General features: G+C 72.3%; 54 protein-coding genes and 2 pseudogenes (2 of these 56 only partly in view). 18 read left to right on the forward strand and 38 right to left on the reverse strand.

Features of this window, described 5'->3' with window-relative positions; genetic code table 11:
• Positions 1-221, forward strand: partial view of a WGR domain-containing protein gene (locus AC5L3C_RS35430; protein ID WP_125509553.1) — the final stretch only. Its footprint begins 1,231 nt before the window's first position; only the last 221 of its 1,452 coding nucleotides appear in the window; its start codon lies off the left edge, out of view; it ends in the stop codon at positions 219-221.
• A gap of 82 nt (positions 222-303) precedes the next feature.
• Here AC5L3C_RS35430 and AC5L3C_RS35435 read toward each other — a convergent pair whose 3' ends face one another.
• Positions 304-1,041, reverse strand: a complete 738-nt coding sequence (locus AC5L3C_RS35435; RefSeq protein ID WP_493653178.1) for a D-Ala-D-Ala carboxypeptidase family metallohydrolase — start codon at positions 1,039-1,041, stop codon at positions 304-306.
• 231 nt (positions 1,042-1,272) lie between these two features.
• On the opposite strand from AC5L3C_RS35435, the gene AC5L3C_RS35440 reads away from it, so the two are divergent.
• Entirely contained in the window at positions 1,273-1,995 is a 723-nt protein-coding gene (locus tag AC5L3C_RS35440; protein ID WP_493653179.1) for an FAD binding domain-containing protein, read from the forward strand.
• A 72-nt stretch (positions 1,996-2,067) separates the two neighbouring features.
• Here AC5L3C_RS35440 and AC5L3C_RS35445 read toward each other — a convergent pair whose 3' ends face one another.
• The 16 genes from AC5L3C_RS35445 to AC5L3C_RS35520 form a co-directional block, all read right to left on the reverse strand.
• Positions 2,068-2,520, reverse strand: coding sequence for a universal stress protein (locus tag AC5L3C_RS35445; RefSeq protein WP_493653180.1), 453 nt, complete (start codon positions 2,518-2,520; stop codon positions 2,068-2,070).
• A gap of 72 nt (positions 2,521-2,592) precedes the next feature.
• Positions 2,593-3,633: a hydrogenase expression/formation protein HypE gene (gene hypE, locus AC5L3C_RS35450; protein WP_493654164.1), complete on the reverse strand. Its 1,041-nt coding sequence runs from the start codon at positions 3,631-3,633 to the stop codon at positions 2,593-2,595.
• Positions 3,634-3,664: 31 nt separating this feature from the next.
• Positions 3,665-4,804, reverse strand: a complete 1,140-nt coding sequence (hypD, locus tag AC5L3C_RS35455; protein WP_493653181.1) for a hydrogenase formation protein HypD — start codon at positions 4,802-4,804, stop codon at positions 3,665-3,667.
• The gene (locus AC5L3C_RS35460; RefSeq protein WP_125509566.1) at positions 4,801-5,112 is read right to left on the reverse strand and encodes a HypC/HybG/HupF family hydrogenase formation chaperone; all 312 of its coding nucleotides are present in this window, start codon (positions 5,110-5,112) and stop codon (positions 4,801-4,803) included. The genes hypD and AC5L3C_RS35460 overlap by 4 nt, the downstream gene beginning before the upstream one ends.
• A 41-nt stretch (positions 5,113-5,153) precedes the next feature.
• Positions 5,154-7,535 (reverse strand): carbamoyltransferase HypF, encoded by a 2,382-nt coding sequence (gene hypF / locus AC5L3C_RS35465; RefSeq protein WP_493653182.1) that lies wholly within the window; start codon positions 7,533-7,535, stop codon positions 5,154-5,156.
• The gene (hypB, locus tag AC5L3C_RS35470) at positions 7,532-8,227 is read right to left on the reverse strand and encodes a hydrogenase nickel incorporation protein HypB (protein ID WP_493653183.1); all 696 of its coding nucleotides are present in this window, start codon (positions 8,225-8,227) and stop codon (positions 7,532-7,534) included. Before hypB ends, hypF begins: the two co-directional genes overlap by 4 nt.
• Before the next feature lie 2 nt (positions 8,228-8,229).
• Positions 8,230-8,625 (reverse strand): hydrogenase maturation nickel metallochaperone HypA/HybF, encoded by a 396-nt coding sequence (locus AC5L3C_RS35475; protein WP_493653184.1) that lies wholly within the window; start codon positions 8,623-8,625, stop codon positions 8,230-8,232.
• Positions 8,626-8,726: 101 nt separating this feature from the next.
• Entirely contained in the window at positions 8,727-8,843 is a 117-nt protein-coding gene (locus tag AC5L3C_RS35480; protein WP_493653185.1) for a DUF6893 family small protein, read from the reverse strand.
• Between the two features lie 16 nt (positions 8,844-8,859).
• Positions 8,860-9,423, reverse strand: a complete 564-nt coding sequence (locus AC5L3C_RS35485; protein WP_493653186.1) for a hydrogenase maturation protease — start codon at positions 9,421-9,423, stop codon at positions 8,860-8,862.
• Positions 9,420-10,829: a hypothetical protein gene (locus AC5L3C_RS35490; protein ID WP_493653187.1), complete on the reverse strand. Its 1,410-nt coding sequence runs from the start codon at positions 10,827-10,829 to the stop codon at positions 9,420-9,422. Before AC5L3C_RS35490 ends, AC5L3C_RS35485 begins: the two co-directional genes overlap by 4 nt.
• Positions 10,826-11,464, reverse strand: a complete 639-nt coding sequence (locus tag AC5L3C_RS35495; protein WP_493653188.1) for a DUF6084 family protein — start codon at positions 11,462-11,464, stop codon at positions 10,826-10,828. Before AC5L3C_RS35495 ends, AC5L3C_RS35490 begins: the two co-directional genes overlap by 4 nt.
• Positions 11,461-12,102 carry a DUF5947 family protein gene (locus AC5L3C_RS35500; RefSeq protein WP_493653189.1) on the reverse strand — a complete coding sequence of 214 codons (642 nt, stop codon included), beginning with the start codon at positions 12,100-12,102 and terminating at the stop codon, positions 11,461-11,463. Before AC5L3C_RS35500 ends, AC5L3C_RS35495 begins: the two co-directional genes overlap by 4 nt.
• The gene (locus tag AC5L3C_RS35505; RefSeq protein ID WP_493653190.1) at positions 12,099-12,683 is read right to left on the reverse strand and encodes a NifU-related iron-sulfur-binding protein; all 585 of its coding nucleotides are present in this window, start codon (positions 12,681-12,683) and stop codon (positions 12,099-12,101) included. Before AC5L3C_RS35505 ends, AC5L3C_RS35500 begins: the two co-directional genes overlap by 4 nt.
• Positions 12,680-14,461: a nickel-dependent hydrogenase large subunit gene (locus tag AC5L3C_RS35510; protein ID WP_125509583.1), complete on the reverse strand. Its 1,782-nt coding sequence runs from the start codon at positions 14,459-14,461 to the stop codon at positions 12,680-12,682. The genes AC5L3C_RS35505 and AC5L3C_RS35510 overlap by 4 nt, the downstream gene beginning before the upstream one ends.
• Before the next feature lie 72 nt (positions 14,462-14,533).
• Positions 14,534-15,622 (reverse strand): NADH-quinone oxidoreductase subunit B family protein, encoded by a 1,089-nt coding sequence (locus AC5L3C_RS35515; RefSeq protein WP_493653191.1) that lies wholly within the window; start codon positions 15,620-15,622, stop codon positions 14,534-14,536.
• Between the two features lie 56 nt (positions 15,623-15,678).
• Positions 15,679-17,385 (reverse strand): hydrogenase maturation protein, encoded by a 1,707-nt coding sequence (locus tag AC5L3C_RS35520; RefSeq protein WP_493653192.1) that lies wholly within the window; start codon positions 17,383-17,385, stop codon positions 15,679-15,681.
• A gap of 262 nt (positions 17,386-17,647) precedes the next feature.
• On the opposite strand from AC5L3C_RS35520, the gene AC5L3C_RS35525 reads away from it, so the two are divergent.
• The gene (locus tag AC5L3C_RS35525; RefSeq protein WP_493653193.1) at positions 17,648-18,034 is read left to right on the forward strand and encodes a hypothetical protein; all 387 of its coding nucleotides are present in this window, start codon (positions 17,648-17,650) and stop codon (positions 18,032-18,034) included.
• Between the two features lie 18 nt (positions 18,035-18,052).
• Here the strand turns inward: AC5L3C_RS35525 and AC5L3C_RS35530 are convergent, their stop codons facing one another.
• Positions 18,053-19,531, reverse strand: coding sequence for a glutamate-cysteine ligase family protein (locus AC5L3C_RS35530; protein WP_493653194.1), 1,479 nt, complete (start codon positions 19,529-19,531; stop codon positions 18,053-18,055).
• 84 nt (positions 19,532-19,615) lie between these two features.
• Positions 19,616-20,050, reverse strand: coding sequence for an SRPBCC family protein (locus AC5L3C_RS35535; RefSeq protein WP_493653195.1), 435 nt, complete (start codon positions 20,048-20,050; stop codon positions 19,616-19,618).
• 137 nt (positions 20,051-20,187) lie between these two features.
• Between AC5L3C_RS35535 and AC5L3C_RS35540 the strand changes: the two genes are divergently transcribed.
• A complete protein-coding gene (locus AC5L3C_RS35540; protein ID WP_493653196.1) occupies positions 20,188-20,643 on the forward strand; it encodes a DNA-binding protein in 456 nt (151 codons plus the stop codon).
• Between the two features lie 404 nt (positions 20,644-21,047).
• Here AC5L3C_RS35540 and AC5L3C_RS35545 read toward each other — a convergent pair whose 3' ends face one another.
• On the reverse strand, positions 21,048-21,686 hold the full coding sequence (locus AC5L3C_RS35545; protein WP_493653197.1) for a lysophospholipid acyltransferase family protein: 639 nt from the start codon (positions 21,684-21,686) through the stop codon (positions 21,048-21,050).
• Positions 21,687-21,947: 261 nt separating this feature from the next.
• On the opposite strand from AC5L3C_RS35545, the gene AC5L3C_RS35550 reads away from it, so the two are divergent.
• Positions 21,948-22,361: an SRPBCC family protein gene (locus AC5L3C_RS35550; RefSeq protein ID WP_493653198.1), complete on the forward strand. Its 414-nt coding sequence runs from the start codon at positions 21,948-21,950 to the stop codon at positions 22,359-22,361.
• 30 nt (positions 22,362-22,391) lie between these two features.
• On the opposite strand, the pseudogene AC5L3C_RS35555 reads toward AC5L3C_RS35550, so the two are convergent.
• A pseudogene (locus tag AC5L3C_RS35555) lies at positions 22,392-23,221 on the reverse strand (pentapeptide repeat-containing protein).
• A gap of 95 nt (positions 23,222-23,316) precedes the next feature.
• Complete coding sequence (locus AC5L3C_RS35560; protein WP_493654165.1) at positions 23,317-23,736, reverse strand: ATP-binding protein; 420 nt, start codon at positions 23,734-23,736, stop codon at positions 23,317-23,319.
• Positions 23,737-24,158: 422 nt separating this feature from the next.
• Between AC5L3C_RS35560 and AC5L3C_RS35565 the strand changes: the two genes are divergently transcribed.
• Together AC5L3C_RS35565 and AC5L3C_RS35570 are read left to right on the forward strand one after the other, a co-directional pair.
• A complete protein-coding gene (locus AC5L3C_RS35565) occupies positions 24,159-25,034 on the forward strand; it encodes a Sco1979 family transcriptional regulator (RefSeq protein WP_493653199.1) in 876 nt (291 codons plus the stop codon).
• Positions 25,035-25,115: 81 nt separating this feature from the next.
• A complete protein-coding gene (locus tag AC5L3C_RS35570; protein WP_125509607.1) occupies positions 25,116-25,931 on the forward strand; it encodes an SAM-dependent methyltransferase in 816 nt (271 codons plus the stop codon).
• A gap of 50 nt (positions 25,932-25,981) precedes the next feature.
• Here the strand turns inward: AC5L3C_RS35570 and AC5L3C_RS35575 are convergent, their stop codons facing one another.
• From AC5L3C_RS35575 to AC5L3C_RS35620, 10 genes and pseudogenes are all read right to left on the reverse strand, one after another.
• Complete coding sequence (locus AC5L3C_RS35575) at positions 25,982-26,785, reverse strand: terpene synthase family protein (protein ID WP_493653201.1); 804 nt, start codon at positions 26,783-26,785, stop codon at positions 25,982-25,984.
• Between the two features lie 164 nt (positions 26,786-26,949).
• Positions 26,950-28,314, reverse strand: a complete 1,365-nt coding sequence (locus tag AC5L3C_RS35580; RefSeq protein WP_493653202.1) for a cytochrome P450 — start codon at positions 28,312-28,314, stop codon at positions 26,950-26,952.
• A 47-nt stretch (positions 28,315-28,361) separates the two neighbouring features.
• A complete protein-coding gene (cldB, locus tag AC5L3C_RS35585; RefSeq protein ID WP_493653203.1) occupies positions 28,362-29,960 on the reverse strand; it encodes a copalyl diphosphate synthase in 1,599 nt (532 codons plus the stop codon).
• On the reverse strand, positions 29,957-31,045 hold the full coding sequence (cldA, locus tag AC5L3C_RS35590; RefSeq protein WP_493653204.1) for a geranylgeranyl diphosphate synthase CldA: 1,089 nt from the start codon (positions 31,043-31,045) through the stop codon (positions 29,957-29,959). Before cldA ends, cldB begins: the two co-directional genes overlap by 4 nt.
• A 141-nt stretch (positions 31,046-31,186) precedes the next feature.
• The gene (locus tag AC5L3C_RS35595) at positions 31,187-32,425 is read right to left on the reverse strand and encodes a cytochrome P450 family protein (protein ID WP_125509617.1); all 1,239 of its coding nucleotides are present in this window, start codon (positions 32,423-32,425) and stop codon (positions 31,187-31,189) included.
• Positions 32,422-33,018, reverse strand: coding sequence for a GTP-binding protein (locus AC5L3C_RS35600; protein WP_125509619.1), 597 nt, complete (start codon positions 33,016-33,018; stop codon positions 32,422-32,424). The genes AC5L3C_RS35595 and AC5L3C_RS35600 overlap by 4 nt, the downstream gene beginning before the upstream one ends.
• On the reverse strand, positions 32,999-33,370 hold the full coding sequence (locus AC5L3C_RS35605) for a DUF742 domain-containing protein (RefSeq protein ID WP_125509621.1): 372 nt from the start codon (positions 33,368-33,370) through the stop codon (positions 32,999-33,001). Before AC5L3C_RS35605 ends, AC5L3C_RS35600 begins: the two co-directional genes overlap by 20 nt.
• Positions 33,367-33,801, reverse strand: coding sequence for a roadblock/LC7 domain-containing protein (locus AC5L3C_RS35610; protein WP_125509622.1), 435 nt, complete (start codon positions 33,799-33,801; stop codon positions 33,367-33,369). The genes AC5L3C_RS35605 and AC5L3C_RS35610 overlap by 4 nt, the downstream gene beginning before the upstream one ends.
• Positions 33,798-35,159: an ATP-binding protein gene (locus AC5L3C_RS35615; protein WP_493653206.1), complete on the reverse strand. Its 1,362-nt coding sequence runs from the start codon at positions 35,157-35,159 to the stop codon at positions 33,798-33,800. Before AC5L3C_RS35615 ends, AC5L3C_RS35610 begins: the two co-directional genes overlap by 4 nt.
• Positions 35,160-35,555: 396 nt before the next feature.
• Positions 35,556-35,783, reverse strand: a pseudogene (locus tag AC5L3C_RS35620) (GNAT family N-acetyltransferase); the annotation flags it as partial.
• Between the two features lie 371 nt (positions 35,784-36,154).
• Between AC5L3C_RS35620 and AC5L3C_RS35625 the strand changes: the two are divergent.
• The 10 genes from AC5L3C_RS35625 (at position 36,155) to narI (ending at position 49,731) form a co-directional block, all read left to right on the forward strand.
• The gene (locus AC5L3C_RS35625; RefSeq protein WP_125509625.1) at positions 36,155-36,850 is read left to right on the forward strand and encodes a response regulator; all 696 of its coding nucleotides are present in this window, start codon (positions 36,155-36,157) and stop codon (positions 36,848-36,850) included.
• Between the two features lie 1,090 nt (positions 36,851-37,940).
• Positions 37,941-39,176, forward strand: a complete 1,236-nt coding sequence (locus tag AC5L3C_RS35630; RefSeq protein ID WP_493653208.1) for a TIGR04053 family radical SAM/SPASM domain-containing protein — start codon at positions 37,941-37,943, stop codon at positions 39,174-39,176.
• A gap of 7 nt (positions 39,177-39,183) precedes the next feature.
• Entirely contained in the window at positions 39,184-39,630 is a 447-nt protein-coding gene (locus AC5L3C_RS35635) for a hypothetical protein (protein ID WP_493653209.1), read from the forward strand.
• Positions 39,631-39,759: 129 nt separating this feature from the next.
• Entirely contained in the window at positions 39,760-40,797 is a 1,038-nt protein-coding gene (locus AC5L3C_RS35640; RefSeq protein ID WP_493653211.1) for an Acg family FMN-binding oxidoreductase, read from the forward strand.
• Positions 40,798-40,916: 119 nt separating this feature from the next.
• Positions 40,917-42,164 carry a nitrate/nitrite transporter gene (locus AC5L3C_RS35645; RefSeq protein ID WP_493653212.1) on the forward strand — a complete coding sequence of 416 codons (1,248 nt, stop codon included), beginning with the start codon at positions 40,917-40,919 and terminating at the stop codon, positions 42,162-42,164.
• A gap of 27 nt (positions 42,165-42,191) precedes the next feature.
• Complete coding sequence (locus tag AC5L3C_RS35650) at positions 42,192-42,665, forward strand: hemerythrin domain-containing protein (RefSeq protein WP_493653214.1); 474 nt, start codon at positions 42,192-42,194, stop codon at positions 42,663-42,665.
• Between the two features lie 251 nt (positions 42,666-42,916).
• Positions 42,917-46,600: a nitrate reductase subunit alpha gene (locus AC5L3C_RS35655; protein WP_493654167.1), complete on the forward strand. Its 3,684-nt coding sequence runs from the start codon at positions 42,917-42,919 to the stop codon at positions 46,598-46,600.
• 1 nt (position 46,601) lies between these two features.
• On the forward strand, positions 46,602-48,302 hold the full coding sequence (gene narH, locus AC5L3C_RS35660) for a nitrate reductase subunit beta (RefSeq protein ID WP_493653215.1): 1,701 nt from the start codon (positions 46,602-46,604) through the stop codon (positions 48,300-48,302).
• Positions 48,299-48,967, forward strand: coding sequence for a nitrate reductase molybdenum cofactor assembly chaperone (narJ, locus tag AC5L3C_RS35665; protein WP_493653216.1), 669 nt, complete (start codon positions 48,299-48,301; stop codon positions 48,965-48,967). Before narH ends, narJ begins: the two co-directional genes overlap by 4 nt.
• On the forward strand, positions 48,964-49,731 hold the full coding sequence (gene narI / locus AC5L3C_RS35670) for a respiratory nitrate reductase subunit gamma (RefSeq protein WP_493653218.1): 768 nt from the start codon (positions 48,964-48,966) through the stop codon (positions 49,729-49,731). Before narJ ends, narI begins: the two co-directional genes overlap by 4 nt.
• Before the next feature lie 41 nt (positions 49,732-49,772).
• Here the strand turns inward: narI and AC5L3C_RS35675 are convergent, their stop codons facing one another.
• The 4 genes from AC5L3C_RS35675 to AC5L3C_RS35690 form a co-directional block, all read right to left on the reverse strand.
• Complete coding sequence (locus AC5L3C_RS35675) at positions 49,773-50,978, reverse strand: serine hydrolase domain-containing protein (RefSeq protein WP_493653219.1); 1,206 nt, start codon at positions 50,976-50,978, stop codon at positions 49,773-49,775.
• A 176-nt stretch (positions 50,979-51,154) separates the two neighbouring features.
• Positions 51,155-52,357 (reverse strand): globin domain-containing protein, encoded by a 1,203-nt coding sequence (locus tag AC5L3C_RS35680; RefSeq protein ID WP_493653220.1) that lies wholly within the window; start codon positions 52,355-52,357, stop codon positions 51,155-51,157.
• Positions 52,358-52,457: 100 nt separating this feature from the next.
• On the reverse strand, positions 52,458-52,940 hold the full coding sequence (locus AC5L3C_RS35685; RefSeq protein ID WP_493653221.1) for a nucleotide triphosphate diphosphatase NUDT15: 483 nt from the start codon (positions 52,938-52,940) through the stop codon (positions 52,458-52,460).
• Between the two features lie 94 nt (positions 52,941-53,034).
• Positions 53,035-53,508: a carboxymuconolactone decarboxylase family protein gene (locus AC5L3C_RS35690; RefSeq protein ID WP_493653222.1), complete on the reverse strand. Its 474-nt coding sequence runs from the start codon at positions 53,506-53,508 to the stop codon at positions 53,035-53,037.
• 223 nt (positions 53,509-53,731) lie between these two features.
• On the opposite strand from AC5L3C_RS35690, the gene AC5L3C_RS35695 reads away from it, so the two are divergent.
• The gene (locus AC5L3C_RS35695; RefSeq protein WP_493653223.1) at positions 53,732-55,240 is read left to right on the forward strand and encodes a PTS transporter subunit EIIC; all 1,509 of its coding nucleotides are present in this window, start codon (positions 53,732-53,734) and stop codon (positions 55,238-55,240) included.
• Positions 55,241-55,264: 24 nt separating this feature from the next.
• Here AC5L3C_RS35695 and AC5L3C_RS35700 read toward each other — a convergent pair whose 3' ends face one another.
• Together AC5L3C_RS35700 and AC5L3C_RS35705 are read right to left on the reverse strand one after the other, a co-directional pair.
• Positions 55,265-56,011: an SDR family oxidoreductase gene (locus AC5L3C_RS35700; RefSeq protein WP_493653224.1), complete on the reverse strand. Its 747-nt coding sequence runs from the start codon at positions 56,009-56,011 to the stop codon at positions 55,265-55,267.
• 53 nt (positions 56,012-56,064) lie between these two features.
• On the reverse strand, positions 56,065-56,607 hold the end of the coding sequence (locus tag AC5L3C_RS35705; RefSeq protein WP_493654169.1) for an L-aspartate oxidase. 1,158 nt of this gene lie beyond the right edge of the window; only the last 543 of its 1,701 coding nucleotides appear in the window; its start codon lies off the right edge, out of view; the stop codon is at positions 56,065-56,067.

A 56,607-nucleotide genomic window follows, 5' to 3' on the forward strand; every position in this document is an offset into this window, starting at 1 on the left:
CCACCGTCTCCCAGCCGCCCTCCGGCGCCGTGGTCGTCCAGTGCGTGCAGCACAACGGGCGCCTGCGCGTCCACGTGGTGTCCGAGGGCTACGACGCGTCCTGGAACGTCCAGTTCCCGCGCGCGATACGGGAGCCCGGCGCGCGGTACGTCGTGGACGCGCTGCACCCGGCGGCCGGCGGCTTCTACCGCGTGCGCGGCGAGATCCGGCGGCTGCTGTGAGCGGCGCCCCCGTCCGCCGTGCCCGCGCCCGGGGGTTCCCCGGAGTGGGGCCGGGGAACCCCGCCGAGCGACGTCCGCCCGCTCAGATGCCGCAGGTCGGGGCGGACCAGTAGCGTCCGGAGCGGTGGTCGACGTGGGTGTGGTCGTCGTGTCCCGGATAGCCGGGGCCGAGGATGCCGCGGAAGCCGTGGTTGCGGGCCTGCTTGGCCAGGGTGCACAGGGAGTGCGGCCCCGCGCCCAGGTCGGCCGCGTCGCCGTACAGATGGCGGCTGCCGCTCGCCCCGCCCACGGCGTCGTTGCAGGCGCGTGAGCGGAAGCCGCTGGTGACCCGGATCGGCTCGTCGCCGAGCGCGTGCCGCAGAGCCTCCAGCTTCCACATCGTCCGCAGCGCGTTGGACCTGGCCGTCGCGGCGCCGACCGCGCCGCCCGACCAGGTGGAGTTGCAGCGGTTCAGCTCGGCGTAGGAGAAGTGGACCGGTGTGCAGTCGTCGTCCTGGAGGGCGTACAGCGTGCTGTAGGTCTGCGGGCCTGCCACGCCGTCCGCGGCCAGACCGTAGGCGGACTGGAAGCGCTTGAGCGCGGCCGCCGTGGCCGGCCCGAAGTCGCCGTCCACGGCCAGCACCGAGCCGTGGCCCGGGTAGCCGCCGAGCCGGATCTGGAGCTGGGTGACATCGGCGCCCGAGGCGCCCTGGGACAGGGTGCGGCTCCAGGTGTAGCAGCCGTCGGCGTGCGCGGTCCCCGCGGTGGCGACGGCCCCCGCCGCCAATCCGGTCATGAGCATGACAATCGAGAGAAGGAGTCGTACGGCGCGTCCGATCATGCGGTCTCCGCTTCCGGGACAAGTGGTTCAGGCGAGTGAGGGGTCATGTGACGCGCGTCAACCATGGGGCACGCACCCGGCCGAGCGCAATGGTCCCGCCGTACGGGCGCACACCTCGAAACCGTGAGCCCTGTACGCGCCCCCGGCCCCGCGCCGACAATGCAGTGCTCGTCCTGTGCCCCGCGAACTCCTCCGCTCCCCGCCCCTGTTGAGGAAAGCAGGTCGCCCGTCGTGCTGTTGCGCATGCCCACCTCCCTGTCCGAAGCACAGCGGTATCTGGCCGAAGGCGCGGTGCCCGTCGGCGGCGCCACCCTCGTCTGGGCCCTCTGGCAGCGGGACGGCTTTCCCGAGCAGGCGATGTCGCTGCGCGAGCTGCCGCAGGCCACCCTGATACGGCGCGAGGCACTCGGCGCAGCGGTCCTGCTGCACCAGGTGGACGACCGGGTGCCGGAGGTGCTGCGCCGGGCCGCCTCCTCCGTGGGCACCGGGGCCGTGCGACGGGCGGCCACCGTCGGCGGCAACATCGTGGGCAGCTCGCTGCGCTGTCTGCTGCCCGCGGCGCTGGTCCTGGACGCCCGGGCGACCGTGCTGGACCGGGACGGCGGCTACGAGACCGACCTCGCCGAAGTGGTGGTCAAACGGCATCTGCTGCTCGGCCTGCGCTGGCGCGACCCGGTGACCAGCCGCTACTACAAGGAGCCCGGCGAGGCGGGCGGACCGCCGCCCCTCGTCGTCGCCACCGCCGTGCACACCGGGAGCGACGGCCGGCACCGCCTCCTCGTGGCCGTCCGGGACGGCTACGAGGTGAGCAACGAGACCGTCCCCTGCCACGCCGGGCCCGATCAGGCCCTCGACGCCCTGGAGGGCACCGGCCTGCGCTCCCTGCCCGCCGCCGCGCGCGACGCGGTACGCCGGGAGGTGACCGGCGTCCTGAGCGGCCCCGCGGACCGCTGACGCGGCGCACGGGCACGGAAGCGGGTCACCCGGTGCGCGCCCGGGTGACCGGCCGTCCTCCGCGGGAGATGTTCAGCCGCCCGCGTCCTGCCGGTGCCGCACCACCACGACCGGGCACGACGCGTGCTGGGCGCAGCGCTGGCTGACCGAGCCCAGCATGGCCCGTGCGAACGTGCCCCGCCCGCGGTGGCCCACCACCAGCAGTTCCGCGCCCTCGGAGGCACGGATCAGCACCTCCGAGGGATCGCCCTCGACCAGCAGTTCCCGCAGTTCGGCGGGCCGCTCGCCGGGGAACGCGGTGTTCAGCGTCTCGGCGAACCGCTGCCGGGCCTGCTCCGCGTCGAAATCCGGTTCGATCACGGGGCCGGCCCACCCCGTGGACGACGGGGTCTCCCACGCGTGCACGGCCTCCACCACCGCGCCGAACGCGCGCGCATACCGTACGGCCCAGCGCAGGGCCTCGTACGACGCCGGTGATCCGTCGACGCCCACGACCACCCGCGGTGCCGGTTCTGTGGATTGCATGCCTACCTCACCCACCAGTCGTTGTCTCGGTCCCCTGTGACGCCGCCCGGCCGGCGACTGCCCCCGGCCGGGTCAGCAGATGCGCGGGAGCTGCTCGCCCATCGGCAGATCCACCACCCGGGTACCCCCGAGCCCGGTCCGTGCGACGACCATGCCCGGATGCTCCGCGACCACCTCACCCACGGCGGCCGCCTGTGACCCCAGCGGATGATCCCGCATCGCGGCCAGCACCGCGTCGGCGTGCTCCCGGGGCACGAAGGCGACGAGCTTGCCCTCGTTGGCCACGTACATCGGGTCGAGCCCCAGCATGGCGCAGGCTCCGGCCACCGGCGGCGGCACCGGAACGGCGCGCTCCCGCACCACGATCCCGCACCCGCAGGCCACGGCGATCTCGTTGAGCGAGGTGCCCAGACCCCCGCGGGTCGGGTCGCGCAGCACATGCAGATCCGGCGTGACCGCCAGCATCGCCTCGACGAGCCCGCCGAGCGGCGCGGTGTCGCTCTCGATCTCGACGTCGAACCGCAGGTTCTCCCGCCGGCTGAGGATCGCCACGCCGTGCACGCCGATGGCCCCGCTCACCAGGACCACATCGCCCGGGACCACCCGCTGCGGACGCAGGTCGACCCCGTCGGGGATCACCCCGATCCCGGACGTGTTGACGTACACACCGTCACCGTGCCCGGCCTCCACGACCTTGGTGTCACCCGTCACCACCCGCACTCCGGCGGCGCGGGCCGCGCCGCCGAGCGCCTCCGCGACCCGGCCGACGGTCTCCAGGGCGACGCCCTCCTCCAGGATCAGCCCGCACGAGAGGTACGCCGCCCGGGCGCCGCTCATCGCCAGATCGTTGACCGTGCCGTTGACGGCCAGGTCACCGATGCTGCCGCCGGGAAAGAACAGCGGCCGCACCACGAAGGAGTCGGTGGAGAAGGCGAGCCGGGCCCCGCCGAGCTCCACCGCGGCGGAATCGGTCAGCGCGGCCGGAGCCGCCCCGCTCAGTCCCGGAAGGACGACCTGCTCCAGCAGTTCGGCGGACAGGGTGCCGCCACCGCCGTGACCCATCACCACCCGGGGCCGGTCGCGCAGCGGCGCCGGACAGCTCCAGGAGAGCATGTCGGGAACGGTCGTGGACTCAGCCGTGGATTCAGCCAACGGAGCTCGCCTCCCGGTCCCGCACGGTCACGTCCGCCACCGGCAGGTGCAGCCGCCGGTACAGGTAGTACGCGGCGCACGCGCCCTCACTGGACACCATGGTGGCCCCCAGCGGGGTGCGCGGTGTGCACGTCGTCCCGAACGCCTCGCACTCGTGCGGCTTCAGCAGCCCCTGCAGCACCTCCCCGCTGCGGCACTCCGCCGGTTCCCGGGTCGTGATGTCCGACACCTGGAACCGGTGCTCGGCGTCGTAGTCCCGGTAGCGCGCCGACAGCCGCCAGCCGCTGTCCGGAATCACCCCGATCCCGCGCCACGCCCGGTCGGTGACCTCGAAGACGTCGTCCAGCATGGCCCGCGCGGCGGGGTTTCCCTCGGCCCGCACGGCCCGCGGATAGGCGTTGTCGACCGTGTGCTCGCCCCGCTCCAGCTGCCGCACGGTCCGCCGCACGCCCTCCAGGATGTCCAGCGGCTCGAACCCGGTCACCACGATGGGCACCCCGTACCGCTCGGCCAGCGCCGGGTACTCTTCGGTCCCCATCACGCTGCACACGTGCCCGGCCGCCAGGAACCCCTGCACCCGGCAGTCCGGTGACTCCATGATCGCCTCGATCGCGGGAGGCACCCGCACGTGCGAGACCAGCAGGCTGAAGTTGCGGATGCCGCGCTTGCGGGCCTGATGCACCGTCATCGCGTTCGGCGGGGCCGTGGTCTCGAAGCCGATACCGAAGAACACCACCTCGCGGTCCGGGTTGTCCTCCGCGATCCGCAGCGCGTCGAGCGGGGAGTACACCACGCGGACGTCACCGCCCTCCCCGCGGACCTGGAACAGGTCCCGCCCGGTGCCCGGCACGCGGAGCATGTCGCCGAAGGAGCAGAAGACCACCTCGGGCCGCGAGGCGATCGCCAGCGCCCGGTCGATCACCTCCAGCGGCGTCACACAGACCGGACAGCCCGGACCGTGGATCAGCTCCACCTCGTCGGGGAGCAGTTGGTCGATGCCGTGCCGGATGATGCTGTGCGTCTGACCGCCGCACACCTCCATCAGCGCCCACGGCCCGGTCACCGACGCCCGGATGTCGTCGAGCAGACGTGCCGCCAGCTCCGGGTCCTGGAACTCCTCGATGTACTTCACCGCCGTACCTCCCGCACCGGTTCCCCGTCTCCGGGCCGCGCGGACCGCGCGGCCTGCTCCCACGGATCGCCGAACTCCTCCTGGAGCATGCCGAGGTTCTCGAACAGCTCCAGGGTCCGGCGGGCCGACTCCTCGTCCAGCCGCTGCAACGCGAACCCGACGTGCACGATGGCGTACTCACCCACCTGCAGATCGGGCAGGTACTCCAGGCACACCTCCTTGACCACACCGCCGAAGTCGACGGTGGCCATGCGGGTACCGTCCCGTTCCTCCACGCCCAGCACGCGGCCGGGTACCGCAAGACACATCCGGATCTCCTCACTCCTCGCGCGCGGGACGCCCGCGCCCGTCATCGGCTTGCGGCCCGCGCCCGGGCGGCCACGACGAGCTGGCCGAGGGCCAGCCCGCCGTCGTTCGGCGGGATCTCCCGGTGGCGCAGCACGGTGAATCCGGCGGACCGCAGCTCCCGGGCGCAGGCCGAGGAGAGCAGCGTGTTGGCGAACACCCCGCCGGTCAGCGCCACCGTCCGCAGCCCCGCCGCCTCGCGGGCCGCCACGCACGTCTCCCGTACCAGAGCGGCGACGGCCAGGTGGAAGCGGGCGGCGATCACGGCCGGGGGCACCTGCCGCCGTACGTCCTCGACGACGGCCGCCAGCAGGGGCCCGGGGTCGGCGGCCGACGGCCCGGGACCGCCCGCCGGCCGGAACCGGTAGCGCGGGTCGGGGGCCGGGTCGCCGGCCCGCACGGCCGCCGCCTCCAGCTCGACCGCGGCCTGCGCCTCGTAGCCCGCGTGATGGCACACCCCCGCCAGCGAGGAGACCGCGTCGAACAGCCGGCCCATGCTGGAGGTCGGCACGGAGTTCAGCCCGCGCTCCAACTGCGTGCGCAGCACGGCGCGTTCCTCCGGCGGGCAGGCGGCCGTGCACGGCAGGTCCGCTCCGGCGGCGATGCCCGCCGCGTACAGATGCGCCAGCGCCATCCGGTACGGCCGCCGCACCGCCGCGTCGCCACCGGGCAGCGGTACGTAGGACAGGTGGGCGAAGCGCTGGTAGCCGTCGTAGTCCGCGAGCAGGAACTCACCGCCCCACACGGCGCCGTCGTCCCCGTGCCCGGTGCCGTCGAAGGCGACCCCGATGACACGGTGGCCGGCCCCGATCCCGTGCTCGGCCAGGACCGAGGCGATGTGCGCGTGGTGGTGCTGGACGGTGACGACGGGCCGGCCCCCGGCGTGCCGCCGCGCCCACGCCCCCGACCGGTAGCCGGGATGCGCGTCGGCGGCCAGCCGCCGCGGCCGCACACCGGTCAGGGACTCCAGGTGCCGCTCGGCACGGCCGAACGCCTCCTGGGTCGCGAGATCGTCCATGTCGCCGACATGGGCGGACAGCCACGCCCGGTCGCCCTCCCCGAGGCAGAAGACGTTCTTCAGGTCCCCGCCGACCGCGAGCGACGGGACCACCGGGACCGGCAGGGTGACGGGCAGCGGCGCGTAGCCGCGGGAGCGGCGCAGTACCAGCGGCTCGCCGTCGCAGACCCGCACGACGGAGTCGTCGCACGGCACCCGGACGGGCCGGTCGTGCGTCAGCCACGCGTCGGCCAGCCCGGCCAGCCGCACCAGGGCCTCGTCGTCGTCCGTCACGATCGGTTCCCCGGAGAGGTTGCCGCTCGTCATCACCAGCAGCCGGGGCGCCCCCGGCGCGGAGAGCAGCAGATGGTGCAGCGGCGTGTACGGCAGCAGCACGCCCAGGTCGGGACTGCCCGGCGCGACGGCGTCCGCGGGCACCGGCGCCCCCGGAGCCGGCCGGACATCCGGGCGCCGCCGCAGGAGGACCACCGGCCGCACCCGCCCGGTGAGCAGGTCCCGCTCCACCGGGCCGATGCGCACCAGGTGTTCGACGTCCCCGGCGTGCCGCGTCATCAACGCGAACGGCTTGTCGCCCCGGGCCTTGCGGCGGCGCAGCGCGGCCACCGCCTCCGGCCGGGTGGCGTCACAGGCGAGGTGGTAGCCGCCGACGCCCTTGACCGCGACCACCGCGCCCGCGGCGAGCAGCGCCGCCGCCGCGCCCACGGGGTCGTCGCCGGCCGGGAGCGGCACGCCCGGGCAGTCGGCGCCGGTGATCAGCCGCAGCCGCGGACCGCACGCCGGACAGCAGACCGGCTGCGCGTGGAAGCGCCGGTCGCCGGGGTCCTCGTACTCGCGGGCGCAGTCCGGGCACAGCGGGAAGCCCGCCATCGTGGTGTGCGCACGGTCGTACGGCAGCCCGGTGACGACGGTGAAACGCGGCCCGCAGTGCGTACAGGTGATGAACGGATGGCCGTGGCGCCGGTCGCCGGGGTCGCCGAGCTCGGCCAGACAGTCGGCGCAGGTCGCGGCGTCGGGCGCCACGAGCGTCCGTACACCGCCGCCGGTGCGGGAGGCGACGATGCCGAAGCCGCTCTCCCCGGTGACGGGCAGTTCGGTGGTCTCCACCGACTCCACCACCGCGAGCGGCGGCGCGTCCGCCGCGACGCGCGCGCAGAACCGCTCGACGGCCGGCGGCGCGCCCTCGACCTCCGCCACCACCCCTTCGCCGGTGTTCGTCACGTGCCCCGCCAGACCGAGGCCGGTGGCCAGCCCGTGGACGTACGGCCGGAACCCCACCCCCTGCACCACGCCCCGCACGACGACCCGCGCACGCCGCAGGGGGCCGGCGTCCGGCGCCGGCGCGGTACGGACCCCGGGAGCGGTGCTCACGCCTCGGCCCGTGCCATCACCGGCGCGTGGACCGCGTCCCCGTCGGCCGCCGCGAGCGCGCGGTCCACCAGGACACCGGCGCCCTCACCGGTCCGCACGGACGTCAGCACCACCTCGACCCCCGGATTGACCCGCTCCACATGGGCGCGGAACGCGGCCTCGTCGAACTCGGCCGGACCGGCGAGATCGGACTTGGTGACGATCACCAGCTGGGCGAGGCCGAACGCGGTGGGGTACTTGAGCGGCTTGTCCTCGCCCTCCGTGACGGACGCCAGGACGACACGCAGGGACTCGCCCAGGTCGTAGGAGGCCGGGCACACCAGATTGCCCACGTTCTCCACGAAGAGCAGCCGGGTGGCGTCCGGCAGCCAGTCGTGCAGATGCCCGGCGAGCATGTCCGCCTCCAGATGACACAGCCCGTCGGTGAGCACCTGCTTGACCGGGACGCCCGAACGGGCCAGCCGGGCGGCGTCGTTCTCGGTGGCGAGGTCCGCGGTGAGGGCAGCGGTCGTGACGCCCCGCTCCCGCGCCAGCGTCAGCTCGCGCTCCAGCAGGGCCGTCTTGCCGCTGCCGGGGCTCGACAGCAGGTTGACGACGGTGGTGCCCCGGGCCGTCAGGTCGGCGCGCAGGACGCCCGCCGCCATGGTGTTCCTGGCGAGCACGGCCTGCCGGAGGTCGACTGTGCGGCACATCGTCAGCACTCCTCGGATCTCGGTACCGGTGGGGAATCGGGTGCGGCGGGCGGCGTGGACCAGTGCACCTCGGTGATCCGCAGTTCGCGGCCCGAGAGCAGTACGCCGGCGCCCCTGCGGCAGACCGCGCAGAGCAGGTCCGGCGGCATCCCCGTGTCCCAGGAGCGTTGGCAGGCGGTGCAGGAGGCCCGGCCGGGCAGCGACCGGGTGACGAGCTCGGCGCCCTCCAGCACCGTGCCGGCGCAGGCCAGTGCGAAGCAGAAGGCGAGGGCGCCGGGGACGACGCCGGCCAGTTCCCCGATCTCCACGGTGACCCTGCGCACCCCGGACGCGCCGCCGGACCGCGCGGCCCGCTCGACCTGGTCCACGACCGACAGGGCGACGGACATCTCGTGCATCGCCGCTCCGTCCTGGCCGGGTGGTGTTCGCCGCCCATTAGAGGCACGGGCGGGGCCGCGGACGGCCCGGCACGCCGGGGCCGTAGCCCGTTCGGCGGGCCTCACATACTGCGCATGCGCAGGTAACGCCGTACGTCCGGCCAGAGGTTCACGGTGACGGCCACCAGTGCGGACAGGGCGAGGACGGCGGCGAGACCGCCGACGAGGCGTTTGGTCATGGTGCTCTCCGAATGCTCACGGTGCTCTCCGAAGGGAGGGAAGGGGGGTGCCGTCGGGCCGGGTCACGGCCGCGTCGCCGTCCGGCTCCCGGATCAGTCCGAGGACCAGACGCGCCGCCTCGGGCACCGCGGCGGCGACCCGCGGGCTGAGACCGATGCCCTCCTCCAGGACGGCGGGCTCGCAGCCCACGACCAGCGAACGGCGCGGCGGTGCCGCGCCGGTGCCCGCGCACAGGGTGCCGAGCAGGGCGAACACGGCGTCGGGCGACATGCGGTGGCCGTCCAGGGGAACACCGTCCGGCGGCGGTCCGCCGGCGGGCTCCGCCGCGTCGATCACGTACAGGGTGCCCGGCGGTCCGCCCCGCGCCGTCGCGTCCAGCACGACGAGCGTGTCGTACCCGTCGAGGAGCCGGTAGGCCAGGTGGACGCCGCGGATGCCGATGTCGGCGACCTCGACGTCCTCCGGCAGCGGCCGTGCGGCCAGGGCGCGGGCGGCCTCGACGCCGAAGCCGTCGTCGCCGAGGAAGATGTTGCCCACCCCGGCGACCAGGGTGCGCGGAGCGGTGCCGGCGTCGGTCACGGCACCTCCACGTCGATCTCGTCGGGCTGGAAGTAGAGGTAACGGCCCTGTTCGCGGCGGATGTCGGCGCCCGGGTCGTCCTCGACGACGACCGCGATGTGCACGCCCCCGTCGACGTCGTGGAGAACCGCCTCCACCACGGCGCGCCGCCCGGCGAGGAACAGGTCCTGGGCGTCGGTGTGCCGCAGCCGGGGCCGCAGCACGACGCGGCTGCCGGCCCGCACCTTGCGTCCGTCGACCAGGACGTGGTCGTGGGCCGGGTCCACCGAGGCGTCCGCGCCCGGATCCCACCAGGGGGTGTCCGGCCGGGCCGTGCCCCCTTCGGCGTCATGGCACACCGGCGGGGCGGGCGCGGTGACCTCGCGCAGCCCGCGGACCGCGCCGTGCAGCCGCTCCAGCACCTCCGCCGGCATCGAGTCGGTGAGGTCGATCACCGCCGCGGCCCTCTCGTCCGTCCCCCGCGCCTCGCGCTTCTCCTCGTCGGTGAGGGCCGCGGTGCGCAGGGCGAGGATCTCGTCGATCTCCGTGGCGTCGTACAGGGCGCCCGGACTCTCCGGGGCGATGGCCGGATGGTCCTCCAGGATGATCGGGGAGGAGAGCACCAGGTCGCGTGAGCCGGGCTCCCCGGCCGGCACGGGCCAGGTGTGCAGATTGCGGCAGGCCGCGGCGGCGCCCCGGGCCCACTCCGGAGGGTCCGTCAGCGACAGGAAGCCGCCGGCGTCCAGATGCAGCAGTGTGTGCGTGGCGACCAGGGAACGGGACAGGGCCGCGTCACGGCCGGCGCCCTCCTCGGGCAGCCACTCGCCGGTGTTCTCGACCACCACACCGAGCCGCTGCGTGGTGTACGGGCCGTCCAGCGGGGTCGCCGAAAGGCGCACCACGCCCGACACCGCCTCGTGACGCCGGACCAGCCGCCCCACGACCGTCCCGTCGGTGTCCGTGACCGGTTCGGTCTCCTCACCGGCCGGCCGGCCGAACGGGACGACGGTGCCGGACTCCGACAGCTCCGCCACGGGCACGGTGACACGGACCCGCTCCTCCTGGCCCTCGTCCCACGGGACGATCACCCGGTCCGCCAGGCGCAGTTCGCCGACCGTCTCGAAGGAGCCGTCCGGCAGGGCCCGCTGCACGGTGCGCCGCCGGGCGTGCAGGAAGCGCACCTCCACGCAGAGGACGGCGTCCCGGCGCGGTTCCATCAGCAGCTCGGTGTGCTGGAACTCGTGCTCCGCGGCCGTCGCGGCCCACGCCGGAGGCACCAGCACCCCGAACTGCCAGCGCAGCCGGTTCTTGGCGGCCGACGCCCGGTACGGGTAGAGCACGTACCCCTCGAACAGCACGGCGTCGGCGACGTGCCGGGCCACCGCCAGGCGGGCCTCGGCCGGGGCGGCGAACGTCGTCGTGGTCATCGCGTCCTCCCGCCCGCGGCGTCCAGCAGTTCGTCGACGGTGGCCTGCCACGAGGGCAGCGCGCGCCGGGACCGGTAGGCGAGCAGCGCGTCCATCGCGTCCCTGGGCAGCCGGATCCAGCCCGAGCCCGGGAAGTGCCGGTCGACCATCTCGCGCCAGGTGCGCACCGGCATCCGGAACACCGCCTCCCTGTCCCAGGGCACGGGCTCGACCCGGAACCCGCCGGCCCCTGTGAACGCGGTGCCCGAGAACAGCATCCGCAGCGGCACCTCCCCGTCGTCCAAAGCGTGGAAGTAGCGGGACGAGGCGATGTCCATGTCGTAGGTGCAGGGCACCACCAGATCGGTCTCCGTCTCTCCGGTGAACCCCCCGACCATCACCGGGACCTGGGCGAACTCCATGGGGTTGAGGGTGCTGCCCCAGCGGGACCGGTCCCCGAACAGATCCGCCAGCGCGGCGGCCTCGGTGTCGTCGTAGCCCCGGCGGGCCGGCTCGATCCGGATCTGGCAGCGCAGCGCCAGCGCGTGCACCCGCGCCCCCGGGGACGCGGTGACCCGCAGCCGGAAGACCAGCGCCGGACCCGCGGCGTACGGGTCGGCGCGCACTCCGGCGCAGGCGAAGCCGAACTCGGTCACGACGGCCCCCCTCCGACGTCACCGGCCCGGTCGCGCACATGGCCGAAGAACTCCTCCAGGTCGGCACGTGCCCGCGCACCGCCGTCGAAGCCCCGCCAGCGCAGTCGCATACGGCCCACCAGTTCGTAGCAGATGTCGATCGGCACCAGGTGGCACTCCACCCGTCCCTCGTGACGGCGCAGCAGCAGCGCCTCCACGTCCGGTTCGAGGAGCCCGGCCAGCGGGGTGGCGGCCTGGACCAACTCCCAGGTCTCCGGATCCAGTTCGCTCTCGGTGGCGCCGGCCGGGCTCGGATAGAGCGCGACCGGCCGGCCGAGGGCGGAGTTGTGGAAGAAGAAGGCGACGCCGACGGGGATGCGCAGCCGCTCCCAGGACGCCTCGTCGATGCCGTGCCCGGGGTCGCTCAGGCACCGGCCAGGAACCGCGCGGAACCGGCCGGTGGACGCGCCCGAGACGTCCAGCAGCCGGGCACAGGGGTCGCAGGCACAGGCCAGGGACCGGTTCTCGGTGTCGACGAGATGCCGGTGACCGGGGTCCGGCAGCGCCGCCGAGCACAGCTCGCAGCGTTCGTCGCGGGGTGGCCGGGGCGCGGTGAACCGGAACAGGCCCCTGCCCGCCGGGGGCCGGCGTGCGCTCACGGCGCCGAGGTGGCCGCTGAACGGCCGTCCGGCCCCGGCGAGGAGGAGCCGGGCGGCCCCGCCCCGATCTGGAGCAGCACCGGCCCGGACACCGCGTCCGCCTCCCAGGTCACCGCCGTCACCTCGGGGGCGTAGGAGGCCAGCGTGTCCCGGACCGTCCCTTCGAGCGCGTCCCGGGAGCCGCCGCAGCCGCAGCCCCCCGAGCCCGCCGTCCGCAGCCGCAGCTCGCCCGTGGCCGCGTCGAATCCGGTGCTCTCCACCTGCTGCGGGAGGGCGGCGAGGGCGTGGGCGATGCGGGTCGGCGCGTCGTGCGGATGCAGCCCGTGCAGCACCAGCAGGCCCGCGACGAGCTCGTCGCGGAGCAGGGCGTCGACGGCCTCGCGGGCCGGCCGCTCCGGGTGGCGGCCGAGCAAATCCATGGCCCGCGCGAATCCGCCGCCGTAGAACTCCATGAGGACGCGCACCAGTTCCTCGGCGGCGCCGCACGCCGCGCGGTCGCCCGAGGCGGCGAGCCGGTCGAGGACCTCCTCGACCCGCCGTCCGGCCTTCTCCGCGTCCGGGGTGCCCTGCGCGCCGCTCATCCGGCCAGACCGCTCAGGCCGGTGGGCACGTGCATCGACTCCACCGTCCGGCCGTCGCCGACGTACATGTGCACACCGCACGGCAGACACGGGTCGAAGCTGCGTACGGCGCGCATGATGTCGATGCCCTTGAAGTTCTCCGGAGGGTTCTCCTCGAAGATCGGCGTGTTCTGCACCGCGTCCTCGTACGGGCCCGGGGTGCCGTAGGTGTCACGCGTGGAGGCGTTCCACGGGGTCGGCGGGTAGGGGTGGTAGTTGGCGATCTTCCCGTCCCGGATGACCATGTGGTGCGACAGCACCCCGCGCACCGCCTCGGTGAAGCCGACACCGATCGACTCGTCCGGCACCTCGAACTTCTCCCAGGTCTGGGTGCGTCCGGCGCGCACCTCCTCCAGGCCCTTCTCCGCGCTGTGCAGGGCGACGGCGGCGGCGTACGCCTGGAAGTAGGTGCGGGCGCGGTTGCGCTCCAGGGCGTTGGACCACTTCGGGATCTTCCACTCGAAGGTGGTCTCCGGCTTGGTGAGGGTGCGCGGCAGGTTGATGACGACGCTGTGCCCGGTCGCCTTGACGTACCCGATGTCGACGAGGCCGGACAGCGCGGTGGACCACAGGCGGGCGATCGGACCGCCGCCGGTGTCGAGCGGCAGGTGGTCCTTGCCGTCGAACCAGCGCGGGGACATCACCCAGCTGTACTTGTCGTCGAAGTTCCGCTTCTGGGGCGCCGGGATGGTGTGCTGGTTCCAGGGGTGGCGCGGGTCGACGGGGTTGCCGAGCGGGTCGTGGGTGACGAAGCGCTCCTGGCCCTCCCAGTCCTCGTAGTACGCGCTGCCCAGCAGGATGCGGATGCCGAGGTTGATGTCGGTGAGGTCGTTGGTGACCAGTTTGCCGTCCACCACCACACCCGGGGTGACGAGCATGCGCCGGCCCCAGTCGCTCATGTTGGCGTAGGTGAAGTCGCAGTACTCGGGATCGTTGAACGCGCCCCAGCAGCCCAGCAGGACGCGGCGGCGGCCGACCTCCTCGTAGCCGGGCAGGGCCTCGTAGAAGAAGTCGAACAGGTCGTCGTGGAGCGGGACGACCCGCTTCATGAACTCGCAGTACCGCATGAGACGGGTCATGTAGTCCGTGAAGAGCTGCACCGACGCGATGGTCCCGACACCGCCCGGGTACAGCGTGGAGGGGTGCACATGGCGGCCTTCCATCAGACAGAACATCTCCCGCGTGTACCGGCTGACCTGGAGCGCTTCCCGGTAGAACTCGCCCTCCAGCGGGTTGAGCGAGCGCATGATGTCGGCGATGGTGCGGTAGCCGTGGTCGGCGGCGTGCGGCGCCTCGGTGCGCTCGGCGCGTTCGAGGACGCCCGGGTTGGTCTCGCGGACCATCTTCTCGCAGTAGTCGACCCCCACCAGGTTCTCCTGGAAGATGTTGTGGTCGAACATGAACTCCGCGGCCTCACCGCAGTTGATGATCCACTCGCCGAGGTGCGGCGGCTTGACGCCGTACGCCATGTTCTGCGCGTACACCGAGCAGGTGGCGTGGTTGTCGCCGCAGATGCCGCAGATGCGGCTGGTGATGAAGTGTGCGTCGCGCGGGTCCTTGCCCCGCATGAACAGGCTGTAGCCGCGGAAGACGGACGAGGTGCTGTAGCACTCGGCGACCCGCTTCTGCTTGAAGTCGATCTTCGTGTGGATGCCGAGGCTGCCCACGATCCGGGTGATCGGGTCCCATGCCATCTCCACCAGGCCGGTGCCGTCACCGGTCGTCGTCGAGGTCGCCATTGTGTCGGTGCTGCCCTTCGGTCGTTCGGGTCGGTGAGGGAGTCGGCGGAACAGCGGGGCGCGGCGCGTCGGTCACCAGGGCGGCCGGTAGCCGGTGGTGAGTTTCCGGCCGGTGTGCCGCCACTTGGGCTCCTTGTCCACCGTCCGCGTCGTCATGGTCCGCAGCCTGCGCACCACGCTCCCGTAGGCGCCGCTCGCGGTGGTGGAGATCTTCGCGCCGGGAGGCTCGTCCATGAACGGCATGAACTTGTCGGGGAAGCCGGGCATGGTGCAGGCGATGCAGATGCCGCCGACGTTGGGACAGCCGCCGATGCCGTTCATCCAGCCGCGCTTGGGGACGTTGCACTTCACCACGGGACCCCAGCAGCCGATCTTCACCAGGCACTGCGGCGAGTCGTACGACAGGGCGAACTGGCCCTGCTCGTAGTAGCCGGCCCGGTCGCACCCCTCGTGCACGGTGGCCCCGAACAGCCACGTGGGGCGGAGCTTGTCGTCCAGGGGGATCATCGGCGCGGAACCCGCGGCCTGGTAGAGCAGATAGGTGAGGGTCTCCGCGAAGTTGTCCGGCTGGATGGGGCAGCCGGGGACGCAGACGATGGGGATGCCGGCCTTCGACTTCCAGTCCCAGCCCAGGTAGTCCGGCACGCCCATGGCGCCGGTCGGGTTCCCCGCCATGGCGTGGATGCCGCCGTAGGTGGCACAGGTGCCGATGGCCACGACGGCGAGGGCCTTGGGCGCGAGCCGGTCGATCCACTCGCTGGTGGTGATGGGCTGACCGGTCTCCGGGTCGTCCCCGAAGCCGCACCAGTAGCCCTCCTTCTTGATCTTCTCGTTCGGGACGGACCCCTCGATCACGAGGACGAAGGGATCGATCTCGCCGCGCTCGCCCTTGAAGAACCACTCGATGAACGTGTCCGCGCCCCCGACCGGTCCGCACTCGAAGTCGATGAGCGGCCAGTGCACGGCGATCTTCGGCAGGCCCGGCAGAGCGCCGAGCGCGATCTCCTCGATGCTGGGCTGCATGGCGGCGGTCAGGGCGACCGAGTCGCCGTCGCAACTCAGGCCGGCGTTGATCCAGAGGATGTGGATCGGCTGGTCGTCCGTGCCGACGGCACCGGACGTCTCCGGTCCGGCGTCGGCGGCCGGGGGTGCTGCGTTCATCGGGGCCTCCCGGGGAGGAATGCGGCGATGCCGATGTCTCGGCCCGTGTCCGTGGCTCAAGCGTCGGCCACACCGGCCGGAACCGCAGGCGGGACGGCCGGCGGTTCCTTGCGGCAGAAGGCCCTGCGGAGCGCGTGGTAGGGCGCGGTGGGGTCGAAGAAGATCCTGTGCATGCGCGCGAGTTCCCGCTCGCGGACCGCCGCCAGAGGGGTGACGGCCTCCCGGCGCTCGCTCTCGGCCTTCTTCGCGACGAGCCGTGAGTGCGCCGGGGAGGAGCCGGCCAGGCGCTGCGCCAGCCGGGTGACCTCGGCGGAGAAACCGGCCGGAGCGCACTCGATCACCCGGTCGGCCAGCCCGATGTCCCGGGCCTGCCCGGCCCCGACCGGGAGCGCCTCCCGCATGAGCCGCTCCGCCGTCGCGGCGCCCACCCGCCGCGGCAGGCTGTACGTCCAGTACTCGGAGCCGTACAGGCCCATGAGGCGGTAGTGCGGGTTGAGCACCGAGCCGGAACGGCACCACACCTCGTCCGCGGCGAGCGCCAGCATGACGCCCCCGGCGGCCGCGTTGCCGCCGACCGCGGCGACGACGAGCCGGTCGGTGGTGGTCAGGACGGCCTCGACGAGGTCGTTCATGGCGTTGATATTGGACCAGGACTCCAGCGCCGGGTCCGCCGCCGCCTCGATGACGTTCAGGTGGATGCCGTTGGAGAAGAAGTCCCGGCCGCCCCCGAGGACCAGCACGGACGTGGGCCGCTCGCAGGCCGCCCGGTAGGCCCGGAGCAGCCGCCGGCAGTGGCCGGTGGACATCGCGCCGCCGGGGAAGGAGAACCAGAGCATCCCCACCGGGCCGTCCTCCCGGTAGCGGATGTCCGACCAGGGGGCGCCGTCCCCGGCAGGGCACAGCGGCGGCGTGGACAGCCGCGGCAGGCGCGGCAGCCGGTCGCCCAGGGCGAGCACGGCGGGCAGTTTGCAGGCGCGCGGCGCGCCGGGACCGGTACGGGCCCGCAGTTCGGGGAGCCACACCGCGCCGTCGGCGGTGGCGCGGCAGACCGCGCCCGCCCGGGTCGCCAGCAGTTCACCGGGGCGTCCGCGCAGCCGGTACTCGGGATGACCACCGTGCAGGAACCATTCTCCGTCGAGCAGTTCGTCCAGGACTCCGGGCTGGGAGTCGGCGGCGCGCAGCTTGCGCAGCACGGTCCCGGTCGGGTCGTCCGCCCACGCGATGCGCCGGGCCGCCTGTCGCATCGGCGGGCGGGTGCGGGCGCCCGGCACGACCGGCAGGGTGCTCTGACCGGCAGGGGAGTGGCGGCCGGAGGCGAACCGTTCGACGGCGGTCAGGACGGCGTCCACGGCGGCGTCGGACACCTCGCCCCGGTACAGGTCGCTCTTGCCGGTCCGGGCCACGGGGAACGCCGCCGTGGCCCACACGGGCCCCGCGTCCATCTCCTCCTCGGCCTGCAGCACGGTGACGCCCCACGTGGTGGCGTCCTCGTGGATCGCCCAGTCGAGGGAGGACGGGCCCCGGTCGCCGACGGGTCCGGGGTGCACGATCAGACACGTCCGGGCCGTCCACACCTCCCGGGGGATGACCGCCTTCAGCATCGGCGCCACGACCAGCGCGGGATCGTGCCGGTCCACGGCGCGGACCACGTCACCGCCGGTGGGGGTCACCTCGACGGCCACCGCGTGCCCGCGTCCCCGCAGCTCCGCGTGGACCCGCTGGGTGAGGCTGTTGTAGGCACTGGCGATGAGCAGGATGCGCATGGCGACAGCCTTTCCGGGGTGCTGAGGCCGTCGGGGGAGGCGGCCCGGCTGTCTGCGATGGTCGGGCATGAGGCACCGCGAGCGTCGACACGAATCCCACTCATCACCCGTGCGGGTGACGCCTGCGACCACATGCGAGGCGGACAGGTGGTAGAGGGCCCCGCACTTCATCCGATATGCCATGGAAGAGGATGAGTGGGAGGATTTTTCTGTCGGGGCACTGAGGAATGTGCTCCCTACGAGCGGACAGGTGGGCCGACACATGCCCGATGAGCGCGAGTCGCCGAAGCCGTCGCGGGACGACGGGCCCGGTCGCCGTCAGGGGACCGGACACCACGGCTGGTCGCCCGACGTCGACGGGACGCGTCAGGAGGAGAACCCCAGCGCCCGCCGCTCCTTCCACCCGGAGGAGCACGCGCCCTCACGCGGAGCGGGCCGCGAGCACGCCGAGGAGGAACGCACGTCCGTCCCCGGCGATGTCGCCCGCAGCGACGCGCAGCGGGGCGAGAAGTACGCGGAGCGCGACGAGGAGGGCAGGCGGAGCACGGGACGCCGGGGCCGGTCCGCGCGCCCCAGCGGCACCAAGGACGACTCCGCCTTCACCGGGGTCGACCCGGACGACTCCGGGAACGGGCCCCGGCCGCGCTGACGGGCGCCACCGGCCGGGTCACTCCACGGGCCAGGTGTGCACCGGGGCGTTGAGGTGCATGTACTCGATGTACTGCTGCGTCATCCGGCGCAGTGCCTCATGGCGGCCGCAGTGCGCGCTGTCGTCGATGTGATGGAACATCTCCTTCTGCCACACCGCCCCGTTGCGGCCCGTCACACACCGCTGCTCGATGATGCCGAGCAGCGGTTCCCGCCAGGCCTCGTCCATCCCGGAGAGTTCGAGGCCCCGGTGCGCCAGCGGCAGCAGCCGGCGCAGCACCAGCTCGGCGGCCGGCACCTCGCCCATCCCGGGCCAGTACAGCCGCGCGTCGATGCCATAGCGCGCCGCCGTCCTCAGGTTGTCCTCGGCGGCCGAGAAGGACATCCGTGACCACACCGGCCGTTCCTCCTCCACCAGGGCCCGGGTGAGCCCGTAGTAGAAGGCGCCGTTGGCGAGGGTGTCCGCGACGGTCGGGCCGCCGGGCAGCACCCGGTTCTCCACCCGCACGTGCGGTTTGTCGTGCGCCACGGCGTACACCGGCCGGTTCCAGCGGTAGATGGTGCCGTTGTGCAGGGTCAACTCGCCCAGCTCCGGGATGTCGCCGCGGGCGAGGGTCTCGGCCGGGTCCTGGTCGTCGCAGAGCGGGAGCAGCGCCGGGAAGTAGCGCAGGTTCTCCTCGAAGAGGTCGAAGACGCTGGTGATCCAGCGTTCGCCGAACCACACCCGGGGCCGTACGCCCTGCGCCTTGATCTCCTGCGGGCGGGTGTCGGTGGCCTGCTCGAACAGCGGGATGCGCGTCTCGTGCCACAGCTCCTTGCCGAAGAGGAAGGGCGAGTTGGCCGCGAGCGCGGCCTGGACCCCGGCGACGGCCTGCGCCGCGTTCCAGTAGTCGGCGAACTGTTCCGGGGACACCTGGAGGTGGAACTGCGTGCTGGTGCACGCGGCCTCCGGTGTGATGGTGTCCGCATAGGTGCGCAGCCGGTCGATGCCGGTCACCTCGATGTGCAGGTCCTCGCCGCGCGCGGCGAAGATCTGGTCGTTGAGCAGCCGGTAGCGGGGGTTCTCGGACAGCGCCCCCTCACCGACGTCCTCCTGCCGCAGGGTGGGCAGGATGCCCGTCATGATCAGATGGGTGCCGACGGACGCGGCGCGCTGCTCCGCGTGGTTCAGCGCCGCGCGGATCTCCGACTCCCAGGCGTCGGGGCCGCCCGCCGTGAGCCGGCGGGGCGCTATGTTGATCTCGAGGTTGAACCGGCCCAGCTCGGTGTCCCAGGCCGGGTCCGCGACGGCCTCCAGCACATCGGTGTTGCGCATCGCCGGCTCGGCCCGGTCGTCCACCAGGTTCAGTTCGATCTCCAGCCCCACCTGGGGCCGCTCGGCCTCGAAGCGCGACTCGCGCAGCATCTGCGCCAGCGCATCGAGGCACTCCTGCATCTTTGTCCGGTAACGGCGGCGATCCTCGCGGGTGAAGGTGAGCGCCGGGACGTCGCGTCCCATCGGTCTCCCTCCAGGGGCTGTGGTCCTCGGAACCTGTCCACCCAAGCGTCGCACCGGCGGACGACTCCGACCACGCGAAGCCGTTCAGCCCGCGGCGCCGTCGGCGAGGAAGGCGGTCAGGCTGTCGAGGAGCATGGTGCTGCCCTCCTCGGCCATGTCGCGTTCCTCCACCGTGTCGCACGCCTGGCGGAGCACGATCCGCGTCCGCGGTCCGTCCTCGGCGAGCTCGACGGCCATCACCGAGGGCGCGGGCTTCCCGGGGACGTCCATCCCGACCACCAGCAGGCGGTTCTCGTCGACGTCCAGGTAGGAGCCGGTCAGGGGGAACCGGCTGCCGTCCGGGGTGACCATGACGGCCTTCCAGGCACCGCCTGGGCGCACGTCCATCTCGACGGTGCCGGGGGCGGCGTAGGCCCACCGGGCGTACTGGTCGGGGGTGGTCCAGGCCTGCCACACGCGGCCCGTCGTGGCGTCCAGGGTGCGGGACAGGGTGTACGAGAAGTCGGTGCCGTAACTCATCATGCGGTCCTTCGTCCGGTGTGCCGGCCCCCGGCGGGCCGGTCGCATCTGTAGACGGGCGCGGGCGCGGAAAGTCATCGGCGCGGGACGGGTGTATTTTGTTGACAACAAAGTGTTCATAGGTGAGGCTCGGTGTCATGGCACAGACCCCTGAAGCCCCCACCGATGAAGACCCCACCGACCCCTTCACACCCCCGAGTTCCGACGCGGCCCGCGCGCAGCGGGCACACGCGTCGCTGTTCCGCATCGCCGAGCGGCATGCGGCCACCGACGCCCAGCGCCGGCGGCAGTCCCACCCCGGTGTGATCAGCCCGCACGAGGCGGTTCGGCTGGTGTCGTTCCTGCTCAGCGGCGTGGCCGTGCTCGAGGACGGCGAACCCGAGGTGGACCGCGCGGACATCACGGCAGCGCTGAGCCTCATGCCGCGCGCCCGTGCCGAGATGGAGGAGCTGGAAGCGGGGCTGCTGCGGATGGCGCGGGGACGGGGCATGACCTGGCCGGAGATCGCCTTCGGCCTCGGGCTGGGCAGCCCCCAGGCGGCCCGGCAACGCTACGAGCGCCTGTCCGAGCGCGTGGACGCCGAGGCGGACTGACAGCACCGTGCGCCCGCCGGGCGACTCTCCGGCCGGGTCCGCCATGCACGGGCCGGCGGCTCGGGCGGGCGCCGCGGCCGGCGGCCGATGCCTGGGGCACGCCGTTCGGATCACGCCGCAGACGTGGCACCTGGCGAGACACGGCCAGGGCCCCTGCGGCATGCTCCACACGACGGGCGGCCCGGGATCTCCGCTCCGCGGGACGGCCGTGGTGCGGCGGGTCGGGCCGGCCCGGCCTCCTCGGCCAAGGCCGGCTAGCGGCACGGCCGGGGACGGCGGACCGGACGCGGCCGTCGCCGGGTTCCGGCCCGGTTCCGATGCGAACCGGGCCGACAAGCCCGGCACGAGTGCGCCCTTGCGCCGCCCCGCGCGGGGCACCGCCGCCTGTGACCGTGCGCGCCTCATCACACGGCGAGCGCGGCCCGCCGCCAGGCCGCGCCGACCGCCCGGTGGGCCACCGTCGTACCTGCCGCCGTCCCGGACGGCAGGTGCACCGGACGGCCGACGTGGACGTGGAACCGCGGACGGCGCACCGGCCCGGTGAGCACCCCGGCCAGCTGCTTGGGGACCGGACCGGAGGCGAGCCGCCGGGCGCCCGCCTGGCCCACCGGAACGACCGGTGCGCCGGTCGCTGCCGAGAGCCGTGCCAGACCGGTGCGGAAGGGGCGGGGCGGGGCCGGTGCCGCGTCGCGGCGCGCGGGGAGGCCGCCCTCCGCGTAGATGAGCACATGACGTCCCGACCGCACCGCCTCCGCCGCGGCAGCGAGTGCGTCCGCCGCACGGGCGGTCCTCCGTCGCACCGGGATGTGACCACCCGCGGCCAGGGCGCGCCCCAGCACCGGCACGCGCCACAGACCCGCCGTCGCCATGACGGCCGGCGCCACACCCACGGCGCGCAGCGCGGCCAGTACGACGGCTGGATCGGCCACCGAGTCGTGGTTGGCGACGAAGAGGCTGCCCGCGGCGAAGGGCTCGTCGGCTTCGAGGGTGACGGTGAGCCGCCCGAACACGGGCAGCAGGACAGCGGCGGCACGACTGAGCACGGGACGTCCTTCCGGCAGACGGAAACCTCGCCGCTCAGCCTCGCGCGCGCATCGGCGCCGCGCCTGAGTACGGGTACCCGGTCTCACGTGTTCCGGGTACCCGGCCGCAGGGAGGGACGGTCCGCGTGGCGTCCGCGTGCCGGGGGCCGTGCGGCGTATCGCCCGACCGAGGGCTGGGTACTCGCCACGTCCACGCGCGGACCCCGCCGCCGCCCGAGGCGCCCGCTCCCGCGCCGTCCGATCCGAAAGGCGGTACCCGCCATGACCGAGTACGAGCGTTCACGCACGATGCCCGCTCAGCCCGAGCATGTCTTCGACCAGGCGGCGAACGTCGACCAGATGGGCGAGTGGCTGCCCGAGGAGCTTCATGTGCACGCCGACGAACCGCCGGCCGTCACCGTGCACGAGGACCTCCGCGACGAGGACACCGACGCCCTGCTGCGCGCCGAGCCCGACCGGATGCGGCTCGAATGGGGCACGCGTGACCAGGGCTGCTACACGGGCTGGCTGCAGGTCGACGCCACCGGCGGCGGAGCGAGCGAGGTCACCGTGCATCTCTCCTTCTCCGACGACAGTCACGACCCGGGCGGGCAACGGGTGCGCGACGCCCTTGACTCGAGCCTGCGGCGCCTGGAGGACCAGGTACGGCTGCGCGTCGACACCGCGGCCGGCTGACCGCCCGGGTACGAACCGTCGCGCGGGCCGCTACCAGTGCGCGGGACGGCTCAGCGCGGGCGGCAGCACGGTGGCCGTGTCGCCCCTGGCGGCGTTCACCTGCGCCTGGGTGAGGAAGAGGGCCCCGGTCAGGTCGGCTCCGCGGAGGTCGGCGTCCCGCAGATCGGCGCCGATCAGGTCGGCCTCCCGCAGGTCCGCGCCGCTGAGATCCGCGGCGACCAGCAGGGCACCACGCAGGCTCGCGCCCCTCAGGTCGGCGCCGGACAGTCTCGCGCCGACGAGATCGGCGCCGCGGTGGTTCTTCCTGCGGCCGGGCAGACGGGCCCGGGCCAGCTCGCTCGCCCGCAGCAGCGGCACATTGACCTCGCCGCGCAGCGCGTTCACATCCAGCCCGGCGAGCGACTCCGCGCTGCCGCGGGTCAGCCCGTCGATCCGGGCCAGCGCCCGCCGCAGCTCCTCGTGAACCGGCCGGGCCGCCGGCAGGGCGAGTGCCTCGGTGACGTACCGGAGGAGCTCGTGCAGCTGCCGCATGACGGGGAAGACCTCGAACATGCGGTGCGCCGTCCCGGGCGCCCGCCCCCAGTCGGTGCCGCCGAAGGTGACCTGGGAGACCTTCTGCCGCCGAAGCAGTCGAAGACGGTGCAGCCGGGGTACCCCTCGTCGCGCAGCCGCTCGTGGATGCCGCAGCGGAAGTCGGTCCGCAGGTTCGAGCACGGCCGCCCGGCGGGCTTGTCCGCGGCGAAGTCGGCGGACCGGACGAAGGGCAGCGCCACGCAGCACAGCCCGAAGCAGGAGGAGCAGTCGGCCCGCAGGTCCGCGCGGTCCCACGGGGAGGCGGGGGCTTCGTGCTGTGACGACACCGTGCGTGCTCCAGTCGTGCGGTGAGCACTGCACACCGCGGCGCTCCGGGACCGGCCCATACTCGCAGACCGGCCCCCGCCGGCCGCACACACGGTCAACCCGTGCCCGGACCTCCGTCGTGCGGCGACGGCAACTCCGGTGCGGCGGCCCGCCGGGGCAGTTCGGCCCAGACCGTGCGTTCGGGCCGGCCGGGGACGCGGGTGACCGCCCAGTCGCTGCTGAGCGCGTCGACCAGCAGCAGCCCACGGCCGTTCTGGTCGTCCGGGCCCGGCCGCCGGAGCACCGGCAGTTCGGGGCTGCGGGCCTGGTCCTCGACCTCGATGCGGATCACGTCCGGCGTCAGCACCAGCCGGAACACCATCCGGTCCCCGGCCGAGTGGGTCAGCGCGTTGGTGACCAGTTCCGAGGTCACGATGACAGCGTTGTCGCAGTCGTCGTCACCGACGCCCCGCGCGGTCAGCAGCTCACGCACACCGTGCCGGGCGGTGCGCACCGACGCGGGGGTCGTCGGCAGGTCGAACGCGCGGGTCTCACGAACGGCGTGGGGCCCGGAGGCGAGACGGCCGGGGCCGTCCGGCTGGGGGAGTGGAGCCGATTGCCCGCCTCCGGGTGATCTGGGGGAGAGGTCGTTCCTGGCGTGTTGCAGCGGCCTGGGTAAGGGGAGCCGAGCCATCTCCGTGGGCCTTTCGTCTGCCTTCGCGCGGGGGGTACCCGTCTCACCTTGGCCGGGGGACGACCGGCCGTTTCGTGCGGCGGTACGGATCCGTGGGGACGGTGCGAACACTCTGGCACCGTCAACGGCGGCCCGCAACCGACAAGTTGAAAATTGCATCCGGCTGCGGGCATGCTGCTCCCGGCAACGCCAGATCGACTGTGTCCGAGGCGAGCGAGCGCGTGAGACGGTGAGCCCGGAACACCGATGTGAGGGGGCACGGCGTGACCGCGGAGACCGACTGGGGCGGTGCCCCTTCCGTCCTGCGCATGATTCTCGGCAGACAACTGGAGGAGCTGCGCGTCAAGGCCGGTCTCACCTACGAGGAGGCGGGCGCGGCCATCGGGGTCAGCCACTCCACGATCCGCCGGATGGAAGCCGCCAAGGTCGCCCGGCTCAGACTCGCGGACGCCGAGAAGCTGCTCCGCGTCTACGGGGTGACGGACCAGCAGGAGATCGACACCTTCCTGAAGTCGGTCCGCGAGGCGAACAAGCGCGGGTGGTGGCACACCTACCGCGATGTCATGCCGGACTGGTTCGCCGCCTACCTCAGCCTGGAACAGGCGGCCCGTCAGATCCGCGCCTACGAGAGCCAGATCGTGCACGGGCTGCTGCAGACCGAGGCCTACGCCCGCGCCCTGCTGAACGCCGGCAACCCGCACGCCCCGGCCGAGGCGACCGAGCGCCGGATCGCCCTGCGGATGCGCCGGCAGGAGCTGCTGCGGCGCGAGGCACCCCCACGGGTGTGGGTCGTGATGGACGAGACGGTGCTCCGCTGGCCGGTCGGCGGAGCGGACGTGATGCGCGCCCAGATCGAGCACCTCATCGAGATCCAGCGCCTGCCTCAGGTGACGCTGCAGATCATGCCGTTCTCCAACGGTCCGCACCCGGCCGTGCGGGCCGGAGCCTTCCAGCTCTTCCGGTTCCGGGCACGTGAACTCCCCGACGTCGTCTACCTCGACGGCCTGGTCGGCGCCGTCTACCTCGACAAGGCCGCCGACGTCGTGGTCTACCGGGAGGCCCTGGACCGGGTGAGTGCCCAGGCGACACCCGTGCGCAGAACCGAGGCCGTTCTCGAACGGATCCGCAAGGACCTCTGAACCAGGGGGAGTTCCACCAGGAAAGCCCCCGGACACCACCCGCCCCCGACGCAGCCCCCCGACGCACGAAGGAGACCGAAGGTGCCCGAGAACGGATGGTCGGCCGACCGCATCGACACCGAACACGCGCACTCCGCGCGGATCTACGACTACATACTCGGCGGCAAGGACTACTACCCGGCCGACCAGGAGGCCGGCGACGCGATGGCCCAGGAGTGGCCGGCGCTCCCCGTCCACATGCGGGCCAACCGCGACTGGATGAACCGGGCGGTGCGCTGGCTCGTCGAGGAAGCGGGGATGCGCCAGTTCCTGGACATCGGCACCGGCATTCCCACCTCCCCGAACCTGCATGAGATCGCCCAGTCGGTGGATCCCGGGGCGCGCGTGGTCTACGTCGACAACGACCCCATCGTGCTCACCCTCTCCCAGGGGCTCCTGTCCAGCACGCCGGAGGGCAGGACGTCGTACATCGAGGCCGACTTCCGCGACCCGGCGAGCATCCTGGACGCACCGGAACTGCGCGAGACCCTCGACCTGGACCGGCCGGTGGCGCTGACGGTCATCGCCATCGTCCACTTCGTCCTCGACGAGGACGACGCCGTCGGCATCGTCCGCCGGCTCCTCGAACCGCTCCCGTCGGGCAGCCATCTCGCGATGACGATCGGTACGGCGGAGTTCGCCCCCGAGGAGGTGGGCCGGGTGGCCCGCGAGTACGCCGCCCGCGACATGCCGATGCGGCTGCGCACCATCGACGAGGCCCACGAGTTCTTCGAGGGCCTGGAGCTGGTCGAACCGGGCATCGTCCAGGTGCACAAGTGGCACCCGGACGGCACCGGCGAGCAGGGCATCCGGGACGAGGACATCGCGATGTACGGAGCGGTCGCCCGCAAGCCGTAGCACCCCGTGCCGGGGCCCCCGCACCGGGCCCCGGGCCCGCTCGTCACTCGCTACCGAGCCGGCGAGGGCTGGTAGCGGGCATGGCCGGTGTGCCAGACGAACGAGTGGGTGATGCCCTCCAGCGCACGCGCGTGCGCTGTGAGCGTGTCCGGAGAAGCGTGGGCCAGGTCCGTGATCCCTTGCCGGACGACGGCCGCTTCGTTTTCGCACATGCTGCTCGCGCGTGCGAAAGCCTCTGCGATGGTCCCGCCATGCCGCGCCTGCAGCAGGGTGGGCAGGCTCAAGGGCTGCTGTGGCCCACGCTCCAGCTCTCGCTCGTAGGAGGCAAGGTCGTTGATCCAGCCCGCGAGATTGGCGACAGCGGTCTCCGAATTCCGCACCGCCGCCAGAGCCCGCTGGGTGTCCGTCAGTTCGTAGCCCAGGACGATCTCTCCCGCAGCCATGATCGTCCTGACGAAGACGGTGTGAGGACGCATCGCCAGATAGGTGGCGAGGGCGACCCTCTCTGGTTTCGCGATGTGATGCGCTTCCCAGACCAGCCCCATGAGAGTGTCACGCAGGCTTGCCGCAAGCCGGTGGTACGCGGCGGCGCCGGCACGAGCCCGGAACCGGGCGAGCAGGTCGTGCAAGGCGGCAGGGAACGGGTCCGGCGTGCGAGACGCGGTGCCGTCGGCCAGGACGGGCATCAGCTCGCTGATGCGGTCGACGAGAGCTGTCGGTCCCCCGACGGCGTTTCCCTCGGCGTGGGTGTCGTCGAAGGCGGTGAGCCACAGGAGGAGTTCCGCGAACAGCGCGAGTTCGTCCGCGTCCGCGGTGGGGAAGGTGCGCGATGCTCCGTGACCCGCGATGTTCACCAGAACCTCCCTGGCCCTGGCGGAGGGGAGCAGCGGGTGCTCCTCCAGCCACTCCAGGAGCCGGTGCTCCGTACGCTCACCGTGCGGGCCCGCAGGGAACGGCCCGGGGAACGTGGCGGTGAAGTCCGGTCGAGGCAGCATCGTCCCCCCATCGCCGGTGCCGGTCACACGGCCTCCCGGTGGTGGTCGACGGGTGTCCGCGCCTGGGCGGTCATGCGCAGCGTGGAGGGGTGCAGGGTGATCGCTCCGACCGGCCGAACCGCGGGTCCCGGGACGGGCCGCAGTCGCCAGCGGGACGCGATCAGCGCCGTGATCAGGGTCGCTTCGGCCAGGGCGAACTCGTTGCCCATGCATTGTCGCTTCCCCGCGCCGAACGGTATGAAGGCCCCCTTCGGGGGTTGTGGACGTTCCGGAAGCCAGCGGTCGGGATCGAAACGGAGCGGGTCCGGGTACAGGGCGGGATCGCGGTGCAGAGTGTAGGGACTCCACACGATGTCCTCCCCGACCCGCAGGTCCATGCCTCCGAGCCGGACGGGTTCGATGGCTTGACGGGTCACCAGCCATGCCGGGCTGTACATGCGCAGACTCTCGTTGACCAGTCTGCGGGTGAAGGTGAGCCGTGCCAGAGTCCGCGTGGTCAGGGGCTCGTTCGTGAGGACCGTGTCGACCTCGCTGTGCAGTTGCCGCTCCAGCTCCGGGTGACGGGCCAGCTCGTGGAAGAGCCAGGCCAGGGTGACCGCGGTGGTTTCCGAACCGGCGGCGAGCAGGCCCGTGACCTCGGACAGGATGTCCTCGTCCGCCAGCGGCGTACCGTCCGGCTCGCGGGTGTTCAGCAGCAGTGACACGATGTCGTCGTAGGAGTCCGGATGCGCCAGGTGGTCCGCGATGACCTCACCCACGGCGGTGCGCATCACCCGGCCGGCGCGTTGCGCCCGACGGTTTCCCGGGGTCGGCAGCCGTTCCAGCAGGGGGAAGGGCAGCAGGGCACGGCGGAGCGCCGCGGCGAACAGGGTGTCGACGCTCTCGAGGATCGCTTGCCCGGTGTCGCGGTTGAGGGTGGTGGAGAACAAGGCCGCCATGACGACGTTCTGTGTCATCAGCTGCATCTCGGTCTTCAGGTCCATGAGGCCCGCGCCCTGCCATGCCGCGATCATCGGTTCGACGGTGGTGTGCATGGTGCGGATGTACGTATCGATCTGCTGGTGGTGGAACGCGGGCTGCATCAGCCGGCGGCGGGTCAGATGCCGGCTGCCTTCCGCGACCGGCAGGGCATCCTCGCCGAAGAGCTTCAGCTTCTCGAAGAGGAGCCCCTTGCTGAAGTGTCTCGATTGCGTGGTGAGCATCTCCTGGAGGAGATCGGGGGAGTTGACGACGGTCACGGCTTTCGGGCCGATCGAGATACGCACGATCGGCCCGTGCTCCCGCAGGCTCTGAAGAAAGGTCAGGCGATTCCTCACCAGGGGCACCGCGTGTCCAATGAGCGGTGCACGTCCTGGAGCGTAGGGCGGAACATGAGGGGTGGCGTTCACCTGGGTGCCTCCGTAGGCGATCCGTGCTGTACGGGCGTCGCGGCGTTTCAGGGCCGGTGTGTCAGCAGCAGTTCGAGCGCTGCTGACACTTCGGCCTGGGCCATGGCCTGGGGCGCGTAGAGGGTCTTGTCGTGCCAGAGGGCGGGGTGGCGGTGGCCGGACGAGCGGGAGACATCGCGCAGGATGTGCTCGGCCCGCCTCAGCGCCTCGGTCACCTCTGACCTCGCCGCGTGCTCCGTGGAGTTCAGGAGAATGTTCACGGCGTAGGCGGTCTCCTCGGCGGTGCCGTCCCACACCCCCCAGGAGCCGTCGTCGCGCTGTGTGGCCAGGACCCAGTCGGCTGCCGAGCGGACGGCCTCGCGGGTGGTGGGCCCGGTGTGCCGGGAGAGCGCGGTGACACACCGCTCGGTGGCGTAGTAGGGGGAGGCGTGCCACTTGTCGTGCCAGGCGCCGTCGGGTTGCTGCTGGGCGAGGAGCCAGTCCCGGGTGGTGTCCATACGGGTTCGGAGCGTGTTCCCTGCCGTGGGCCGGTGACGCGTGCAGGCGGTGAGTGCCTGGAGAGCGTGGGCGTTGGCTGTGATGGAGCCGGTGTCCTCGCCCACGTAGCAGTCGTAGTGATCGCCGGCCTCGAAGGCGGCGAGCGGAGCGGGGTCACGGGCCGTGCCGACGAGGACGGACACCAGCACCGCCATGGCGGTGTCGTCGGCGTCGGGCAGCAGGCCCGGGGCACCGCGTACCCCGGTGGCGTCGTAGATCTCCGCCACCCAGGTGCGGATCGAAGGCACACAGTCGGCGGGCAGCCCGGGACGGGCAAGCGCGGCCGCGACCCAGAGCCGCTCGAAGACGGAGATCGGCGAAGCCTCCGGGAAAAGACCGTCATAGCGGTCCGCCACGGCAGTCAGCGCGGTGACCGCCTGTTCCCGGCCGGAGCCGGCTGCGGTGGCCAGCCAGGCGGCGGTGGCGGCGGGGGAACTTCCCAGCAGCCCGCCCGGGACGGGGGGCACCATCCGTGGCAGGTGGCGGGCGATGCCTTCGAAGGTGTGGTGCAGCTTGAGCGGCACACCGCCGCCTGCCCGGCACCGCTCGGCCATCCGCTCGGGCAGCGCCGCCTGAAATCCGCGGGGCTCGGTCAGTCGCGCTCCGCGTGCCCACGGGCCGAGCCGGGGCTGCGCAGCGACCTCGGGCCGGCTCAGGTGCTCGTTGATCAGGAGGACCAGGTCGGGGACGAGGATCTCGATGGCCGCCGTGTCCGGCCATCCACCCGTCCTGAACAGATCCCGCAGCGAGGCGAGACCGGCGTCGGCGGCCGCGACGAGGCGCGGGCGCGGGACGGCTGCCGCCGTGTCATGGCGCAGCGTCGACAGGAGGGCTTCCGTGGCGGCGAGTGTCGGCAGCAGCCGGTACGGTGCTGGGCCCTCTCCCCAACTGCCCGCGGATGACTGCTGTTCCAGCAGCCACACCAGACGCCGTTCGTGTCCCTCCAGCCATGGTGACCAGGACGTGACCCGGGCAGTCTCGTACAGCGAGGGACGGACATCGCCCCAGGCGTCATCGCTGACCGATGCGACCAACTCCTGGGCCTGTTCACCGTAGGAGCCGGTGCGGCCGGTCCGTATTCGTGTTGTCGGGTGATGCAGGAAGTTCATGCGTTCCTTTCCGTAGCCATCCATACGAGCTGGCGTAGCGTTTCGGCGACGTCCTTCGGCAGGTCGGCCGCTTTCAGAATGGCGAGAGCGGCGTCCCGCCGGGAGGCGATCATCGTTTCGACGCGGTGCCGGGCGCCGGTGGTCTCCAGGATGGTGCGCACCTGGTCGATGTCCTCGGCAGTCAGGTCCGGACTGCCGAAGAAGGCCTTGAGCAGGCGTCGCTCGGCCCTGGGAGCGGCCCGGAACGCCAGAGCCATCGGCACGGTGGCCTTGCCCTCGCGGATGTCGTCTCCGACCGGCTTGCCGGTCCGTGCCGGATCACCGAAGAGGCCGAGGAGGTCATCGCGCAGCTGAAACGCTTCTCCCACGGGGATGGCGAAGTCGGAGCACAACTGCATCAGTTGCGGACCGCCGTCGGCGACAGCGACACCCAGGTGCAGAGGCCGCTCCACGGTGTACTTCGCCGTCTTGTACCGGGCGACCCGCAGCGCGGCGCCGACGTCTCCGGTGATCCGGCCGGTGGACAGCAGGTCGAGGTACTGCCCGTACACCAGCTCGGCGCGCATACTGTCCACCAAGGGCAGGACTCGGCCTCGCGCGCGGGCTTCCAGTCCCGCGCCGGCCAGCATCTCGTCCGACCACACGAGCAGGAGGTCACCGAGGAGAACGGCGGCACCCCGGCCGTGTGCCTCGGCCCTGCCGCGTTGCCCGCCGGCCGTCACGTACGCGGCGGACAGCGCACGGTGGGCCGATGGCTGTCCGCGGCGGGAGTCGCTGTCGTCCATGACGTCGTCGTGGATCAGGGCGAACGTCTGGAACAGTTCCAGAGCGGCGGCGACACGGAGGATGGTGGGGACATCTCCGGGTGCGCCTCCGGCCTGCCATCCCGCCACACACAACAACGGACGCAGTCGCTTGCCGGGGGAGAAGAGCAGCCGTCGGAGGGTGGCGAAGAGGGGTTCCGTTTCCGGCCCGAGCGCTGACCGCTCCTGCTCGTCGACGAATTCGGCGAGTACCGCGTCCACCTCGTCACGAACGGATATGGGGGTCGGGATATCAGTGGTGCCCCGTACAGTCCCGAGCATCGATTGACGTACCTTCCGTGAAGTGTGAACTCCATGCAGAGTCGCCCTTTTCCTCGCGGGCAGGCAGAACGCGGCCCCCGGGGTGTACCTCCCGGGGGCGATCGGTGGGCCGGCTGTTGGTGTTGGTGTGGGTGATGGGGATCAGGCGGACACGGAGACGCTACCCGTCGTCGTCCTCCGGGAATCCGATGCCTGTGGAGTGAAACGGCAGGGGAGTGCGGTGAGGACGCGGTAGATGGGGCCCGGCTGGTAGGTCAGTGTGGCGGCCGGCACGGTGAGTTCGATGTCCGGCAGTCTGCCCATCAACCGCTCGATGGCCGCGACCGCGACCACGAGCACGATGTTCTCCGCGGGGCAGGCGTGCGGTCCGGCGGCGAAGGCCAGGTGTGCCTTGTGGTCGGAGCGCTGTTCATCGGGCACCTGATTGGCGTGCGGGCAGCTGTTGACCGCAGCGTAGGAGACCATGACGGGGTCTCCGGCTTCGAAGGCGCGTCCGTGGAAGGTCAGGGGGTGCCGTGCCCTGTGGAGGCTGTACATGGCCAGGGGCGGGTCTTCCCAGAGCACCTCGTCGATGGCGTGCCGGATGGGCAGACTCCCGGTGGTGAGGGTGCCTCGGTACCGCTCGTCGGAGAGGGTCCGCGCGAGGGTGTTGGCGATCAGGCCGGCCAGCGTGCCGTAGGCGGCGCCCTGGGTGATGAGTACCTGGTTGATCACCTCCTCAGGGGTGAGCCCGTGCGGATGGTCGATGAAGTAGGAGGTGAGGTCGCGGCCGCGCCGGGCACTCTTCATGGCGTAGAGGCCCCCCAGATAGGCCGTGAGGGCCTGCTCTCCTGCCTCCTTGGCTTGCGGGACGGTGCTCAGCAGCGCCTCGATGGCCGACATGAGCTGGTCCGCACCTTCGTCCGGCATGCCGAACAGGGTGTTCAGGACCATGAGCGGCAGCCTGCGGGCGTACTGGGCGACCAGGTCGGCCCGTCCCGTGCGGGCGAATTCGTCGAGGAGGGTGTCGGCGTGGCGCCGGGTCACCTCGCGCAGGTGCTGGGGGTCGAGCAGGGCGAAACTGTCGGTGATGACCTTCCGCAGATGTGCGTGCTCCTCGCCGTCCGCGAAGAACAGACTGGGACGCCACTGCAGGGGCTCCTTGACCGGGCTGTCCGCCGGCACATTCGTGTCCCAGCCGCGGGTGTCCTTGGTCCAGTTGTCGGGGTCCTGGAGCAGGTCGAGGGCGGCCCGGTAGTCGGTGATCACCCACACGACGAGTCCGGGATCGACCTCGGCACGGCCCACCGGGCCCTGCGCGCGCAGCAGTTCGTAGCTGCGCTGGGGGTCGGCGGCGTGCTCCGGTCCGTACAGCGGAACGGCCTCGGGGATGGCGGTCACCGGCTGCCTCCGGAACGCGATACGAGGTGGGCGGCCAGCGCCCGCAGTGTGTTGAGACTCGAGTCCCAGTCGCGTGCGTCGCAGATGACCAAGGGAGTGTGGTCCTCCAGGTCGAGCTTGAGGCGGAGGGTTTCCTCGTCGTGCGCGGGGGAGTCGGGGAACTGGTTCACGGCGACGGCGTAGTCCAGGCCGCTCTCTTCGATGAGGTCCATGACCTCGAAGGAGTCGGCCAGCCTCCGGGTGTCGACGATGACCAGCGCGCCCAGGGCGCCACGGGCGTAGTCGCTCCACAGGGGCTTGAACCGACGCTGACCGGGCGTGCCGAACAGATACAGGACGATGCGCCCTTGGGAGAGGGTGAGACGGCCGAAGTCGATGGCCACCGTGGTGGTCTTCTTGTCCGTCACCGAGAGCTCGTCGATGTCGGCTGCCGCGTCCGTCATCACCTCCTCGGTGTGGAGGCTCGGAATCTCCGACAGCGTCTGGATCATTGTGGTCTTGCCGATACCGAAGGGCCCGGCTATCAGGACCTTCACCCGTTGCTGGTTCGTATTCGGCAGGTAGACCGGTGTGCTAGAGGGCGAGGAGCCCATGCATAACCTCCTCGAGGAGGGCCCTGCTGGGCCGTCCGGCATTCGTGCGGGGAGCAAGGGCGTCAGGAAGCGGCGCGGCGGCGCGCAGGTGACCGTCCGACACCAGCTGTGCGGCGAGCATCTTCACCACGCCGACCGGAAGACGCAGATAGCCCGCGATCTCCATCACCGTCAGTCCGCCGTCACTGACCAGGTCGAGAAGCCGCTGATGAGCGGGGGTGTGATGAGGCAGCGCGGACCGGCCGGTGCCCGTTAACGCGGTCAGTTCTTCGAGGGCGCTGTGCTCGGGTGCGTTGACGCCTCCGGTCGCCAGGTAGCTGGGGACCAGACGTCGCGCCGGGCCGGGGCTCATGATGCCGGGCCCTGGGAGCGCGTCGGTACCGACATCAGCGCCTCACCGAGGTTCTTCGCCTGCCGTGCCAGCGTGTGCGCGACGATGTTCATCGGCACCTCGGTGCCGAAGGACGCGGCGATGAACGCGTTGGCTCCCCCGGCGGGCATGACCATGAGCGTTCCGCAGGCGTCGAGCTGCACCGTGATGGTGGAGATCGGGGTCTCCTCCGGGGCCTCGAGCGATACAACGGCCGCCGCCCGTGCGGCCCCATGCAGAGCTGACACCATCGCCGCCATGCCTTCGGACTCGTCCCGGCCGAGGCTGCCCGAGGCCCCCACCACGATGCCGTCGGCGGAAAGAATCAGCGCATGCCGTACGCCGATCTCGGTGATCGGTTCCAGGACCCAGGACGGGTCGGGGATCTGCTGGCTGAGAGTTGACTGGCTCAAGACTTGTCCTTGTTCTCGGAATCGGTGCCGTCGCGTCCGGCGGCAACTGCCTGCTCGAAGTCACCCCACGCGGCACCGGCCTCCTCCGGGTCCACCGGCCGAGCCGCACGGGTCAACGAGCGGCTACGGGAGGACCCGCTCCGGCGGCGACGCTGGGGCAGCGCGCCGGCGTCTCTCGGAGACGGTGCACTGACATCACGCAGTCCCTCCACGTGCTTGGCCTGCACCGCGGCGACGGGCGGAACCGGCGAGCGGGGGGCCGGGGCCGGCATGGCCGCCATCGCCGACGGCGGCTCCGCCGTCTCGTCGATCGTGGTCAGCAGGTGCTTCGGAACGGCCAGTACGGCACGCACCCCGCCATAGGGCGAGACCTGGTCCACCGACACGTGGAAACCGTGGTCGGCGACCAGCTGTCCGATGGCCGCGAAACCCAGAGCGGGCGGGTCGCCCAGCTCAGTGATCAGCAGATCGGCGGCATTCTCGCCCGACACCAGCCGCGCACCGCGCGCGACCGCCTCGCGGGTCATGCCCTTGCCGGCGTCGTCGATCTGGATGCACACACTGCCGTTGTCCGTCTGCAGCAGGGTGACCTCGACCGCCAGATCGCCCCGGGAGGACTCCAGCGCGTTCGCCATCAGCTCGGCACAGGCCACCGCCACCGGTTCGGCGGCCCGTCCCACGATGCCCACGCCGCCGGTGGGCAGCTTCGTGTGGACCTGGATCCGCTCGAATCCGGACAGACGCGACGTGGCGCCCGCGACGACGTCCGGGAGATGGGTGTCCGGCCGGACCAGACCAGGCCACGAACCACTCACGATGGCCGCCTTCTGCACCAGACGGAGAACCTGCTCGTTGAGCTGGTCGATGCGGAAGTACTCCCTGAGGACCTCCGGATCACGGCAGTCGCTCTGCAGATCGTCGATGAGTGTCTGCAGCCGGAAACTCTGCGCCTGAATGGCGGTGCAGGCTCCACGAAGCGCAGCCCGAGCGGCGGAGTCGATACGGCCCCGTTCACTGATCAGCGTCTCCACGAACAAGTCATGTACGGCCTGGATCTGGTCCGCGTAGTCGCCGCCGTCGTTCAGCAGAGGGCCGGGAACCGGATGGTGATCACTGATCAGGTGCAGAGCCGCAGCCGGCAGCCGGCGGTTCACAAGGTGACGCAGTTCTTCCAACTGCGCCTTCTCACGGGCTTGGAGGGCCGCCAACGCCTGGTTCTGCGTGGCCAATTGCTGGTCGAGCACGGCATTGCGACGCGAAAGGGCCGCGCGGGATCTGGCCAGAGCCGCCACGGCCAGGCCGCCCACGACGGTTGTCGCGCCCAACACCGCGACAGCGGCTTCGGGATTCGAGGTCACGGACAGGAGTCCTTGGAGAGTAGGGGCCGGCTGCCTGAAGACGTCGAACAACGACAAGATGTCCAGGCCCGTCAGGCAGACTCGGCGCTGTGGGTAAGGCAGGGGCACGTCCGTCCGGCCACCGTGTGAGGCGGCCCGCTTCCCCGAGCACCATGCCCTCAGGAGACCTGCTCGTGGCGTGCCCGCACCGAAGGACGGTACGCGGACACACCAGGCGAACTGGGGTCAACGGGAGGGAGGACATTTCGCTCCGGACGGCAACGGTCAGCTGATGCGGAATAGTACTCACATAAAGATCAGCTGGTGCCGTGTTCACGGAGCGTCCACAACTGCCCCCTGAGCAGGCGCGCTTCACTGTCCCAAGGCACCGCGGCCGAGGACCCGCAGAAGCTCTCCGCGCTCGCCGCCGGACTCGTCCCACAGCAGCCCGTAGGCGACCACGCGGTCGCCGTCCAGTACGAGCCAGGAGTCACGTTCCAGATCGGTTCCGGGACGCTTCAGGTCGGCCTGCACGGTGTGCAGGCCGGTCTCGGGCCGGCCGATCTCGATCTCGTCGACCCGGTTGAGGAGTTCGGTGACGGCCGGGGCGTCGGTGAGCGCGGCGGGCCGCAGTGTGAGGGGCATGAGACCCAAGAGTGCGGTCCCGGCGGTCCCGGCGGTCCCGGCACAACGGCTTTTCCGGGGCGGCCCCGGACCGCTCGTGGACAGCTCCCCATCGCCGGCTGCGCCGGCCGCGGCCCGCCGCGCCCACAGCAGGGGCTCCCATCCGGCCCGGGGTGCCGGCCTGCACGCCTGTCCCGCCACGGCCCCGGCCTGGTCATCGCGACCACCGCGATCGAACGGCTGCTCAACGCGCCCGATCCCCGTGTCGCGACGGCGTCCTTTGCGCGCGGTGCGACACGAGGTGGAACGGGGCCGACCGGCCCTGGCCATCCGGCCCCGGACCGGCGAGGATTTTTCCGCAACCCTGCAACGCGGAGAATGAGGAGTACGCGATGGCGGACGGCGAGCAGCCCGGCCCCGACAACCCGATCCGGGTCTTCCTGCTGGACGACCACGAGGTGGTGCGGCGCGGGGTGCACGACCTGCTGAACGACGAGCCGGACATCACGGTGGTCGGCGAGGCCGCCACCGCCGAGCAGGCCCTGGTCCGCGTCCCCGCCCTGCGCCCGCAGGTCGCGGTGCTCGACGTGCGGCTGCCCGACGGCGACGGCGTGAGCGTGTGCCGCGAGCTCCGCTCGGGCATGCCGGACCTGGCCTGCCTCATGCTGACCTCGTTCGACGACGAGGAGGCCCTGCTGGACTCGATCATGGCCGGCGCCTCCGGTTACGTGCTCAAGCAGATCCGCGGCTCCGACCTGGTGACCGCCGTCCGGACGGTCGCCCGGGGCCAGTCGCTGCTGGACCCCAGCGCCACCACCAAGCTGATGGCGCGGCTGCGCGGCGGACAGCAGAAGGAGCAGGAGCGCCCGGACGCGCTGCCGGGGCTGACCGAACGGGAGCGGGAGATCCTCGCCCTGATCGGTGAGGGGCTCACCAACCGGCAGATCGGCCAGCGTCTGTACCTGGCCGAGAAGACGGTCAAGAACCACATCTCCCGCCTCCTGGCCAAACTCGGCGTGGAACGCCGCATCCAGGCGGCGGTCATCGCCACCGAGGCCCGCGACCGCCTCCGCCCCGACAGCCACTGACCCCTCGCCGGGTGCGCTCCCGCCACCCGCGCCGGCGCCACCCGCGCCGGCGCCACCCGCGGCGCTGGTGCGCCCGGACCGGGCTCGGCCGTCCGGTCCGCACGGGTGGATCCCGGGTCGGGCCGTGCGGTCTGTGCCACCGAGGCTCGGGCTCGCCTGCGGCGCGAGGGCCGGTGACGTGTCACCGCTCCCCGGCGCGCCGCCCGTGCCGGGCACCTGGGAACGCCGCCGTCCGGCGCCGGGCGGTGCGGAGACGGACCGGTCGTCCGGGGGGAGCGCCGTATCCACCTCGCGGTGATCCCCGCGTACCGCGAACCACTGAGCCGTCACCGGTACCGAGGCCCCTCGGTACGGGCGCTTCCAGCACCCCACCCGTGGGCCGGTGCGTTCCGGTCGGGCCCGGTCGGCCAGGAAGTGCGCCGGGTCCTGGCCGCGGTGATCGCTACCGGATCCGGGCCGTCTGCGCCCCGCGTACCACGGCCCCGTCAGCGGGTTCTCGGCGGCCGCTTCCGGCACTGATGCGTCTGGGCCGGCCCGGCCCTGCCGTGGGTGCGCGCGTCCGGGACGCGGTGTGGGCACCCTTCGGTGGGGCAGGCCGCTTGCCGGGCCCGGGGCGGGCGGGGTGGGTGAGACAGGGCCGGTCGACGGTCGCTGGGGGTCTTTCGGCCCACGGGGCGGGGGTGTCGGGCGGGGGATGCTGTGGGGTGACGGGCCTGGAGTTGTCGGGCCGTTGCGTCACCCTGGCCGGCCGCGTCTTCTCATTCCACGGGCCGGGCAGCAGGCGCCGCGGACTCTCGGGGCCGTCATCGTCCGGGCGTTGCTCAGTCGTGCGGCCGGACACACGCGGTCCACCCGCCCCGGGCAGGGCGTGGTGGACCGCACCGTTGTGAGGGACCAACGGCCCCCGCGTCGGGGACCGGTCGGCCGCAGTGCGACCGGGGCCGGGTCCGGCAGGCTGACGGTGACCGACCCGGAGGTGTCCCGTGTACCACCGTAAGCAGCGTGCGTGCGGCCGTTTCCCCCGCCGATCCCCGTCACGCACGCCGCGCACGGTCCGGGCCGGTCACCGTTCGGACGTCCGGGGAACGCGATGAGCGGCCCCCGGGCGATCCGGCGGCAGCACCAGGACGTCGCCGAGCGGCCGTTCATCGTCATCTGGGAATCCACCCGCGCCTGCCCGCTGGCCTGTCTGCACTGCCGCGCCGAGGCCGTCCCCGACCGCGATCCGCGCGAGCTGGACACGGCCGCCGCCAAGGACCTGCTGCACCAGGTCGCCGCCTTCGGACAGCCCGCCCCGCTGTTCGTCATCACCGGCGGTGACCCGTTCCAGCGCCCCGACCTCAACGAACTGATCGCCCACGGCGCCGAGGCGGGCGTCCGCGTCGCCGTGTCGCCGTCCGGCACCCCGACCCTCACCCCCCGGCGGCTGCGGGAGGTGCGCGACGCAGGCGCGGTCGGTGTCTCGCTCAGCCTGGACGGGTCCACCGCCGAGCTGCACGACGGCTTCCGCGGTGTGCCCGGCGTCTACCGGTGGACGCTCGACGCCTGGGACGCCGCCCGCGAGATGGGCCTGAAGGTGCAGATCAACACCACGGTCACCCGGCACAACCTGCACGACCTGCCGGACATCGTCCGCCTGGTCCGCGACCACGGGGCCATGCTGTGGAGCGCCTTCTTCCTCGTGCCCACCGGCCGCGGCCGCCGGCTCGGTGAACTCACCCCCGCCGAGACCGAGGACGTCCTGAACTTCGTGTACGACGTGGGACTGACCGTGCCCGCCAAGACCACCGAGGCCCACCACTTCCGCCGGGTCGCGCTCCAGCGCAAGATCCTCGCGGACACCGGCGACGACCACGTGGCCGTACTGGGGCTCGGACCGCTCTACCGGGAACTGCGCGAGCGCTCCGCCCGGCTGGGCCTCGACACCGGGTCCAGAAGGGCCCGCCGCCCGCCCCTGGACGTCAACGCCGCCAGAGGCTTCGTCTTCGTCTCGCACACCGGCACCGTGCACCCCAGCGGGTTCCTCCCCCTGGGGGCGGGCAGCGTACGGACGCGGCCCCTGACGGAGATCTACCGCTCCGCCGCGCTGTTCTCCGCCCTGCGGGACGCCGACGCCCTCGCCGGCCGGTGCGGGCGGTGCGAGTTCCGCCGGGTGTGCGGCGGGTCCCGGTCCCGCGCGTACGGGGTCACCGGTGATCCGCACGCCGAGGAGCCCTGGTGCGGCTACCGGCCGGGTTCCTTCCCCTACCAGGAGGAACTGGCGGCGCTGCTGCCCGACGGCCCGCCCGACGAGGCTCCCGTGCGGCACACGGCACGGGGGAGGTGAGCCGGTCGTGGACACCGTGGGACTGTGGTCCCTGGTGCGCTTCGCGCACGTCGCAGGCGCCGCGCTGTGGGTCGGCGGACAGCTCGCCCTGTCCCTGGTGGTCCTCCCGCTCGCCAGACGCCTGCTCGCCCCCGACGCCAAGGCCCGCTTCACCGCCGAGGCGGGACGCAGGTTCGGGATGCTCACCGGCGCGCTCTTCCTGCCCGTGCAGCTCGGCACGGGCATCGCCATGGCCTGGCACAAGGGCGTCACCTGGGCCTCCCTCGCCGAACCCGGCTACGGCCGCACCCTGGCGGCCAAGCTCGCCCTGTTCGCCCTGGTCATGGCCGCCGCGGCCGGCCACGGCATCGCCCACTCACGCCATCGCACCGACGTCGCCCGCGCGCTGGCCGTCGTCTCCCTGACCGGCTCCCTGGGAGTGGTCCTCCTCGCCACCGCCCTGCCCGCCACCTGACGGCGCCGGGTCCGCTCGGCGGCGGGCGATGGGCCGGGTGGCCCTCGTCACCCGTCCGGAGGTGACGGAGGGTGGACACAAGGGCAGTCCTCCTCCACACCGGAGGTTCCCGGACAGCGAGGAGCCACGATGCACACCGACAAGATCGACGCCCTCGCGCTGGAAACGCTGCTGGCCGCGGCGGTGGCGGCGCCGTCGATCCACAACACACAGCCCTGGCGCTTCGGTTTCCGCCTGGGCACCCGGACCGTCACCGTCCACGCCGACCGCAGCCGGTCCCTGGCCCTGGCCGATCCGGTGGGCCGCGCCCTGCACCTGTCCACCGGATCCGCGGTGTTCAATCTGCGCGTCGCCGCCGCCCACCTCGGCTGGCAGCCCGTCACCCATCTGCTGCCCGACCCCGCCGACCCCGACCTGCTCGCCACCGTGCAGCTGACCGTTCCCGACACCACCGCGCCGGACTACCGCACGCTCTACGCGGCCGTGGCCCGGCGCCACTCCAGCCGGATGCCGTTCACCGGCCGCCCGGTGCCCGAGCGGATCGTCGCCGACATGGCCGCCGCCGCCCGGGCCGAGGGCGCCCGGCTGTACGTACCGGGCATCCCGCAGACGCGCCGCCTGCTGCGGGTGACCTCGGCGGCCGAACGGCGCAACACCGAGAACCGGGAACGCACGGCCGAGAGCCGCGCATGGATCGCCCCGCCCGGATCGAGCTCCTACGGCATCCCGTTCACCACCACCCGACCCCTCGACGCCACCGGGCACATGCCGATGCGCGACTTCACCGGCCGGCCACCCGTGCCGGGGCGGCCGCGGCTGCGGTTCGAACGGCACGCCCAGGTCGCCCTGTTGTGGACCGTCGGCGACCGGCCGCGGGACTGGCTGCAGGCGGGCCAGGCGCTGGAGCGGGTGCTGCTGACCGCCACCGCGCACGGCGTGCGGACCTCGCTGCTCCACCAGGCCATGGAGTGGCCGGACCTGCGGGAGGCGATGCGGGTCCCCGCGACCAGGTGGTGCCGACCGCAGGTGCTGATCCGTTTCGGTTACGGCCCGGAAGCGAGGGGTACGGGTACCCCTCGGGCAGCGGCACGCCCTGCCGACCGTCCCGTGACGCGCGCCGTTCGGACCCCACAACCGGGACCGCCGGACCCCGCCGCCGGGGACTGACAGCCCCACGCAACAACGCCTCACGCGCCCGATAGTGGAGCCGGGAGGCCGGCACGGAGCCCGGTACCCGCGGCGCCGACGTGACACGCGCCGCACCGCGAACAGGGAGGACGGACGGCATGCTGCAGCCGTCGGGCAAGTCGATCGAAGCACCGCGACCACATGCGGCCGGGACCGGACAGGCCTGGCTGATGCTGGCCCTGGCCACGGCCGGGTTCGCCCTCAACTTCTGGGCCTGGGCGCTGCTCAGCCCGCTCGCCCCCCGGCTCCACGAGTCCCTGGGGCTGTCGTCGTTCCAGCAGTCGCTGCTGGTGGCCGTGCCGGTGATCGTGGGCTCCCTGGGCCGCATCCCGGTCGGCGCCCTCACCGACCGGTTCGGCGGACGGGTGATGTTCCCGCTGGTCTCCGCGGCCACCATCGTGCCCGTGCTCTTCCTGGGCCTGGCCGGACACTCCTCCTACGCCGGGCTGCTGGCCGGCGGCTTCTTCCTCGGCATCGGAGGCACCGCCTTCGCCATCGGCGTGCCGTTCGTCAGCGCCTGGTTCCCGCCCGAGCGCCGGGGCCTGGCCATCGGCGTCTTCGGAGCCGGCATGGGCGGCACCGCCATCAGCGCCCTCACCACCGTGAAACTGGTCGACGCCGGCGGCATGGCCAACCCCTTCCTGATCACCGCCGCGGTCCTGGCCGGCTACGCGGTGCTCGCGGCCGTCGTACTGCGCGACGCCCCCGGCCGCACCGTGCCGACCGAACCGCTGACCCGCCGCCTGACCGCCACGTTCGGGCTCGCCGTCACCTGGCAGGCCTCCGCCCTGTACGCCGTGGCCTTCGGCGGCTACGTCGCCTTCTCGGTCTACCTGCCCACCTACCTCCGGACCGGCTACGGTCTCACCCAGGCGGACGCGGCCAATCGCATGGCAGGCTTCGTGCTGCTGGCCGTGGCCATGCGGCCGGTCGGCGGCTGGCTCTCCGACCGCTTCGGCCCGGTCCGGGTGCTGGGCGGCTCACTGGCCCTGGTGGTCGCCGGGGCGCTCGCCCAGTCGTTCACCCCGTCCCTGGCACCCCTGGGCACCCTCGCGTTCCTGGTCATGGCCGCCGCGCTCGGCGCGGGCAGCGGCGCCGTCTTCGCCCTGGTGGCCCTGCTGTCCCCGGCGAACAAGGTCGGATCGGTCACCGGCGTCGTCGGCGCGGCGGGCGGCCTCGGCGGCTTCCTGCCACCGCTCGTGATGGGCGCTCTCTACGGCGCTTACGGCTCGTACGCCTGGGGCCTGGTCCTGCTGGCCCTGGTGGCCGCCGCCGCACTGGCCTACACCGGGACCGCCGTCCGCCGCGGGGCCGAACGGCGCGTCCCCGCCGGCCAACCCCACTGACCCCCGCCACCTCCGAGGAGGAACGCCATGTGCGAGTACTGCGGCTGCCAGTCGCTCACCGCGATCGACGAACTCACCCGCGAGCACGACGCGGTGGTCCAGCTGATCAGCCAGGTCCGTGACGCCCACCGCGACGGCGACACGGACCGGATGGCCGGACTCGCCCGCCGGATCGGCGGCGTCCTGGAGCCGCACACCGAGGTGGAGGAGCACGGTCTGTTCCCCGCGCTCGCCGAGGAGTTCCCCGAGCAGCTGGCCGCCCTCGAGGACGAACACCGCCGCGTCGAGGCCGTCCTGGCGGAGGCCGAGGCGGGCACACCGCAGGACGCCACCTGGCCGGACCGGCTGATCCGGACGCTCGACCTGCTGCGCCTGCACATCCTCAAGGAACAGGACGGAGTCTTCCCCGCCGCGCTGGCGGCACTGTCCACCGAGCAGTGGGAGGCGGTCGAAGCGGTACGCGCCCGCGCCGGCACCCGTAGGGAGCAGCCGGCCGGCTGAGCCGGAACCGGGCCCGACCGGCCCGGTTCACCTTACGGCCGGAGTGAAAGGAGGGTACAAAGGGACTCGCGGTCACAAGAACGTTCTTGATCCGACCGCCGGTTCGACGCGAGGGGCGTCCGAACGCGTACCAGGGCGGGAGCCGAGCGGGCATCCGGCGGGCGTGGCACGCCCGGGAAGGAGCGACGTCAGTGGCCACCGAGGCGAGTCCCCCAGCAGCAGGAACGGGCCGGGAGAGCGGGCCGCCGGGCCTGGACGGTGAGCTGACTCAGGCGCTGGTCGGCACCCGCCGGTTCTTCACCCGCGCCGAGATCTCCTCCGACCGGCGCACGCTGCACCGCAAGGGTGGCCGGCAGGCGGACGAGTTCTACCGCGACCGCTGGTCGCACGACAAGGTGGTGCGCTCCACCCACGGCGTCAACTGCACCGGTTCCTGCTCGTGGAAGGTGTACGTCAAGGACGGCATCATCACCTGGGAGGCCCAGCAGACCGACTACCCGTCCGTCGGCCCGGACAGCCCCGAGTACGAGCCGCGCGGCTGCCCCCGGGGCGCGGCCTTCTCCTGGTACACGTACTCGCCGACCCGGGTGCGCTACCCGTATGTGCGCGGGGTGCTGCTGCAGATGTACCGCGAGGCCAAGGCGCGGCTGGGCGACCCGGTGGCGGCCTGGGCGGACATCGTCTCCGACCCCGAGCGCTCCCGCCGCTACAAACGGGCCCGCGGCAGGGGCGGACTGGTCCGGGCGACCTGGGCGGAGGCGGCGGAGATGGCCGCCGCCGCCCATGTGCACACCATCAAGGAGCACGGCCCGGACCGACTGGCCGGGTTCTCCCCGATCCCGGCCATGTCGATGGTCTCCCACGCGGCCGGGGCCCGCTTCTACTCCCTGCTCGGCGGGGTGATGCTCTCCTTCTACGACTGGTACGCCGACCTGCCCGTCGCCTCGCCGCAGGTGTTCGGCGACCAGACCGACGTACCGGAGTCAGGGGACTGGTGGGACGCCGGATATCTGATCATGTGGGGCTCCAATCTGCCGGTGACCCGCACCCCCGACGCCCACTGGATGGCCGAGGCCCGCTACCGCGGGCAGAAGGTGGTGGCGGTCTCCCCGGACTACGCCGACAACGTGAAGTTCGCCGACGAGTGGCTGCCCGCACAGCCCGGCACGGACGGCGCGCTGGCGATGGCGATGGGACACGTGGTCCTGCGGGAGTTCTTCGTCGACCGGGCGACCCCGTACTTCGCCGACTACGTCCGGCGGTTCACCGATCTGCCCTTCCTGGTCACGCTCGACGAGAGCGAGGACGAGCCGGGCGCGTACACCCCTGGGAAGTTCCTCACCGCCGCCGACCTCGGCGGCGAGCACGCGCAGGCCGAACACGCCGAGTTCCGCACCGTGCTGCTGGACGGGACCACCGGCCGGCCCGTGGTGCCGAACGGCACCCTCGGCGACCGCTTCGGCGAGTCCGGCGCCGGGAAGTGGAACCTCGACCTCGGCGGAACGCGCCCCCTGCTGTCCGCCGAGGGCGGCGACGAACCGGCCGTCGCCGTCACCCTGCCCCGCTTCGACGCCCCCGACGGCAGCGCCGCACGGCTGCGCCGGGGAGTCCCGGTGCGCCGGGTGGCCGGACGGCAGGTGACGACGGTGTACGACCTGCTGCTCGCCCAGTACGGCGTGGCCCGCCCGGGGCTGCCCGGGACCTGGCCCACCGGCTACGACGACGCGGGCGAGCCGTACACCCCGGCCTGGCAGGCGGCGATCACCGGCGTCGACGCGGACCGCGCGGCGCGGATCGCCCGCGAGTTCGCCGCCAACGCCGAGGACTCACACGGACGTTCGATGATCGTCATGGGGGCGGGGACCAACCACTGGTTCCACTCCGACACCATCTACCGGGCGTTTCTCACGCTGACCACCCTGACCGGCTGCCAAGGCGTCAACGGCGGCGGCTGGGCGCACTACGTCGGCCAGGAGAAGGTCCGTCCGATCACCGGTTACTCGGTGCTCGCCACCGCCTCCGACTGGAACCGCCCCGCCCGCCAGATGATCCAGACCGCCTACTGGTACCTGCACAGCGACCAGTTCCGCTACGACCCGTTCTCCGCCGACACCCTCGCCGCGGCCGGGGCCGGGGGCCCGTTCGCCGGGAAGTCGACGGCGGACGTCATCGCGGCCTCGGCCCGGATGGGCTGGATGCCCTCCTATCCGACCTTCGACCGCAACCCGCTGGACCTGGCCGACGAAGCAGCCGCGGCGGGCCGCACCGCGGGCGACCACGTCGTGGACGAACTCAAGGCGGGACGCCTCAAGTTCGCCGGCGAGGACCCGGACGCACCCGAGAACTTCCCCCGGGTGCTCACCGTCTGGCGGGCCAACCTGCTGGGCTCCTCGGCCAAGGGCAACGAGTACTTCCTCAAGCACCTGCTGGGCACGGACTCCTCGGTGCGCGCCACCGAGGCCCCGCCCGACGCCCGCCCCCGGGACGTGGTGTGGCGCGAGGAGGCCCCCGAGGGCAAGCTCGACCTGCTGCTGACCCTCGACTTCCGCATGACCAGCACCACCGTCTTCTCCGACATCGTGCTGCCGGCCGCGACCTGGTACGAGAAGTACGACCTGTCCAGCACGGACATGCACCCCTTCGTGCACTCCTTCAACCCGGCCATCGCCCCGCCCTGGCAGACCCGCACCGACTTCGACATCTTCCACACCCTCGCCAAGGAGTTCAGCCGACAGGCGGACGGGCACCTCGGCGTCCGCACCGACCTGGTGGCCGCGCCCCTGCTGCACGACACCCCCGACGCGCTGGCCACCCCGCACGGCAGGGTGCGGGACTGGAAGGCGGGGGAGTGCGACCCCGTACCCGGCCGCACCATGCCGAAACTGATCACCGTCGAACGCGACTACGGGGCGATCGCCGACAAGATGGGCGCCCTCGGCCCCCTGCTGGACTCCCTGGGCGCCACCACCAAGGGCGTCACCTTCGAGGTCGAGCGCGAACTGGAGTACCTGCGGCACAAGAACGGCACCGTGCGCGGCGGAGCCGCCGACGGCCGGCCCTCGGTCGCCCGCGACTCCCACGCCTGCGAGGCGATCCTCGCCCTGTCCGGCACCACCAACGGACACCTCGCCACCCAGGGCTTCCGCACCCTGGAGGCCCGCACCGGCACCCGGCTCGCCGATCTGGCGGCCGAGCACGAGGGCAAGCGGATCACCTTCGCCGAGACCCAGACGGCACCCGTCCCGGTCATCACCTCGCCCGAGTGGTCCGGCTCGGAGACCGGCGGCCGGCGCTACTCGCCGTTCACCGTCAACGTCGAGCGGTCCAAGCCCTGGCACACCCTCACCGGCCGTCAGCACTTCTACCTCGACCACGACTGGATGGCCGCCCTCGGCGAACAACTCCCCGTGTACCGGCCACCGTTGAACATGCACGCGCTGTTCGACGAGCCACGCCTCGGCGAGACGGGCGAACTCGGCGTCACGGTGCGCTATCTGACGCCGCACAACAAGTGGTCCATCCACTCCGAGTACCAGGACAACCTCTTCATGCTGTCCCTGTCCCGGGGCGGCCCGCACATCTGGATGAGCACCCCGGACGCGGCGAAGGTGGGGGTGAAGGACAACGACTGGATCGAGGCGGTGAACCGCAACGGCGTCGTGGCCGCCCGCGCGGTCGTCTCGCACCGCATGCCCGAGGGCACCGTGTACATGTACCACGCCCAGGACCGGCTCATCGACGTCCCCCGCACCGAGACCACCGGCCGGCGCGGCGGCATCCACAACTCCCTCACCCGCCTGCTCATCAAACCCAGCCATCTCATCGGCGGCTACGCCCAGTTGTCGTACGCCTTCAACTACCTGGGCCCGACCGGCAACCAGCGCGACGAGGTGACCGTGATCCGGCGCCGCTCGAACCAGGAGGTGGAGTACTGACATGCGCGTGATGGCCCAGATGGCGATGGTGATGAACCTCGACAAGTGCATCGGCTGCCACACCTGCTCGGTCACCTGCAAACAGGCGTGGACCAACCGCACCGGCGTCGAGTACGTGTGGTTCAACAACGTCGAGACCCGTCCCGGACAGGGCTACCCCCGCCGCTACGAGGACCAGGAGCAGTGGCGCGGCGGCTGGGAGCTCAACAAGAAGGGGCGGCTCACGCTCAAGGCGGGCGGCCGCTTCAAGAAGCTGATCACCATCTTCGCCAACCCCGTCCTGCCGTCCCTGGACGACTACTACGAGCCCTGGACGTACGACTACGAGACCCTGACCAACGCCCCGCTGCAGGAGCACACGCCCGTCGCCCGCCCCAAGTCCCTCATCTCCGGCAAGGACATGAAGATCTCCTGGTCGGCCAACTGGGACGACGACCTCGGCGGATCGGCGCAGCACGGCGAGAAGGACGTGCTCCTGAACCAGGTGTCGGAGAAGATCAAGCTCGAGTTCGAGCAGACCTTCATGTTCTACCTGCCGCGCATCTGCGAGCATTGCCTCAACCCGTCCTGCGCGGCCTCGTGCCCCTCCGGCGCCATCTACAAGCGCGAGGAGGACGGCATCGTCCTCGTCGACCAGGACCGCTGCCGGGGCTGGCGGATGTGCGTCACCGGCTGCCCGTACAAGAAGGTCTACTTCAACCACCGCACCGGCAAGGCCGAGAAGTGCACCTTCTGCTTCCCGCGCGTCGAGGTCGGACTGCCCACCGTCTGCTCCGAGACCTGCGTGGGCCGCCTGCGGTACATCGGCCTCGTCCTCTACGACGCGGACCGGGTCCTGGAGGCCGCCTCCGCCCCCGACGACACGGACCTGTACGAGGCGCAGCGGCAGGTCTTCCTCGACCCCGACGACCCCGAGGTGATCGCCGCGGCGGAGCGGGCGGACATCCCCCGCGACTGGATCGAGGCCGCCCGGCGCTCCCCGGTCCACGCCCTGATCAACACCTACCGGGTGGCCCTGCCGCTGCACCCCGAGTACCGCACCCTGCCCATGGTCTGGTACATTCCGCCGCTGTCCCCGGTCGTCGACGCCGTCCGCGACACCGGCCGGGACGCCGAGGACCACCGCACCCTCTTCGCCGCCGTCGACGCCCTGCGCATCCCCGTCGACTACCTCGCCCAGCTGTTCACCGCCGGCGACCCCGCGCCCGTCGACGCCGTACTGCGGCGTCTGGCCGCCATGCGCTCGTACATGCGGGACATCAACCTCGGCCGCGAACCGGACCCCTCCATCCCGGAGACCGTCGGCATGGGCGAGGAGCAGATGTACGACATGTACCGGCTGCTCGCCCTCGCCAAGTACGACGAGCGGTACGTCATCCCGACCGCGCACGCCGAACAGGCGCACCAGCTCGAGGAGCTGGCCACCGAGTGCAGCCTCGACTACGAGGGCGGCCCCGGCATGGGGGGCTCCGGCCCGTTCGGCGAGGCGTCCGGCGGAGCCTCGCCCATCGCGGTGGAGAACTACCGCGCGCTGCGCGACCGCCAGCTCTCGGACCATCCGGCGGCCCCGGAGGACCGGGCCGCCCGCGTCAACCTCCTCAACTGGGACGGCAAGGGCAGCCCGCCCGGCCTCTTCCCGCCCGGCGACAGGGACCGTCGCGAGGGCCCGGACAGCGGCGGGGAGGTCGAGCCGAAGCCATGAGGAACACGTTCAAGCTCAGGCCCGCCCACCGGGTCCGGCCCTGGCACCCCTACGCCTGGCAGCTGCAGTCCCTGCTCCTGGGCTACCCCGATGACGACCAGCCCGGCCATCTCTCCCTGGCCCGGCGGGCCGCGCCCGTGCTGCCCGCCGAGGTGCGCGACCCCCTGCTCCGCTTCGTCAGGCACGCCGAGGACACCGGCACCGACGCCCTGGCCGCCGCCTACGTGGCCACCTTCGACCACCGCAAACGCTGCTGCCCGTACCTGACGTACTACGCCCATGGCGACACCCGCAAACGGGGCCTCGCCCTGGTGCGGCTGAAACAGACCTACGCCAGGGCCGGATGGCGGCTCACCGACGACGAACTGCCCGACCACCTCGCCGTCGTCCTGGAATTCGCCGCCACCGACCCGGAGACCGGTCTGCGCCTGCTCACCGAGCACCGCGCGGGCCTGGAACTGCTGCGTCTCGCCCTCCACGACGACCGCGCCCCCTGGGCCGAGCTGCTGAGCTCCGTCTCCGCGACCCTGCCCGCGCTCGCCGGCGAGGAACGCGCGGCGGTGGCCCGGCTCGCCGCCGAGGGCCCGCCAGGGGAACAGGTGGGCCTCGACCCCTACGCGCCCCCGCACCACCCGCCCGTCCCGCCCGCCGGAGGTCCCCGATGACCGCGTCCCAGCAGCATGTCACCCTGGCGGTGGAGTCCGGCACCGGCGGCATCCTGCTGTGGGTCGTGCTGCCCTACATCAGCCTCGCGGTGTTCATCCTCGGACACATCTGGCGCTACCGCTACGACAAGTTCGGCTGGACCACCCGCTCCTCGCAGCTCTACGAACGGCGGCTGCTGCGCATCGGCAGCCCGCTGTTCCACTTCGGGATCCTGCTGGTGCTGGTCGGGCACATCGGCGGACTGGTCGTCCCCGAGAGCTGGACGGAGGCCGCGGGCATCAGCGAGCACACCTACCACGTCCTCGCCGTGGCCCTCGGCACCGCCGCGGGCATCTGCACCCTCGGGGGACTGGCCATCCTGATCTACCGGCGGCGCACCGTGGGCCCCGTCTTCTCGGCCACCACGGTCAACGACAAGGCCATGTACCTCTCCCTGACGGTGACCATCGTGCTGGGCCTGGCCGCGACGGTCGCGGCCAACCTCGTCGGCGGGGGCTACAACTACCGCGAGACCATCTCCCCCTGGTTCCGCTCGATCTTCTACCTGCAGCCCGACCCGGACCTGATGACCGGCATCCCGGTCCTCTTCCAGCTGCACGCCCTGAGCGCCCTGCTGCTCTTCGCCGCCTGGCCCTTCACCCGGCTCGTCCACATGCTCACGGCACCCCTGGGCTATCTCACCCGCCCCTACATCGTCTACCGCAGCCGTGACGCCCGGCTCGGCACCCGCGCCCCGCACCGCGGCTGGGAGCGGATCCGGTAGATCCCGGCCGGACGGGTGTCGGGCCGGGGCGGCCCGGCGGGTCAGTCGCGGGCGACCTGCGGGGCGATGTCCTCGGTGACCGGTGCGACGGAGGCGGCGCGCCGGGCGCCGGCCGCGTCGGAGCCGCAGCAGGAGGCCTCCAGGGTGCCGCCGAGCGTGGCGTTGACGGTTCCGTTGTTGGAGGTGTTGGCCAGGGACGTCATGCTGCGGGCGCCGTCACGGGTGGTGAAGGCGTACGTGTAGTACCCCTGGACGGTGCCGGTGTGGCCGTAGACCGTGGTGCCGCAGGACAGGGTGCGGCCCCGCAGCCCCAGCCCGTAGGACTGCTTCCCGTCCGCGGAGACGGGGACCATGGCGGTCATGTCCGCCAGTTGCTCGGCCGGCAGCAGCCGTCCGGACATCAGTGCCGTGAAGAACCGGTTGAGGTCCTCGCCGCTGGAGATGACCGCTCCCGCGGACTGGGCCCAGGAGACGGTCTGCTCGGTGGAGTCGACCAGCGGCAGCGTGGTGTCGTCCGCCCGCAGGTGGCCACGGGCGTACGAGCCGGACAGGGACGTGCGCGGATGGACGTACGAGGTGTCGCGCAGCCGCAGCGGCGCGACGATGCGCTGCTGGTAGTGCGTGGCGACGGGGGTGCCGGTGGTGTGCTCGATGAGCCGGCCCAGCACCACGAAGTTGGTGTTGGAGTAGCTGTACGCGGCGCCCGGCGCGTTGTTCAGGGGGTGTGCCGTGGAGAGGTCGATCAGCTCCTGGTAGCTGAAGGCCTTGTTGCGGACCGCCTCGAAGCCCGGCACCGTCTGCTGGAACATGTCGTCGGTGCAGTCGTACAGCCCGCTGCGGTGGCTGAGCAGATGGCGCACGGTGATGCGCCCGTCCGGCAGCGGCTCGGGCAGGTAGCGGTCGGCCGGGGCGTCGAGTTCGACGCGTCCTTCGGCGAAGAGCTGCAGCAGCACGACCGCGGTGAAGGTCTTGCTGACGCTGCCCACGCGGAACCGGCGGCCGGTGTCCATCGGCGTGCGGGCGGCCGTGTCCGCCTCCCCGGTGGCGACGTGGTGGCTGCGGTGGCCCTCGTCGATGCGGGTGAGGGCTCCCGGTGCTCCCTGGTCCAGGGCCGTGCGGTGCACGGCGCTCACGGCGGCGGTGCCGGGGTCGGGCAGGGACGTGCCGTCGGCGAGGGCCGGCGAGGCCGCCAGGGTGACGATCAGGGTGGAACCGGCGAGCGTCATGCTCAGGTCTTTGATGCGCATCCGCGTCCTTGTGATGTGGGGGGATCGGCGCGCACGCCCCGCAGCCCAGGGTGAAACTCCGTCAACTACCCTTGTAACAAGGCTAGTTGTGAGGTTCTCCGAGGCGGCGGGGCGGCCATGATCGCATCGTAGTCCACCGGCGGCTCAGTCAGGCCCCGTGGCGTGGCAGCACGGGGCTACTTGCTGAGCCAGAGGTCCGGGCCGAACACCTCGTAGTGGACGTCCTTCGGGCTGAGACCCAGGGTGAGCAGGTCACCGCGGACGGCCCGCATGAAGGGCAGCGGTCCGCACAGGAAGGCGGTGACGTCCTCGGGCAGGGCCAGCCGGGTGACGTCCGTCAGGCCCTTGCCGACATGGGGTGCCTCCAGCTCCCGCGGGTCCTCGTACCACAGGTGCAGCGTGCCGTTGGGGAGCCTGCTGACGAGGTCGTCGAGTTCCGTGCGGTGCGCGTGGTGGGCGGGGGAGCGGTCGGCGTGCACGACGGTGACGTGCCGCTCGGCCGAGGCGTTGGCCAGGTGGTCCAGCATCGACAGCATCGGTGTGACGCCGATGCCGGCGGAGGCGAGCAGCAGGGGGCCGTCGCCCTCGGGGAGCACGAGGTCGCCGAAGGGCCGCGACACCTTCACGATGTCACCCGGGCGGGCGTGGGCATGCAGCCACGACGACACCTCGCCCTCGGGCACCCGCCCGTCGGCGGAGCGCTCCCGCTTGACGGTGATGCGCCACGTCTTGCGCTCGGGGGCCGTGGACAGGCTGTACTGGCGTATCTGCCGGGCCCCGTCGGGCAGTTCGACCTGGACGCTGACGTACTGGCCGGGCCGGAACGGCTCGGTGGGCAGTCCGTCGGGCCGGCGCAGTTCGAGGGAGACGGTGTCCACGGACTCCTCGACGCGGTCGGCGATCTCCATGTCGTCCCGGACGGCACCGTTCTCGACCCCCGCCTCGGCGTACAGCCGTGCCTCCATGGCGATGAGGGCGTTGGCCATGAGCCAGTACACCTCGTCCCAGGCGGCGGCCACCTCGGGGGTGACGGCGTCGCCCAGCACCTCACGGACGGCGCCCAGCAGATGCCGTCCCACGAGGGTGTACTGGTCGGGCGTGATACCGAGCGAGGCGTGCTTGTGGGCGATCCGCCCGAGGAGGGCATCGGGACGCTCGCCGGGCCGTTCCACCAGTGTGGTGGCGAACGCCGCGACGGCACCGGCGAGGGCTTCGCGCTGGGCCCCGCTGGCCTGGTTGCCGCGGTTGAAGAGGTCGCGCAGCAGCTCCGGGCGTTCCTCGAACATGCGGCGGTAGAACAGCTCGGTGATGGAACCGAGGCAGGCCCCGACGGCCGGGAGGGTCGCCCGGACGACGGGGATGGACTGGGTGGAGAGCATCCGCTGACTCCTTGACTGAATGCTTCGGTGATCGCGCGCAGGAGCATCCTAGATAATTGGTATTTGAGATTCTTATTTGGGGGGTGTGATCTCCGCGACGTCACCGGACCGGGTAGTGGCGCACCTCCGCCGCGCCCCGGCGCTCCTCTTCGGGCCACAGACAGTCCAGGACCGAGGCCGACGGGCCGAACAGCGCGGACGGCACCGACGCGCGCGCGAACCACTCCCAGCGCACGATCTTGTCCGGTTCGGTCACCACGGGCGTGCCGGCCGCTCCCTCGGCGACCGCCGCGGCCGTCACCCGGGTCAGACCGCGCAGCCCGTCCACCACAACGGCCAGGATCCGCACGGACGTCGCGGGGACCGAGAGTCCGGTCTCCTCCGTCAGCTCCCGCGCGGCCGCCGTCTCGAAGTCCTCCCCGGGGTCCACCTTGCCGCCCGGGAGTTCCCAGCGGCCGTCGTGGCCGAGGCCGAGCAGGACGCGGCCGGCGGGGTCGAGGACGGCGAGACCGACACCGGTCAGGCTGTGGGGCAGGGGGCGGGCTCGTTCGGGGCGCTCGGCGCCCGGTTCACTTCTCTGCACCGGGCCATTCCACACCGTGGCCCCGCCGCGCACGAACGGCGGGCCCTGCGCCGTCCGTGGTGGACGGTCCAGGACCCGCCGTTCGTGGGGGAGTTCAGTCGAACTGGCCCGGCTGGTAGTCACCCGCCGGCTGCTGGTTGATGACGTTGATCCGGTTGTAGGCGTTGATGATGGCGATCAGCGAGATCAGCGCGGCGAGCTGGTCCTCGTCGTAGTGCTCAACCGCGTTCGCCCAGGCCGCGTCCGTGACGCCGCCGGCCGCGTCCGCGATGCGGGTGCCCTGCTCGGCCAGCTCCAGGGCGGCGCGCTCGGCCTCGGTGAAGACCGTGGCCTCGCGCCAGGCGGCCACCAGGTTGAGGCGCAGCTGGGTCTCTCCCGCGGCGGCGGCGTCCTTGGTGTGCATGTCGGTGCAGAAGCCGCAGCCGTTGATCTGGCTGGCGCGGATCTTGACCAGCTCCTGTGTCGCGACCGGCAGCGGCGAGTCGTGCACCGCCTTGTTCGCGGAGTTGATGTGCTTGAGCACCTTGCCCGCGAGGGCGTTGCCGAAGAGGTTGATGCGAGCGTCCACGGTGTGGTCCTTCTGGTCCGTAGGGGAAGACACCTTGATGACCGGAACGCCCGGGCGAGTGTGACAGCGGACGGGTGTGACCTGGGTCGCATGTGGCCGGACACTTGACGCCCGCGATCACTGAAAATACCTTTCAGTTCCGAGCGGTACGCCGAAAGAAAATTTCGGACCTGCGGGCCGCTCGGCGCCACCCCCCCACGACACAGCAAGGCACGACCGCACCATGAGCGAAGAGAACAAGCATCAGGCCACCGCCGCCGCCATCCTCCCGCTGGTCGGAGGCGCCGGGAACGTGGCGTCCGTGGCCCACTGCATGACCCGGCTGCGACTGGGACTGCGCGACCGGTCCCTCGTCCGGGACGAACAGCTCACGGCGCTTCCCGCCGTCCTGGGGGTCGTCGAGGACGACACCTACCAGATCGTGCTGGGACCGGGCACGGTGGCGCGGGTCACCCCGGAGTTCGAAGCGCTGGTCGAGACGGAGCGGGCGCGGGCCGCCGCACCGGTGGCCACCGCCCCCGATGACGGGCCCGACCCCGTGACGGCCGGGTCCCTCGCGGCACAGGGGGCCGCGCTCCGGGCGGAACGCAAGGCGCGCAACGCCACACCGCTCAAGCTCTTGCTGCGCCGGATCGCGAACATCTTCGTCCCGCTCATCCCCGCGCTCATCGGCTGCGGCATCATCGCGGGCCTGAACGGTCTCCTCGTCAACCTGGGATGGCTGCCGGGGGTCACACCCGCCCTCGCCGCCATCGCCTCCGGGTTCATGGCCCTCATCGCCGTCTTCGTCGGCCTCAACACGGCCAAGGAGTTCGGCGGCACCCCGGTCCTCGGCGGCGCCGTCGCGTCGGTCGTCGTCTACGCGGGAGTGGCCGACGTGGAGGCCTTCGGCCGTCAGCTCTCCCCCGGACAGGGTGGTGTGCTCGGCGCGCTGGGCGCCGCGTGGCTCGGCGTGCAGGTGGAGAAGCGGTGCCGTCGCCGGGTCCCCGAGGCCGTCGACGTCCTGGTGACGCCCACCGTCACCGTGCTCGTGGCCGGACTGGCGACCCTGTTCGGACTGATGTTCCTCGCGGGTGCGGTGTCCACCTGGATCGGCGATGCCGCCGACTGGCTGCTGGCCCACGGAGGCGCGGGCGCCGGATTCCTCCTGGGCGGACTCTTCCTGCCCCTGGTGATGCTGGGGCTGCACCAGGCCCTGATCCCCATCCACACCACGCTGATCGAGGGCGCCGGTTTCACCGTCCTGCTGCCGATCCTCGCGATGGCGGGTGCGGGACAGGTCGGCGCGGCCCTCGCGATCTACCTGCGGCTGCCGCGCAACACCTCGATCCGGACCACCATCAAGTCCGCGCTCTGGCCCGGCTTCCTGGGAGTCGGCGAGCCCCTGATCTACGGGGTGTCGCTCCCTCTGGGACGCCCGTTCGTCACGGCCTGCGCGGGCGGCGCCTTCGGCGGAGCCTTCGTCGGCCTCCTCAACCAGCTGGGCACGGACGTCGGATCGACCGCGATCGGCCCCTCGGGCTGGGCGCTCTTCCCGCTCCTCGACGGCAGCCACAGCCTCGGGCCGACGGTCGCCGTGTACGCCGTGGGCCTGCTCGTCGGCTATGTCGCGGGCTTCCTCGCGACCTACTGGTTCGGCTTCACCCCGGCCATGCGCCGGGAACTCGACGCCGGCCCCGGCGCCCCGGCGGACGAACGGCCGCCCGCCCCCGCGGGCCGGTTCGGCGCCTGAGCTTCCGGAGCCGCCGCCGCGGCCTCACTTCTGCCGCGCGAACCAGTCGGCGAACCGGGTCTCGGCCAGCTGCGCGCCCGGACCGGGAAGCAGCGTGGACTCCTCCAGGGACGCCCCCGAGTACGTGGCCCGCGGATCCGTGACGACCTCACGCGGATCGTCCCCGGCGGAGAGCACCTCGCGGATCAGCTCGTCCAGCCGGAACGCCTCGGGGCCCGCGACCTCCACCACGCCGTTGACGGGCTCCCCGAGGGCCGTACGGGCCACCGCCGCGGCCACGTCGTCGGAGTACATGGGCTGGATCCCCGCCGAGGACAGCCGCACGGTGTCACCCTCGGTCGCCAGATCCGCGATGCCGTTCATGAACTCGAAGAACTGCGTGGCGTGGACGATGGAGTAGGGGATGCCGGACTCCCTGATCAGATCCTCCTGTACCTGCTTGGCACGGAAGTAGCCGCTCTCCTGGAGCCGGTCCGTGCCCACCACGGAGAGCGCGACATGGTGCGCCACACCGGCCGCCGCCTCCTCCCGGAGGAGGTTGCCGGTCGAGGTGCGGAAGAACTCCATGACCGCGTCGTCCGCGAACGACGGCGAGTTCGACACGTCGACCACGACCGGGGCATCCCGCAGCACCTCGGCCAGGCCCTCACCGGTCAGCGTGTTCACTCCGGTGCCCGGCGCGGCCGGCTCGGCCTCGTGTCCCTGTGCCGTCAGCTTTTCGACGAGCTTCGAACCGATCAGCCCGGTACCGCCGATCACCACGACCTTCATGACGGAAATCCTCTCTCGGGGGTGTGCTTCTCTCCTGGTGTGTTCTTCTCGCGTCACTCGGCGAGCTTGCCGTCGGTCGACACGTCCGCCATCAGGGAGGAGATCTCCTCCGGAATGGGCGCGACGTCCTCGCGAGTGATGCCGGCCGCCGGTGACCAGACGAGATTGACCCGCAGCGCCGGATCCGTTTCCGGGTGATCGCTGCGGTTGTGGCAGCCACGGGTCTCCCGGCGCTCCAGCGCCGCCTCGAGCGTGGCCCGGGCGGAGAGCACCGCGGACCTGAGGTCGAAGGCGTGCGCGAGATCCTGGAACCCGGCGATGTCGGGATGTACGCCGATGTCCTCCATGCGCTTCTCGATCGCGGTGAGCTCCGCCAGGCCCGCCCGCAGACCCCGCTCGTCACGGACGACGCCCGCGTGCTCGGTCATGGTGTTGCGGAGGGCACGCTGCAGCGCGCGGACGTTCTCCGGCCCGTCCGCGGCCAGCAGGGCGTCGACCTCCGCACGCGCCTCGGCCACGGCCGCCGCCGACCGCGGATGCGCGGTCAGCGACGCCGAGTGGGCGGCCGCCGCCCGGCCGGTGATCCGGCCGTAGAC

It is taken from the genome of Streptomyces speibonae (genome assembly GCF_984686075.1).

Excerpts from the sequence above, each read along its gene's own strand:
- AC5L3C_RS35605 (WP_125509621.1), bottom strand. The coding sequence starts at position 33,370 with ATGAGCCCCGGCCCGGCGCGACGTCTGGTCCCCAGCTACCTGGCGACC.
- AC5L3C_RS35650 (WP_493653214.1), top strand. The coding sequence starts at position 42,192 with ATGTGCGAGTACTGCGGCTGCCAGTCGCTCACCGCGATCGACGAACTC.
- narJ (WP_493653216.1), top strand. The coding sequence starts at position 48,299 with ATGAGGAACACGTTCAAGCTCAGGCCCGCCCACCGGGTCCGGCCCTGG.
- AC5L3C_RS35700 (WP_493653224.1), bottom strand. The coding sequence starts at position 56,011 with ATGAAGGTCGTGGTGATCGGCGGTACCGGGCTGATCGGTTCGAAGCTC.
- AC5L3C_RS35460 (WP_125509566.1), bottom strand. The coding sequence starts at position 5,112 with ATGTGTCTTGCGGTACCCGGCCGCGTGCTGGGCGTGGAGGAACGGGAC.
- hypE (WP_493654164.1), bottom strand. The coding sequence starts at position 3,633 with ATGCTCTCCTGGAGCTGTCCGGCGCCGCTGCGCGACCGGCCCCGGGTG.
- AC5L3C_RS35600 (WP_125509619.1), bottom strand. The coding sequence starts at position 33,018 with ATGGGCTCCTCGCCCTCTAGCACACCGGTCTACCTGCCGAATACGAAC.
- AC5L3C_RS35445 (WP_493653180.1), bottom strand. The coding sequence starts at position 2,520 with ATGCAATCCACAGAACCGGCACCGCGGGTGGTCGTGGGCGTCGACGGA.
- AC5L3C_RS35675 (WP_493653219.1), bottom strand. The coding sequence starts at position 50,978 with ATGCGCATCAAAGACCTGAGCATGACGCTCGCCGGTTCCACCCTGATC.
- AC5L3C_RS35515 (WP_493653191.1), bottom strand. The coding sequence starts at position 15,622 with ATGAACGCAGCACCCCCGGCCGCCGACGCCGGACCGGAGACGTCCGGT.
- AC5L3C_RS35630 (WP_493653208.1), top strand. The coding sequence starts at position 37,941 with ATGAGCGGCCCCCGGGCGATCCGGCGGCAGCACCAGGACGTCGCCGAG.
- AC5L3C_RS35525 (WP_493653193.1), top strand. The coding sequence starts at position 17,648 with ATGCCCGATGAGCGCGAGTCGCCGAAGCCGTCGCGGGACGACGGGCCC.
- hypB (WP_493653183.1), bottom strand. The coding sequence starts at position 8,227 with ATGTGCCGCACAGTCGACCTCCGGCAGGCCGTGCTCGCCAGGAACACC.
- AC5L3C_RS35530 (WP_493653194.1), bottom strand. The coding sequence starts at position 19,531 with ATGGGACGCGACGTCCCGGCGCTCACCTTCACCCGCGAGGATCGCCGC.
- AC5L3C_RS35645 (WP_493653212.1), top strand. The coding sequence starts at position 40,917 with ATGCTGCAGCCGTCGGGCAAGTCGATCGAAGCACCGCGACCACATGCG.
- AC5L3C_RS35550 (WP_493653198.1), top strand. The coding sequence starts at position 21,948 with ATGACCGAGTACGAGCGTTCACGCACGATGCCCGCTCAGCCCGAGCAT.
- AC5L3C_RS35535 (WP_493653195.1), bottom strand. The coding sequence starts at position 20,050 with ATGAGTTACGGCACCGACTTCTCGTACACCCTGTCCCGCACCCTGGAC.
- AC5L3C_RS35510 (WP_125509583.1), bottom strand. The coding sequence starts at position 14,461 with ATGGCGACCTCGACGACGACCGGTGACGGCACCGGCCTGGTGGAGATG.
- narI (WP_493653218.1), top strand. The coding sequence starts at position 48,964 with ATGACCGCGTCCCAGCAGCATGTCACCCTGGCGGTGGAGTCCGGCACC.
- AC5L3C_RS35540 (WP_493653196.1), top strand. The coding sequence starts at position 20,188 with ATGGCACAGACCCCTGAAGCCCCCACCGATGAAGACCCCACCGACCCC.
- AC5L3C_RS35505 (WP_493653190.1), bottom strand. The coding sequence starts at position 12,683 with ATGAGCGGCGCGCAGGGCACCCCGGACGCGGAGAAGGCCGGACGGCGG.
- AC5L3C_RS35475 (WP_493653184.1), bottom strand. The coding sequence starts at position 8,625 with ATGCACGAGATGTCCGTCGCCCTGTCGGTCGTGGACCAGGTCGAGCGG.
- AC5L3C_RS35520 (WP_493653192.1), bottom strand. The coding sequence starts at position 17,385 with ATGCGCATCCTGCTCATCGCCAGTGCCTACAACAGCCTCACCCAGCGG.
- AC5L3C_RS35625 (WP_125509625.1), top strand. The coding sequence starts at position 36,155 with ATGGCGGACGGCGAGCAGCCCGGCCCCGACAACCCGATCCGGGTCTTC.
- AC5L3C_RS35480 (WP_493653185.1), bottom strand. The coding sequence starts at position 8,843 with ATGACCAAACGCCTCGTCGGCGGTCTCGCCGCCGTCCTCGCCCTGTCC.
- narH (WP_493653215.1), top strand. The coding sequence starts at position 46,602 with ATGCGCGTGATGGCCCAGATGGCGATGGTGATGAACCTCGACAAGTGC.
- AC5L3C_RS35640 (WP_493653211.1), top strand. The coding sequence starts at position 39,760 with ATGCACACCGACAAGATCGACGCCCTCGCGCTGGAAACGCTGCTGGCC.
- cldB (WP_493653203.1), bottom strand. The coding sequence starts at position 29,960 with ATGAACTTCCTGCATCACCCGACAACACGAATACGGACCGGCCGCACC.
- AC5L3C_RS35695 (WP_493653223.1), top strand. The coding sequence starts at position 53,732 with ATGAGCGAAGAGAACAAGCATCAGGCCACCGCCGCCGCCATCCTCCCG.
- cldA (WP_493653204.1), bottom strand. The coding sequence starts at position 31,045 with ATGCTCGGGACTGTACGGGGCACCACTGATATCCCGACCCCCATATCC.
- AC5L3C_RS35435 (WP_493653178.1), bottom strand. The coding sequence starts at position 1,041 with ATGATCGGACGCGCCGTACGACTCCTTCTCTCGATTGTCATGCTCATG.
- AC5L3C_RS35680 (WP_493653220.1), bottom strand. The coding sequence starts at position 52,357 with ATGCTCTCCACCCAGTCCATCCCCGTCGTCCGGGCGACCCTCCCGGCC.
- AC5L3C_RS35490 (WP_493653187.1), bottom strand. The coding sequence starts at position 10,829 with ATGACCACGACGACGTTCGCCGCCCCGGCCGAGGCCCGCCTGGCGGTG.